The sequence below is a fragment of the Streptomyces sp. NPDC018045 genome (assembly GCF_044327445.1).
GTDB lineage: Bacteria > Actinomycetota > Actinomycetes > Streptomycetales > Streptomycetaceae > Streptomyces.
The window spans coordinates 112,913-170,287 of the sequence record NZ_JBIRFL010000005.1; the positions used below are offsets into that span (position 1 = coordinate 112,913).

Annotated in this window: 51 protein-coding genes and 4 tRNA genes (2 of these 55 only partly in view); 41 read left to right on the forward strand and 14 right to left on the reverse strand. The window is 71.0% G+C overall.

Annotated features, from left to right (window positions below; genetic code table 11):
- The 4 genes from ACH4EB_RS14205 to ACH4EB_RS14220 form a co-directional block, all read left to right on the forward strand.
- Positions 1-232: the 3' end of a polyprenyl synthetase family protein gene (locus tag ACH4EB_RS14205; RefSeq protein WP_398347736.1), read on the forward strand. The gene continues 782 nt to the left of window position 1, outside the view; the window shows 232 of its 1,014 coding nt (coding positions 783-1,014); its start codon lies beyond the left edge, outside the window; the stop codon is at positions 230-232.
- Between the two features lie 305 nt (positions 233-537).
- Positions 538-1,845: an outer membrane lipoprotein carrier protein LolA gene (locus ACH4EB_RS14210; protein ID WP_398347737.1), complete on the forward strand. Its 1,308-nt coding sequence runs from the start codon at positions 538-540 to the stop codon at positions 1,843-1,845.
- 83 nt (positions 1,846-1,928) lie between these two features.
- Positions 1,929-2,906 (forward strand): ATP-binding cassette domain-containing protein, encoded by a 978-nt coding sequence (locus tag ACH4EB_RS14215; RefSeq protein ID WP_398347738.1) that lies wholly within the window; start codon positions 1,929-1,931, stop codon positions 2,904-2,906.
- Positions 2,893-3,873 (forward strand): ABC transporter permease, encoded by a 981-nt coding sequence (locus tag ACH4EB_RS14220; RefSeq protein WP_398347739.1) that lies wholly within the window; start codon positions 2,893-2,895, stop codon positions 3,871-3,873. Before ACH4EB_RS14215 ends, ACH4EB_RS14220 begins: the two co-directional genes overlap by 14 nt.
- 57 nt (positions 3,874-3,930) lie before the next feature.
- On the opposite strand, the gene ACH4EB_RS14225 is transcribed toward ACH4EB_RS14220, so the two are convergent.
- From ACH4EB_RS14225 to ACH4EB_RS14255, 7 genes are all read right to left on the reverse strand, one after another.
- Positions 3,931-5,328, reverse strand: coding sequence for a M28 family metallopeptidase (locus ACH4EB_RS14225; RefSeq protein WP_398347740.1), 1,398 nt, complete (start codon positions 5,326-5,328; stop codon positions 3,931-3,933).
- A gap of 173 nt (positions 5,329-5,501) precedes the next feature.
- Complete coding sequence (gene rarD, locus ACH4EB_RS14230; protein WP_398347741.1) at positions 5,502-6,542, reverse strand: EamA family transporter RarD; 1,041 nt, start codon at positions 6,540-6,542, stop codon at positions 5,502-5,504.
- 213 nt (positions 6,543-6,755) lie between these two features.
- Positions 6,756-7,850, reverse strand: a complete 1,095-nt coding sequence (locus tag ACH4EB_RS14235; protein WP_398347742.1) for a 2-oxoacid:ferredoxin oxidoreductase subunit beta — start codon at positions 7,848-7,850, stop codon at positions 6,756-6,758.
- Positions 7,843-9,840, reverse strand: coding sequence for a 2-oxoacid:acceptor oxidoreductase subunit alpha (locus ACH4EB_RS14240; RefSeq protein ID WP_398347743.1), 1,998 nt, complete (start codon positions 9,838-9,840; stop codon positions 7,843-7,845). Before ACH4EB_RS14240 ends, ACH4EB_RS14235 begins: the two co-directional genes overlap by 8 nt.
- A 274-nt stretch (positions 9,841-10,114) precedes the next feature.
- Positions 10,115-10,786 carry a response regulator gene (locus ACH4EB_RS14245; protein WP_398347744.1) on the reverse strand — a complete coding sequence of 224 codons (672 nt, stop codon included), beginning with the start codon at positions 10,784-10,786 and terminating at the stop codon, positions 10,115-10,117.
- A gap of 300 nt (positions 10,787-11,086) precedes the next feature.
- Entirely contained in the window at positions 11,087-12,400 is a 1,314-nt protein-coding gene (locus tag ACH4EB_RS14250) for a sensor histidine kinase (RefSeq protein ID WP_398347745.1), read from the reverse strand.
- Between the two features lie 259 nt (positions 12,401-12,659).
- Positions 12,660-13,988, reverse strand: a complete 1,329-nt coding sequence (locus tag ACH4EB_RS14255) for a sensor histidine kinase (protein ID WP_398347746.1) — start codon at positions 13,986-13,988, stop codon at positions 12,660-12,662.
- Positions 13,989-14,140: 152 nt separating this feature from the next.
- Here ACH4EB_RS14255 and ACH4EB_RS14260 point away from each other — a divergent pair, with 152 nt between their 5' ends.
- Together ACH4EB_RS14260 and ACH4EB_RS14265 are read left to right on the forward strand one after the other, a co-directional pair.
- Positions 14,141-14,815 (forward strand): RDD family protein, encoded by a 675-nt coding sequence (locus ACH4EB_RS14260; protein ID WP_398347747.1) that lies wholly within the window; start codon positions 14,141-14,143, stop codon positions 14,813-14,815.
- A gap of 134 nt (positions 14,816-14,949) precedes the next feature.
- A complete protein-coding gene (locus ACH4EB_RS14265; protein WP_398347748.1) occupies positions 14,950-16,443 on the forward strand; it encodes an EsaB/YukD family protein in 1,494 nt (497 codons plus the stop codon).
- Between the two features lie 200 nt (positions 16,444-16,643).
- Here ACH4EB_RS14265 and ACH4EB_RS14270 read toward each other — a convergent pair whose 3' ends face one another.
- A complete protein-coding gene (locus ACH4EB_RS14270; protein ID WP_398347749.1) occupies positions 16,644-16,871 on the reverse strand; it encodes a hypothetical protein in 228 nt (75 codons plus the stop codon).
- A 304-nt stretch (positions 16,872-17,175) separates the two neighbouring features.
- On the opposite strand from ACH4EB_RS14270, the gene ACH4EB_RS14275 reads away from it, so the two are divergent.
- From ACH4EB_RS14275 to ACH4EB_RS14335, 13 genes are all read left to right on the forward strand, one after another.
- Positions 17,176-18,105, forward strand: a complete 930-nt coding sequence (locus ACH4EB_RS14275) for a hypothetical protein (RefSeq protein WP_398347750.1) — start codon at positions 17,176-17,178, stop codon at positions 18,103-18,105.
- A gap of 166 nt (positions 18,106-18,271) precedes the next feature.
- Entirely contained in the window at positions 18,272-18,673 is a 402-nt protein-coding gene (locus ACH4EB_RS14280; RefSeq protein WP_003983386.1) for an NADH-quinone oxidoreductase subunit A, read from the forward strand.
- Positions 18,664-19,476 (forward strand): NADH-quinone oxidoreductase subunit B, encoded by an 813-nt coding sequence (locus tag ACH4EB_RS14285; RefSeq protein WP_398347751.1) that lies wholly within the window; start codon positions 18,664-18,666, stop codon positions 19,474-19,476. The genes ACH4EB_RS14280 and ACH4EB_RS14285 overlap by 10 nt, the downstream gene beginning before the upstream one ends.
- Complete coding sequence (locus tag ACH4EB_RS14290) at positions 19,473-20,987, forward strand: NADH-quinone oxidoreductase subunit C (protein WP_398347752.1); 1,515 nt, start codon at positions 19,473-19,475, stop codon at positions 20,985-20,987. The genes ACH4EB_RS14285 and ACH4EB_RS14290 overlap by 4 nt, the downstream gene beginning before the upstream one ends.
- Positions 20,984-21,949, forward strand: a complete 966-nt coding sequence (locus ACH4EB_RS14295; RefSeq protein WP_398347753.1) for an NADH-quinone oxidoreductase subunit H — start codon at positions 20,984-20,986, stop codon at positions 21,947-21,949. The genes ACH4EB_RS14290 and ACH4EB_RS14295 overlap by 4 nt, the downstream gene beginning before the upstream one ends.
- Positions 21,949-22,560: a NuoI/complex I 23 kDa subunit family protein gene (locus tag ACH4EB_RS14300; protein WP_398347754.1), complete on the forward strand. Its 612-nt coding sequence runs from the start codon at positions 21,949-21,951 to the stop codon at positions 22,558-22,560. The genes ACH4EB_RS14295 and ACH4EB_RS14300 overlap by 1 nt, the downstream gene beginning before the upstream one ends.
- Positions 22,557-23,231 carry an NADH-quinone oxidoreductase subunit J gene (locus tag ACH4EB_RS14305; protein ID WP_398347755.1) on the forward strand — a complete coding sequence of 225 codons (675 nt, stop codon included), beginning with the start codon at positions 22,557-22,559 and terminating at the stop codon, positions 23,229-23,231. Before ACH4EB_RS14300 ends, ACH4EB_RS14305 begins: the two co-directional genes overlap by 4 nt.
- Positions 23,231-23,632, forward strand: a complete 402-nt coding sequence (nuoK, locus tag ACH4EB_RS14310; RefSeq protein ID WP_398347756.1) for an NADH-quinone oxidoreductase subunit NuoK — start codon at positions 23,231-23,233, stop codon at positions 23,630-23,632. Before ACH4EB_RS14305 ends, nuoK begins: the two co-directional genes overlap by 1 nt.
- Positions 23,629-25,662 carry an NADH-quinone oxidoreductase subunit L gene (locus ACH4EB_RS14315; RefSeq protein ID WP_398347757.1) on the forward strand — a complete coding sequence of 678 codons (2,034 nt, stop codon included), beginning with the start codon at positions 23,629-23,631 and terminating at the stop codon, positions 25,660-25,662. Before nuoK ends, ACH4EB_RS14315 begins: the two co-directional genes overlap by 4 nt.
- 17 nt (positions 25,663-25,679) lie before the next feature.
- On the forward strand, positions 25,680-27,350 hold the full coding sequence (locus ACH4EB_RS14320) for a NuoM family protein (protein ID WP_398348113.1): 1,671 nt from the start codon (positions 25,680-25,682) through the stop codon (positions 27,348-27,350).
- Positions 27,350-28,993, forward strand: coding sequence for an NADH-quinone oxidoreductase subunit N (locus tag ACH4EB_RS14325; RefSeq protein ID WP_398347758.1), 1,644 nt, complete (start codon positions 27,350-27,352; stop codon positions 28,991-28,993). The genes ACH4EB_RS14320 and ACH4EB_RS14325 overlap by 1 nt, the downstream gene beginning before the upstream one ends.
- A gap of 318 nt (positions 28,994-29,311) precedes the next feature.
- Positions 29,312-30,175 (forward strand): zinc metalloprotease HtpX, encoded by an 864-nt coding sequence (htpX, locus tag ACH4EB_RS14330; RefSeq protein ID WP_398347759.1) that lies wholly within the window; start codon positions 29,312-29,314, stop codon positions 30,173-30,175.
- A 118-nt stretch (positions 30,176-30,293) separates the two neighbouring features.
- Positions 30,294-30,689: a YccF domain-containing protein gene (locus tag ACH4EB_RS14335; protein WP_398347760.1), complete on the forward strand. Its 396-nt coding sequence runs from the start codon at positions 30,294-30,296 to the stop codon at positions 30,687-30,689.
- Positions 30,690-30,784: 95 nt separating this feature from the next.
- On the opposite strand, the gene ACH4EB_RS14340 is transcribed toward ACH4EB_RS14335, so the two are convergent.
- Positions 30,785-31,525 carry a hypothetical protein gene (locus ACH4EB_RS14340; RefSeq protein ID WP_398347761.1) on the reverse strand — a complete coding sequence of 247 codons (741 nt, stop codon included), beginning with the start codon at positions 31,523-31,525 and terminating at the stop codon, positions 30,785-30,787.
- Between the two features lie 189 nt (positions 31,526-31,714).
- On the opposite strand from ACH4EB_RS14340, the gene ACH4EB_RS14345 reads away from it, so the two are divergent.
- A complete protein-coding gene (locus tag ACH4EB_RS14345) occupies positions 31,715-32,884 on the forward strand; it encodes a hypothetical protein (RefSeq protein ID WP_398347762.1) in 1,170 nt (389 codons plus the stop codon).
- Between the two features lie 95 nt (positions 32,885-32,979).
- Here the strand turns inward: ACH4EB_RS14345 and ACH4EB_RS14350 are convergent, their stop codons facing one another.
- On the reverse strand, positions 32,980-33,468 hold the full coding sequence (locus ACH4EB_RS14350; protein ID WP_398347763.1) for a YajQ family cyclic di-GMP-binding protein: 489 nt from the start codon (positions 33,466-33,468) through the stop codon (positions 32,980-32,982).
- 192 nt (positions 33,469-33,660) lie between these two features.
- On the opposite strand from ACH4EB_RS14350, the gene ACH4EB_RS14355 reads away from it, so the two are divergent.
- Positions 33,661-33,742 (forward strand) — tRNA-Tyr (locus ACH4EB_RS14355).
- 111 nt (positions 33,743-33,853) lie between these two features.
- On the opposite strand, the gene ACH4EB_RS14360 is transcribed toward ACH4EB_RS14355, so the two are convergent.
- Positions 33,854-34,513, reverse strand: a complete 660-nt coding sequence (locus ACH4EB_RS14360) for an SDR family oxidoreductase (protein ID WP_398347764.1) — start codon at positions 34,511-34,513, stop codon at positions 33,854-33,856.
- A 113-nt stretch (positions 34,514-34,626) separates the two neighbouring features.
- Entirely contained in the window at positions 34,627-35,919 is a 1,293-nt protein-coding gene (locus ACH4EB_RS14365; RefSeq protein WP_398347766.1) for a hydrolase, read from the reverse strand.
- A gap of 182 nt (positions 35,920-36,101) precedes the next feature.
- On the opposite strand from ACH4EB_RS14365, the gene ACH4EB_RS14370 reads away from it, so the two are divergent.
- From ACH4EB_RS14370 to ACH4EB_RS14395, 6 genes are all read left to right on the forward strand, one after another.
- A tRNA-Thr gene (locus ACH4EB_RS14370) sits at positions 36,102-36,174 on the forward strand.
- A 47-nt stretch (positions 36,175-36,221) separates the two neighbouring features.
- A tRNA-Met gene (locus ACH4EB_RS14375) sits at positions 36,222-36,294 on the forward strand.
- Positions 36,295-36,382: 88 nt separating this feature from the next.
- Positions 36,383-36,547 carry a 50S ribosomal protein L33 gene (gene rpmG, locus ACH4EB_RS14380; RefSeq protein WP_006604855.1) on the forward strand — a complete coding sequence of 55 codons (165 nt, stop codon included), beginning with the start codon at positions 36,383-36,385 and terminating at the stop codon, positions 36,545-36,547.
- A 163-nt stretch (positions 36,548-36,710) separates the two neighbouring features.
- A complete protein-coding gene (locus ACH4EB_RS14385) occupies positions 36,711-37,166 on the forward strand; it encodes a MaoC family dehydratase N-terminal domain-containing protein (protein WP_398347768.1) in 456 nt (151 codons plus the stop codon).
- 4 nt (positions 37,167-37,170) lie between these two features.
- On the forward strand, positions 37,171-37,605 hold the full coding sequence (locus ACH4EB_RS14390; RefSeq protein ID WP_398347769.1) for a MaoC family dehydratase: 435 nt from the start codon (positions 37,171-37,173) through the stop codon (positions 37,603-37,605).
- Between the two features lie 74 nt (positions 37,606-37,679).
- Positions 37,680-38,735 (forward strand): UDP-N-acetylmuramate dehydrogenase, encoded by a 1,056-nt coding sequence (locus ACH4EB_RS14395; RefSeq protein WP_398347770.1) that lies wholly within the window; start codon positions 37,680-37,682, stop codon positions 38,733-38,735.
- 28 nt (positions 38,736-38,763) lie between these two features.
- Here the strand turns inward: ACH4EB_RS14395 and ACH4EB_RS14400 are convergent, their stop codons facing one another.
- A complete protein-coding gene (locus ACH4EB_RS14400; RefSeq protein WP_398347771.1) occupies positions 38,764-39,786 on the reverse strand; it encodes an adenosine deaminase in 1,023 nt (340 codons plus the stop codon).
- Positions 39,787-39,905: 119 nt separating this feature from the next.
- A complete protein-coding gene (locus ACH4EB_RS14405; protein WP_398347772.1) occupies positions 39,906-41,138 on the reverse strand; it encodes a pyridoxal phosphate-dependent aminotransferase in 1,233 nt (410 codons plus the stop codon).
- 184 nt (positions 41,139-41,322) lie between these two features.
- Between ACH4EB_RS14405 and ACH4EB_RS14410 the strand changes: the two genes are divergently transcribed.
- From ACH4EB_RS14410 to fusA, 14 genes are all read left to right on the forward strand, one after another.
- Positions 41,323-41,395, forward strand: a tRNA-Trp gene (locus ACH4EB_RS14410).
- 109 nt (positions 41,396-41,504) lie between these two features.
- Positions 41,505-41,798, forward strand: a complete 294-nt coding sequence (gene secE / locus ACH4EB_RS14415) for a preprotein translocase subunit SecE (RefSeq protein ID WP_398347773.1) — start codon at positions 41,505-41,507, stop codon at positions 41,796-41,798.
- Positions 41,799-41,870: 72 nt separating this feature from the next.
- A complete protein-coding gene (gene nusG / locus ACH4EB_RS14420; RefSeq protein WP_398347774.1) occupies positions 41,871-42,767 on the forward strand; it encodes a transcription termination/antitermination protein NusG in 897 nt (298 codons plus the stop codon).
- A 169-nt stretch (positions 42,768-42,936) separates the two neighbouring features.
- Positions 42,937-43,371 carry a 50S ribosomal protein L11 gene (rplK, locus tag ACH4EB_RS14425; protein WP_363259758.1) on the forward strand — a complete coding sequence of 145 codons (435 nt, stop codon included), beginning with the start codon at positions 42,937-42,939 and terminating at the stop codon, positions 43,369-43,371.
- Positions 43,372-43,477: 106 nt separating this feature from the next.
- Positions 43,478-44,200 carry a 50S ribosomal protein L1 gene (rplA, locus tag ACH4EB_RS14430; RefSeq protein WP_398347775.1) on the forward strand — a complete coding sequence of 241 codons (723 nt, stop codon included), beginning with the start codon at positions 43,478-43,480 and terminating at the stop codon, positions 44,198-44,200.
- A 183-nt stretch (positions 44,201-44,383) separates the two neighbouring features.
- Positions 44,384-45,256 carry a hypothetical protein gene (locus ACH4EB_RS14435; RefSeq protein WP_398347776.1) on the forward strand — a complete coding sequence of 291 codons (873 nt, stop codon included), beginning with the start codon at positions 44,384-44,386 and terminating at the stop codon, positions 45,254-45,256.
- A 318-nt stretch (positions 45,257-45,574) separates the two neighbouring features.
- Positions 45,575-46,126, forward strand: coding sequence for a 50S ribosomal protein L10 (rplJ, locus tag ACH4EB_RS14440; RefSeq protein ID WP_030017006.1), 552 nt, complete (start codon positions 45,575-45,577; stop codon positions 46,124-46,126).
- Between the two features lie 89 nt (positions 46,127-46,215).
- The gene (gene rplL, locus ACH4EB_RS14445) at positions 46,216-46,602 is read left to right on the forward strand and encodes a 50S ribosomal protein L7/L12 (RefSeq protein ID WP_398347777.1); all 387 of its coding nucleotides are present in this window, start codon (positions 46,216-46,218) and stop codon (positions 46,600-46,602) included.
- Positions 46,603-47,207: 605 nt separating this feature from the next.
- Positions 47,208-50,690, forward strand: a complete 3,483-nt coding sequence (rpoB, locus tag ACH4EB_RS14450; protein WP_398347778.1) for a DNA-directed RNA polymerase subunit beta — start codon at positions 47,208-47,210, stop codon at positions 50,688-50,690.
- 123 nt (positions 50,691-50,813) lie between these two features.
- Positions 50,814-54,713 carry a DNA-directed RNA polymerase subunit beta' gene (locus ACH4EB_RS14455; RefSeq protein WP_398348114.1) on the forward strand — a complete coding sequence of 1,300 codons (3,900 nt, stop codon included), beginning with the start codon at positions 50,814-50,816 and terminating at the stop codon, positions 54,711-54,713.
- Positions 54,714-55,091: 378 nt separating this feature from the next.
- Positions 55,092-55,565, forward strand: a complete 474-nt coding sequence (locus ACH4EB_RS14460; RefSeq protein WP_398347779.1) for a DUF1707 and DUF4190 domain-containing protein — start codon at positions 55,092-55,094, stop codon at positions 55,563-55,565.
- A 419-nt stretch (positions 55,566-55,984) separates the two neighbouring features.
- Positions 55,985-56,356, forward strand: coding sequence for a 30S ribosomal protein S12 (gene rpsL / locus ACH4EB_RS14465; protein ID WP_003948652.1), 372 nt, complete (start codon positions 55,985-55,987; stop codon positions 56,354-56,356).
- Positions 56,357-56,358: 2 nt separating this feature from the next.
- Positions 56,359-56,829 (forward strand): 30S ribosomal protein S7, encoded by a 471-nt coding sequence (gene rpsG, locus ACH4EB_RS14470; protein ID WP_030017001.1) that lies wholly within the window; start codon positions 56,359-56,361, stop codon positions 56,827-56,829.
- A 39-nt stretch (positions 56,830-56,868) separates the two neighbouring features.
- Positions 56,869-57,375, forward strand: the start of a protein-coding gene (gene fusA, locus ACH4EB_RS14475; protein ID WP_398347781.1) for an elongation factor G. The gene runs 1,614 nt beyond the window's last position; the window shows 507 of its 2,121 coding nt (coding positions 1-507); its start codon is at positions 56,869-56,871; the stop codon falls past the right edge of the window.

Below are 57,375 nucleotides of genomic sequence, written 5' to 3' on the forward strand. Positions count from 1 at the left end.
CACCGACCAGGACCGCGAACTGCGCGACCTGCTGGCCGGCGACCTCACCGACGACGCCCGGCACGCCGAGGCGCTGGCCGGGCTGCGCGCCCACCCGGCGCTGGAGCAGGCCCGCCGCGACACGGTGCGCTACGCGGAGGAGGCCCGGAGCACCCTGGCGCCGCTGCCGGAGTGCATGGCGAAGGCCGCCCTGGAAGGGCTGTGCGACTCGGTGGTGCACCGGGCGGGGTGAGTGTGCCCCCGGAGCGCTCGGGTGCCTTCGGGGTGCGGTGGTCTCGTGGGAACCCCCGAGGCGCCGTGAGACCCCCGGTAAACCCTCAGGATCCGCTCCGACTTTGGTCATACCCGCTCCACCCTGCGGTGACGCGAGGTCATCCCACCGGAGTAGGCGGAGTTGGCCCCCGGGGCTGACGCGTACGGCCGGCCGGTTTGGTGGGATTGTGAGCACCACGCCACGGCGGAACGGGTCACAATGAGCCCGGGGGTGGGACGAGTGCGTCGCGTAGCAGGCCGCCGCTTACGACGGAGGTAAGGCACATGCCACGGAACCAACCGACACAGGTCACCGACGAGTGGGACGGGGACGGCGGGCGCTCCGCGAAGCGCCGCAGAACGATGCGGTACGCGGTCCCGGCCGCCGTCGTGGGCATCACGGCAGCCTCGATCGGGCTGGTCCCGGCGTTCGCCGGCTCCGGCTCCCCGGATCTGCCGAAGATCTCGGCACAGGACCTGATAGCCAAGGTCGCCGCCTCGGACGTGCAGCAGCTCTCCGGCACGGTCCGCACCAGCACCGACCTGGGACTGCCGTCCCTCTCGGGCGCCGGCGCCGGTGCCTTCGGCGGCGGCTCCGCGGGCCGGGGCGGCAAGGGCGGGGACGGCGGCTCGTCCTCCTCGGCGAGCCCGCAGAACCAGCTCATGGACCTGGCGTCCGGCTCGCACACGCTGCGCGTCGCCGCCGACGGGCCGGACAGGCAGCGGGTCTCGGTCGTCGGCAAGGCCGCCGAGTACAACCTGGTGCACAACGGCCGTGACATCTGGGGCTACGACAGCAAGAGCAACACCGCGTACCACAGCACGATCCCGGCCGGAGCGGGCAAGGACCGGCAGCGTTCGGACCGGTCCGGCCAGGGCGGTGCGTCCGGCGACCTGAAGAACGCCACCCCGCAGGAACTGGCCAAGAGGGCACTCGCCGCGGTCGGCGACACCACCTCGGTGACCGTCGACGGCACGGCCAAGGTGGCCGGACGGGACGCGTACCAGCTCTCGGTCAAGCCCAAGCAGGCCGGCTCCACGGTCGACTCGATCCGCATCTCGGTGGACGCCGAGACCGGTGTACCGCTGAAGTTCACGCTCACGCCCAAGGGCGGCGGTGCCGCCGCGGTCGACGTGGGCTTCACCTCCGTCGACTTCGCCGAGCCCGCAGCCGGCACCTTCGACTTCAAGCCGCCGAAGGGCGCCAAGGTCGTGGACGGCGACCAGGCCCGCGCGCGGCAGCGGGCCGAGGGGCGGCGGACGGCCGAGGACCTCCAGGGCATCCTGGGGCAGTACGGCCTGGACGGCGAGAACGCCGGCAAGGGCAAGGGCGTCGACGTCATCGGCTCCGGCTGGACCTCGATCGCCCACCTCAAGGGCGGCTCCGGCCTGTCCGAGGCCACCGGCAAGGGCGCGTCCGGTGACGCGGCCAAGCTGCTGGACAGCCTGGGCGAGAAGGTGAACGGGAAGTTCGGCTCCGGCCGGCTCTTCAGCACCCGCCTGGTCAACGCCCTGGTGACGGACGACGGCTCGGTCTACGCCGGTGCCGTGGACAAGGAGTCCCTGATCAAGGCGGCCGAGACCGCCGAGTAGCGAGAACGGCGCGGGGCGGGCCGACCGGCCCGCCCCGCGCCCCGGGCCGCCGGTGACACGGGCCGCGGTCACAGGTGCGACACATGGGGGAGCCGATGACGCAGCCGCCCGCCGGGGACCGGGTGATCGAGACCCGGGGCCTGACGAAGACGTACCGCGGCGGGCAACTCGCCGTCGACCGTCTCGACCTCGCCGTACCGCGCGGCAGCGTCTTCGGCTTCCTCGGCCCCAACGGCTCGGGCAAGACCACCACCATCCGGATGCTGCTCGGCCTGATCGAGCCGTCCGCCGGCCACACCCGGCTGCTCGGCGAGCCGATGCCGCGGGCGGCCCGCCGGGTGCTCCCCAGGGTCGGCGCCCTCATCGAGGGACCGGCCCTGTACGGCTTCCTCAGCGGGCGGGACAACCTCGTCCGGTACGACGCGGCCGACCCGGCCACGGACCCGCGCACCCGCGCGCGCCGGGTGGACCACGCGCTGGAACGGGTCGGCCTGGCCGCCGCCGCCCGCAAGAAGGCACGCGCCTATTCGCTGGGCATGAAGCAGCGGCTGGGACTGGCCGCGGCGCTTCTGCAGCCCCGGGACCTGCTCGTGCTGGACGAGCCGACCAACGGCCTGGACCCGCAGGGGATGCGCGAGATCCGCGCGCTCGTCAGGGAACTGGCGGACGACGGCACCACCGTCTTCCTCTCCTCCCACCTCCTCGACGAGATCGAACAGGTCTGCACGCACGCCGCGGTGATGGCGCGCGGCCGGCTCGTCACCCAGGGCACGGTCGCCGCGCTGTCCGCGGGCACCCGGGGGCGGCTGGCCGTCGGCACGCCCGACACCGCCGACGCGGTGCGGGTGCTCAAGGAGTACGGGGTCACCGACCTCGCGGTGACGGACGGGCGGGTGACCGGCGACGTCCCGGCACCGGCCGGCGGGCCGCCCGACCTGGCGGAGATCAACGCCGCTCTCGTACGGGCCGGGGTGCGCGTACGGGCCTTCGGCGTGGAACGGGCGTCCCTGGAGGACGTCTTCGTGGAGCTGACCGGAGAGGGCTTCGATGTCGCGGGCTGAGACGACCGGGGGCCCGGAGGTCGGGGACGCGGGCACCGGAAGCGTGGATTCCGAAAACGCCGGGGGCGCCGGGGGCGCCGGGGGCGCCGGGGGCGCGGATTCCGAGAGTGGGGCCGTGGGCCGTGCGCCCCGGCGGCTGTGGACGCTCGGACTGCTGCGCAACGAGATCGGTACGACCTTCCGCCGCTGGCGCACCCTCGCGCTGCTCGCCGTCCTCGCCGCCGTACCCGTACTGATCGGTGTCGCCGTCCGGATCGAGACGAGCGGTGAGGACGGCGGACCGGGCGGGCCGGGCGGCGCGGCGTTCGTCTCCCAGATCACCAACAACGGTCTCTTCCTGGTCTTCACCGCGCTGGCCGTCACCCTGCCGGTCTTCCTGCCGCTGGCGGTCGGCGTGGTCGCGGGGGACGCCATCGCCGGTGAGGCGCACGCCGGGACGCTGCGCTATCTGCTCGTCGCACCGGCCGGGCGGACCAGGCTGCTGCTGGTCAAGTACGCGACGACGGTGACGTTCTGCCTGGTGGCCACGCTGGTCGTGGCCGTGTCGGCGCTGGTGACCGGCGCGCTGCTGTTTCCCCTCGGCGAGGTGACGCTGCTGTCCGGGACGGCCGTGCCGTTCGGCGAGGGGCTGCTGCGGGCGTTGGCCGTCGCGGTCGTCGTGGCGCTGTCCCTGGTCGGCGTCGCGGCCATCGGCCTGTTCGTCTCGACGCTCACCAACAGCGGCATCGCGGCCATGGCCACCACCGTCGGCCTGCTGATCATGGTGCAGATCCTGGACACCATCCCGCAACTGCACGCGATCCAGCCGTACCTCTTCTCGCACCACTGGCTGTCCTTCGCCGACGTGCTGCGCGACCCCGTCTACTGGGACCAGCTCCGGCAGAACTTCGGCCTCCAGGCGCTGTACGCGGCGGTCTTCGGCTCCGCCGCCTGGGCGCGCTTCACGACGCGGGACGTCACGGTCTGATGCCGCGACGCCCCGCGCCGTACGCTCCCGGGCCGCCGGTGCGGCCGGCCCCGGAGGTCAGAAGATGAGCTTCCAACTGTCGACGAACCCGGTGTCCTGCGGTCCGAGGTCCTGCACCCGCAACTGCCAGGTGCCGTCGGCCGTCTCGGCGGACGCGTCGACCGGGTACGTGGTGATCACGTCCGCCGCCGAGTCCGAACCGCTGGAGTTCTTCAGCCGGTACGTCTGCCCGCTCGGCCCCACGAGGTCGATGACCAGGTCACCGCGGTAACTGTGCTTGATGTCCACTCCGACCCGCAGGGCGGCCGGCGCGTTGCCCGTACGGCCGGAGACCGTCACGGACGAGGTCACCGCGGCGCCCGCGTCCGGGATCCGCACGTCGTCGGTGTTCTCGAAGACGGTGCCGTCGGGCGGGGTCGCCGAGCCGACGCCCAGCGTCCACACCGCGTGCGCGACGGCGTCGCTGCTGCGGTCCAGGGCGGTGTCGTTGATGTTCGACGATGTGTCGCAGGAGCGGTGGTAGCAGCGGTCGAAGGGCTGGCCGGCCGTGCCGCCCCACTTCTGCGCCTGGGCCGCCGACTTGGTGCGTTCGGCGCCGGAGAACAGGCCGCCCACGGGGATGCCGACGTTCTTGAACGGCGCGTGATCGCTGCGGCCGTCCCCCTCGGTCTCGATCTCCGTCGGGACGTTCAGCGCGGCGTAGTAGCCCTTGAAGACCGCCTCGATGGTGCGGTCGTCGTCGTAGACGAAGTAGCCGGAGTTGGGCGAGCCGACCATGTCGAAGTTCAGGTAACCGGTGAACTTCGCCCGTTCCGTCGCGGCCAGCCGGCTCACGTAGTACTGCGAGCCGCGCATGCCCAGCTCCTCGGCGCCCCACCAGCCGAACCGCAGGTGCTGGGCGGGCTTGGCGTTCGCGCGGGCGACGGCCAGCGCGGTTTCGAGGACCGCGGCCGAACCGGAGCCGTTGTCGTTGATGCCGGGGCCCGCGCTGACGGAGTCCAGGTGCGCGCCGGCCATCAGGACCCGGTTCGGGTCGCCGCCGGGCCAGTCGGCGATGAGGTTGTAGCCGGTGGTGCCGCCGGTGGTGAACTGCTGCACGCTGGTGGTGAAGCCCGCGGCGTCCAGCTTGCCCTTGAGGTAGTCGACCGAGGCCCGGTAGCCGGGCCGGCCGTGGGCCCGGTTGCCGCCGTTGGCGGTGGCTATCGACTGGAGCTGGCTCAGGTGCGCTTTGACGTTGGCCACCGGTATGTCGGGGGCCGCGGTGGGGGCGGTGACGGTGGGGGAGGGGGCGGCGGGCGCGGCGGTGGCCGTACCGGCCGCTCCGGGCAGCGCAACGATCAGGCCGAGTACGGCACCGGCGGCGGCCGGCCCGAGGCCGCCCGAACCGCTGCCGCCGCTCCTGCCGGATCTTCGAAAACGCCTGGTCGTGAGGGACCGTGCGGCATTCCATGACATGAGGGGTCTCCGGATTCCGAACGTGGGATGAACGGACCGTGCATGGCGCGAAGCTGATGGTGGGCGCGCCACGCGCCGCAGACAAGGCGGAATCCGGACACCCCGGCCCGCATATCGCTCGCGGCGGGCCGGGGGACTGTGGGGCTTCGGTTCAGGGCGGTGCGATGCCCGGTTCAGGGCTTGGCGGTGCCCAGCTCCGGGGCGGTTTCCGGGGCCTCCGGGGCGGCCTGCGCGGCGGAGGGGGCGGGGTGCTGGGCGGCGGACTGTGCCGCGGCCGTCTCCGCGGTCGCTTCCCGCGCCGCCTTACGGGCCGTGGCCAGCGCCGACCGCGCGGAGCGGGCGGTACGGACCGCGTCGTACGTCAGCACCACCAGCGCCAGCCACACGAGCCCGAAGCCCGCCCAGCGCTCCACCGGCATCTCCTCGTGGAAGACCAGCAGGCCGAGGACGAACTGGAAGGTCGGCGCCAGGTACTGGAGCATTCCGAGCACGGTCAGCGGCAGCCGTACCGCCGCCGCCCCGAAGGCGATCAGCGGCAGCGCGGTGGCCACCCCGCAGCCCATGAGAAGCAGCATCTGCCCCGCCCCGCCGGTCAGGAACCCGGCCTCGCCGCGCGCGCCGAGGAAGGCCAGGATGCCGAGCGCGGGCAGGAACTGCATCGCCGTCTCGGCGCTGAAGCCCTCGATGCCGTCCAGCTTCACGCCCTTCTTGACCAGGCCGTACGTGGCGAACGTGAACGCCAGGCCGAGCGAGATCCAGGGCACCTTGCCGTACGCCACGGCCATCACGACCACCGCCGCGGCGCCCACGCCGACCGCCACCCACTGCAACGGCCGCAGGCGCTCCCGCAGGACCAGGACGCCGAAGGCGATGCTGACCAGCGGGTTGATGAAGTAGCCCAGGCTCGCTTCGAGCACGTGCCCGGCGTTGACCGCCCAGATGTACAGGAACCAGTTGACGGAGATGACCGCCGCGCAGATCAGGACCAGGCCGAGCCGCTTGGGCTGGCGCACCAGCCGCCCGATCCACGACCAGCGGCGCAGCACGGCCAGGATGACGAGGGCGACCGGCAGTGACCACACCATCCGGTGGGCCAGGATTTCGGCGGGGGACAGGTCGCCCAACAGATGCCAGTACAGCGGGAGCAGCCCCCACACCACGTACGCGGCGGTGCCGTAGACGAGTCCTGTGCGCTGGTCGGCTTGGGGTTGCAAGGGGCCCTCCGGATGAATGCTGCTCCATCTGCGCCGGCGGTGGTGCGGGTCGCGCTCCGAAGGTAACGCCGGGCGGCCCACCTGTCATGCCCGTATCGGAATACGGTCATGACAGGGGCGTGGGGGCCGCGCATACCGGCCGAAAACAGCGGTGCCCGCACAGGGCGTCCGAAGACGTCCCGTACGGGCACCGGAAGGGCCGGGACCGGCTGCTCAGCCGACCACGGTCCAGGTGTCGTTGCCGGCGAGCAGGGAGGCGAGGTCGCCCTTGCCCTTCTGCTCGATGGCGGCGTCCAGTTGGTCGCCCATGAGCGTGTCGTAGACCGGGCGGTCCACGTTGCGCAGCACACCGATGGGGGTGTGGTGCAGGGTGTCCGGGTCGGCCAGGCGGGACAGGGCGAAGGCGGTGGTCGGCGAGGGGCTGTGCGCGTCGTGGACGAGCACCGCGTCCGCGCCCTCCGCCGTCACGTCGATGACCTTGAGGTCGCCGGTGGCCGGATCCCGTACCACGCCCTTGGAGCCGAGACCGTCCTCGGCGGGCGCGCCGAAGCGGATGGGCTGCCCGTGCTCCAGACGGATCACGGCCTCCTCGGCCTGCTGCTTGTCCTTGAGGACCTCGAAGGCGCCGTCGTTGAAAATGTTGCAGTTCTGGTAGATCTCCACCAGCGCCGTGCCCGGGTGGGCGGCGGCCGCGCGCAGCACACCGGTCAGATGCTTGCGGTCGGAGTCGACGGTGCGGGCCACGAAGGACGCCTCCGCGCCGATGGCCAGCGACACCGGGTTGAAGGGCGCGTCCAGCGAGCCCATCGGCGTCGACTTCGTGATCTTGCCGACCTCGGAGGTGGGGCTGTACTGGCCCTTGGTCAGACCGTAGATCCGGTTGTTGAACAGCAGGATCTTGAGGTTGACGTTGCGGCGCAGCGCGTGGATGAGGTGGTTGCCGCCGATGGACAGCGCGTCGCCGTCGCCGGTGACGACCCACACCGACAGGTCACGGCGCGAGGAAGCCAGGCCGGAGGCGATGGCCGGGGCGCGGCCGTGGATGGAGTGCATCCCGTAGGTGTTCATGTAGTACGGGAACCGGGACGAGCAGCCGATGCCCGAGACGAAGACGATGTTCTCCTTCGCCAGGCCGAGTTCGGGCATGAAGCCCTGCACGGCGGCGAGAACCGCGTAATCACCGCAGCCGGGGCACCAGCGCACTTCCTGATCGGACTTGAAGTCCTTCATGGACTGCTTGGCCTCGGCCTTGGGCACCAGGGAAAGCGCCTCGATCGTCGAGGCGCCCTCCGCGATCGTCTCAGTCATTGATGGCCTCCTTAAAGACCTCCGCAAGCTGCTCGGCCTTGAACGGCATCCCGCTGACCTGGGTGTACGAGCGGGCATCGACGAGGTACTTCGCCCGCAGCAGGGTCGCGAGCTGGCCGAGGTTCATCTCCGGTACGACCACCTTGTCGTAACGCGCCAGCACCGCGCCGAGATTCCGCGGGAAGGGGTTGAGATGGCGCAGATGAGCCTGGGCGATACGCCCCCCGTCGCGCCGTACGCGCCGCACCGCCGCGGTGATCGGCCCGTAGGTCGAGCCCCAGCCCAGGACGAGGGTGTCGGCGCCCTGCGCGGCGGCGGCGCCCTGGCCGTCCCGGACGGCCGCGTCCACCGTCGGGTCGTCGACCTGGAGGTCCGGGACCTCGATGCCGTCGACCTTCGCCTGGCGGGTGCGCACCATGAAGTCGTGGTTGGCCGGGTCGTAGGAGATGTTGCCCGTGCCGTCCTGCTTCTCGATGCCGCCGATCCGGTGCTCCAGACCGGGCGTGCCGGGCACCGCCCACGGTCGCGCCAGCGTCTGCTCGTCGCGCTTGTACGGCCAGAACACCTCGGTGCCGTCCGCCAGCGTGTGGTTGGCGCCGGAGGCGAACTGCACCCGCAGGTCGGGCAGGTCGTCGACCTCCGGGATGCGCCACGGCTCGGAGCCGTTGGCCAGGTAGCCGTCGGACAGCAGGAAGACCGGCGTGCGGTACGTCAGCGCGATGCGCGCCGCGTCCAGCGCCGCGTCGAAGCAGTCGGCGGGCGTCCTCGGCGCCACGATCGGCACCGGAGCCTCGCCGTTGCGCCCGTACATCGCCTGGAGCAGGTCGGCCTGCTCGGTCTTGGTGGGCAGGCCGGTGGACGGGCCGCCGCGCTGGATGTCCACGATGACCAGCGGGAGTTCCAGGGAGACCGCGAGCCCGATGGTCTCCGACTTCAGCGCCACGCCGGGGCCCGAGGTGGTGGTCACCCCGAGCGCGCCGCCGAAGGCCGCGCCCAGGGCGGCGCCGATACCGGCGATCTCGTCCTCGGCCTGGAAGGTCCGCACGCCGAAGTTCTTGTGCTTGCTCAGCTCGTGCAGGATGTCCGAGGCCGGCGTGATGGGGTACGAGCCCAGATAGAGCGGCAGGTCGGCCTGCTGACCTGCGGCGATCAGGCCGTACGACAGCGCCAGGTTGCCGGAGATGTTGCGGTAGGTCCCGGTCGGGAACGCCTTGGTGGCCGGCGCGACCTCGTAGGAGACCGCGAAGTCCTCGGTGGTCTCGCCGAAGTTCCAGCCCGCCCGGAACGCGGCGACGTTCGCCTCGGCGATGTCCGGCTTCTTGGCGAACTTCTGCCGCAGGAACGCTTCGGTGCCCTCGGTCGGCCGGTGGTACATCCACGACAGCAGGCCCAGCGCGAACATGTTCTTGCTGCGCTCGGCCTCCTTGCGGGAGAGCCCGAACTCCTTGAGCGCCTCGATCGTCAGCGTCGTCAGCGGCACCGGATGGACGTTGTACGCCTGGAGCGAGCCGTCCTCCAGCGGGCTGACGTCGTAGCCGACCTTGGCCATCGGCCGCTTGGTGAACTCGTCCGTGTTGACGATGATCTCCGCGCCGCGCGGCACGTCCGCGAGGTTCGCCTTCAGTGCGGCCGGGTTCATCGCCACCAGGACGTTGGGTGCGTCGCCGGGGGTGAGGATGTCGTGGTCCGCGAAGTGCAACTGAAAGCTGGAGACACCCGGCAGGGTGCCGGCGGGGGCCCGGATCTCGGCGGGGAAGTTCGGCAGCGTCGACAGGTCGTTGCCGAAGGTCGCCGTCTCGGAGGTGAACCGGTCACCCGTGAGCTGCATACCGTCGCCGGAGTCGCCCGCGAACCGGATGATCACCCGGTCCAGACGACGTACCTCTTTACCGCCGTTCTTCCCGCCGTCGGCGCGGGTCCCGGGAGCCTGCGGCTCCCCGGTGAGCGCTCCGTCGGCCTGCTCGGCTTGGCTGCTGACCTGGCTGGTCACTGCTTCGGACCTCCCTCGGGGCGGTGGCTCGGGACTCGTCGTGCCGACCGGTCGTCCCACGAACATCGTACGTGGGTAAGGGTCGCCTTCCCTGGGCCGATCACCTGGTGGATGCGGACGGGAGACGGTGTTCTGTCAGGATTTGTCATGGAACAACCGCCCCCCGGCCCCTTTCTCCGAGACGCTCGCGCCTCGGCCATTGGTTCTACGCCTCAGGTCCCGGTCGCCCTCCGTGGCCGCCCGTAACCTGCGCAACTGACAGCGTGTCGGTTTCTCAGGAGTCGAGATACGTGAGGACGGCCAGCACCCGGCGGTGATCCCCGTCACTCGGCGACAGACCCAGCTTGAGGAAGATGTTGCTGACGTGCTTCTCCACCGCACCGTCGCTCACCACCAGCCGCCGTGCGATCGCGGAGTTCGTCCGCCCCTCGGCCATCAGCCCCAGGACTTCCCGCTCCCGTGGCGTGAGGTTCGCCAGCACGTCCTGCTTACGGCTACGGCCCAGAAGCTGCGCGACCACTTCGGGATCCAGCGCGGTGCCCCCCTCGGCGACCCGGACCACCGCGTCGACGAACTCCCGCACATCGGCTACCCGGTCCTTGAGGAGATAGCCGACGCCGTGACTGGATCCCGCCAGCAATTCCGTCGCGTACTGCTCCTCGACGTACTGCGACAGCACCAGCACCCCCAGCCCCGGGTGCTCACGCCGCAGCCGCACCGCGGCCCGCACCCCCTCGTCCGTGTGCGTCGGCGGCATCCGTACGTCCGCCACCACCACGTCCGGCAGCTCGCTCTCGGCGGCCAGCTCCCCGATGACCTTGATCAACGCCTCGGCGTCGCCCACCCCCGCCACGACGTCGTGCCCACGGTCGGTCAGCAACCGGGTCAGGCCCTCCCGAAGCAGCACCGAGTCCTCGGCGATGACCACCCGCACCCTGTCCTCCACGACTTTTCCAGCCCCCACGTTCCGGCATTTCCCCACCCTGCGCCCCCAGCATCCCAGCATCCGAACCCGCCCGCTCCCACCTGCCGGGAATCGGCGGGGAACTCCGGACGTGAGGAGGCGGGGCGGGGCGGTGGTGGGGGAGGGGAGCGACGGTGGTTGGGGAGAGGGGGCGGGGGTGGGCATCAGGGGGCCGGGGGCCTGGGGGCCCAGGGCCTGGGGATCTGGGGGCCTGGGGCCCAAGGTCTGGGGATCGGGGGGGCTGGGGCCTGGGTGTGTCGGCCGGTTGGCTGGGGTGGTGGGTCAGCCGCGCCAGGGCAGGTCGGCCGTGATGGCGGTCGGGCCGCCCGAAGGGGAGTCGACGACGAGGAGGCCGTCGACCGCGCTGAGCCGTTCGGCCAGGCCCGCCAGCCCGCTGCCCGTTTCCGTGCTCGCGCCCCCCTGCCCGTTGTCCGCGACCAGCACCATGAGCCGGTCCGCCGCCCGCCACACGTCGACGGTGACGCTCGTCGCCCGGGCGTGCTTGGAGACGTTCTGGAGCAGTTCGGAGACGGTGAAGTAGGCGATGCCCTCGATGGCCGGGGCCGGGCGGTGGTCCAGGTCCACGGAGGCCTTGACCGGCACCGTGCAGCGGGCGGCGAGGGCCGACAGGGCCGGGCCCAGCCCGCGGTCCGTGAGGATCGCCGGGTGGATGCCGCGCGCGAGGTCCCGCAGCTCCTGGAGGGCGACCTTCACCTCGCCGTGCGCCTCGTCCACCATCCTGGCCGCGGCTTCCGGGTCCTGCGCCAGCTTCTCCTTCGCCAGGCCCAGGTCCATGGCCAGCGACACCAGCCGGGCCTGCGCGCCGTCGTGCAGATCGCGCTCGATGCGCCGCAGGTCGGCGGCGGCGGTGTCCACGACCACCCCGCGGTCCGTCTCCAGCTCCGAGACGCGCGTGGCGAGCGGGGAGGGGCCCAGCAGCCCGTGCACCAGGACCCGGTCCACGTGCGCCAGCCCGCGTATCACCCACGGTCCGGCCAGAACGAGCAGCAGGCCGATTCCGCCGGCTGCCGCCATGCCCGGAGCGGTGCCCAGGTAGACGCCGTTGCCCTGGCCGTCGCCCCACAACTGGATGCCCGGCTGGTCGAGGTAGGCGGGGAACGTCCACTGCCACAGCGGGTAGAGGAGCAGCGCCCAGCCCACCGTCCAGAAGGTCAGCGAGAAGCAGAAGGCGAAGACCGCCCAGGGGAGGTGGAGTATGGAGTACACCAGGTGGCGCCAGGAGACGCCGCTCTTGAGGACCGCGCCGACCCAGCTCATCAGCCCCGGCTTGGCGGCCCGCACCGGCTCCGGGTGGTCCACGTCCAGGTCCAGCAGAGCGCGCGCCCGCAGGCGCTCCAGGGCCCCGAATCCCCGGCAGCCGATCAGCGCGCCCGCGAGCACCGGTATGCCCAGGAAGGTGATCAGCAGGCCGGCGCCGAGCGAGACCATGGTGATGGCGTAGCTGAACATCACGCAGGCCACCGGGAGGCTCAGCAGGAGGTAGAGGAACTCCCGCCAGGTACGGCCCGAGAAGGGGGCGCGCAGTGCGACGGGCACGCGCGAGGCTGGTGGGCGGGGTCCGTAGGCGGTGTCCATGGTCTCGTCGTCCGTTCTGCCGGGTCCGGGTCGGCCTGCCGCCGGCGCCCTTGCGCGCCCTCGGCAGTGTCGAGCTGCTGCCGCCGTCAGATCCGCTGCGTACGACTCTGCCGACTGCCTCAAGACTCCGCGTTCGGCGCCGTCCGCGCCATGAGGGAAAACGCAGTCTTCACCCTGGGGTTTTCCCCACCCCCCGGGGGGGGCGTCGCGTGACCGCTCGCCCGTTCCCGCCCCCCACCAGCGACGCGGGCACCACGCCCTATCGCTGAGGCGTCCGCTCCCTCTTGCCCCGCCTGCCCGCCCTGCCGCCACCGCGCGCTGCCGTGTCCGGCTCCGCGCCCGTTCCGGCGGGCTTGCGCCCGGCCCCTTCCCCCGCCCGGTCCCGCCACGGCAGTTCGGCCGTCACGCGTGTCGGCCCGCCGGCCGGTGAATCGAGGACGAACACCCCGTCCACCGACCCCAGCCGCTCCGCGAGGCCGGCCATCCCGCTGCCGCCGTCCAACCGCGCACCACCGCGACCGTCGTCCTGGACCTGGATCAGCAGCCGGTCCTGGGCGCGCCAGAGTTCCACCCGCGCGGTACGCGCGCCACTGTGCTTGGAGACGTTCTGCAGCAGCTCCGAGACGGTGAAGTACGCGATGCCCTCGATCGCCGGAGCGGGCCGCTGTGCCATGTCCACGTCCACCGTGACCGGGACCGTGCAGCGTCCCGCCAGCGAGGTGAGGGCGGGCCCCAGCCCGCGGTCCGTGAGGATCGCCGGGTGGATGCCGCGGGCGAGGTCGCGCAGTTCCTGGAGGGCGAGTTTCACCTCGCCGTGCGCCTCGTCGACCATCCGCGCCGCCGCGTCCGGGTCCTCCAGCAGCTTCTCCTTCGCCAGGCCGAGCCCCATCGCCAGGGCGACGAGCCGGGCCTGCGCGCCGTCGTGCAGGTCACGTTCGATGCGGCGCAGGTCGGCGGCGGCGGTGTCGGAGACCGTCGCGCGGTCCGTCTTCAGCTCGGCGATCCGCCGTTCCAGCTCGTCGGAGGGCGACAGCAGGCCGCGCACCATCATCCGGTCGACGTTGGCCAGCCCGCGCGCGATCCAGGGCAGGGCGGGCCAGAGCAGGAAGAACGAGACGAGCGTCAGCGGAAAGGTCACGATCGACCACGGCAGCCGGATGAACGCGTACAGCGCGTGCCGCCACCCCACCGGGTCCTTCAGCCGCGTCCACAGCCAGGCGAAGAAACCGTTCCCCGCCGTGTGCAGCGGGCTGGGCTCGTCCACCCGTACGCCCAGCAGTCGCCGCGCGCGGGCACGCTCCAGCTTCCCGTACTGACGGCACACCAGGAGCCCCACCGCGAGCAGCGGCAACCCGATGACGGTCACGGACAGCCCGATGCCCGCCACCAGCCAGACGGTGACCACGGCGAAGGCCAGGACGCCCAGCGGGAGGTCGGTCAGGAGGTGCACGACCTCCCGCCAGGTCACGGCGGTGAGCGCGGCGCGTGGCGGCGGCAGGGGCTCGCCGCGGCCGGTGGCGCCCGACGCCGGTGTGGGCCGTCCGGAGAGGTGGTCGTGGCGTCGCTCGTGAGCGGAACGTGCGGTCATACGCCCTAGCTTGCCGGTCACCACCCGTAGTGACCATGGGGAACGTCGGTGACCGGGGGTGGGGTTTTCCTCACCCCGTCGCCCCGGTGAAGAAGCGGGCCGTGGCGGGCGCGGCTTGTGTGAAGGCGCCCAGGGCGGCTTGGATCTGCGACATGAGTGAGCACCAGCAGGGGCCGTACGGGCAACAGAACCCGTATGGACAGCAGAACCCGTACGGACAACATGGGCCATACGGCCAGCAGTCCGACGGACAGCAGACACCGTACGGACAACAGCCGCCTTACGGGCAGCAACCGCCCTACGAGGCGTACGGGCAGGCACCGGGATACGGGACACCGGGTCAGCAGGGCTACCCGGTGTACGGGGCGCCGCAGGCGGGCGGACCGCCCATAGCCATGCTGGCAAGTCAGGGGGCGCGGCTCGGGGCGCGGGCGCTGGACGTGCTCTTCCAGGCCGGCGCGGTTTTCGCCGTGATCGCGGTGATCGGCCTCCTCCAGGCCGTGCTGCCGGGCGGCCCCGGGGTGGGCATTCCGACGGCCCTGGTCGGGTTCGTCTGCGTCGTCGCGGTGGTCCTCTACGAGCCGTTCATGAACTGGAAGTTCGGTGCCACCTTCGGGAAGCGGATCTGCGGTGTGCGGATCGCCCGGCTGAGCGACGGGACCGGGATCTCCTTCGGGCAGGCGCTGGGGCGTTGGGCCGTGGTGTTCCCGATGGGGTTCGTCCCGTTCCTGGGGCTGCTCAACGTGCTGTGGTGCTGCTGGGACGAACCGTTCCGCCAGTGCTTGCACGACAAGGTGGCCGGCACGGTGGTGGTCAAGCGCGTGTAGGCGCCCGGCCAGGTACCGGGCCGAGGGCGGTCGCGGGTGGTCGGGGCAGGTGGTTCCGGGGCGGGAGGGGCGGGTCGTATCGTGTCGCGGGGCGGTGGGGTGGGTTCCGGTTCTAGTACGGGGGCGTGGTCGGCATGGTGCGTGCTGAGGCCGGGCAGCGGGTGACGCTGCGACGGGTGGTGCTGGCGGGCGAACGGCGGCGGGTCGACCTGGTGTTGCCCGCACATGAGCCGGTCGGTGCGCTGCTGCCCGACATCCTGCGGGCGATCGGCGAGCGGGCGGCGCACCAGCCGCCGACGTACCGTCTGGTGACGGCGGGCGGAGCCGTGCTCGCCCGGAGCGAGACGCTCGCCTCCGCGAACGTGGCGGACGGGACCGTCCTGCGACTGCTCCGGGAGCACGGCACGCCGAAGGCCCCGGCCGGCCCCGGCGAGGCGGCCGGTGACCTGGACGGACGTTACAAACGCGGCATACGCGGCGAGCACGGCGAACACGACACATGTGCTGAACGCGACGCACGCGCTCAATACGACGCACACGCTCGATACGAGGCATACGGCCCACGCGACGCATACGACGGTCGCGGCGGTTCCGGCGCGTACGCCTGGCGGTGGGACGAGCGGAGCCGGACGGGGGCGGCGGTCGTGGCCGCCGTGCTGCTCGCGGCCGCCGTCGCAGGCTTCGCCGACGACCGGTACGGGCCCGACCGGGCCGGACCGTGGCTCGGCCTGGCCGCACTGGTCACGGCCGGAGCCGGGGCGGCGGCCGGCTCGCTGCTCACCAGGAAGGCGCTGGGTACCGCGCTGCTCCTGGTAGGCGGAACGCTCGGGGCGTTCGCCTCCTGGGGCGTGACGTCGGACGCCGCCCCGCGCCTGGCCGCCGTCGGACTGACGCTGGCGGTCGTCCTCGCGCTGCTCGGGCTCTGTACGGGGCTGGGGCGGGGCGGACTCGTCGGTGCGGCGGCCGTCGCGGCGGCGGTCGGTGTGTGGGAGGCGGGGCTGGCGGTCGCCGGCCCGGCACGTACCGGTGTCGCGCTGGGCGTGGTCTCGGTCCTCGTTCTGGGATACCTGCCGCGGCTCGCGCTGGCGTCGGCCGGGCTGACCCGCCTGGACGGCCGTCACCCCGGGGGCGCCCCGGTCGGCCGGCAGCGGGCCGCGGCGGCACTGAGCACCACGCACCGCGGGCTCACCCTGGCCGCCGTCACGACGGCCGGGTCGGCCGGGGCGGCGGGTGTGCTGGCCGTCGGCGGCGCCGGGGACGCGCCCGGAGCGGCGGCGGACGGCTGGGCGGTGGCGGCCGCGGTGCTGCTGTGCGTCGTGCTGTTCTCGCGGGCGCGGGCCTACCCGCTGGCCCTGGAGGTCATGGCGCTGCTGGTGGCCGGTGCGGCGGTCGGCGTACGGCTCCTCCTCCTGTGGGCCACCGACGGCGGGAACCCGGCAGGTGCGCTGACCGTGCTGTGCCTGCTGTCGGTGCTGCCGCTCGCGGCTCTCGCGGCGCGGCCCCCGGAGCCCGTACGGATGCGGGTGCGGCATGTGATGAACCTGGTCGAGTCGGTGAGTGTGGTGGCGCTGGTTCCGGTCGCCGTCGGGGCGTTCGGGGCGTACGGCGGTCTGCTGGACATGTTCTGACCGGTCGGCCGAGTCGACGAAAATGATCGGCCGCGACGGTCGACCGGAGCGATCAGTCCGACCAGAAGGGGCGGCGGAGGGTTCATGTCGGAACAGGCAGGACAGCCGGGACGGCCAGGACAGGCGGGACGCCAGGGAGGGCCGGAGCAGGTGGGGCGGTCGGAGCAGGCAGGCCAGACGGGTCAAACGGGTCAAACGGGTCAGACGGGGAATCCGGGAGGCTCGGGGTGGCCGGGAGGGACGGGGTCACAGGGAGAGGTGAGGCGGCAGGTGGCTTCGGGGCAGGTGATTCCGAGGGTGCCTCCGATGCCCGGGTACGCCCCGGGGGTGGGCGGCGGCGCGGTGCCCACGCCGAGTGCCATGCCGTTGCCCGAGGCTGCGTCCACGTCCACGCCTGCATCCACGTCCACGTCCACGTCCACGTCCACGTCCGCGCCCGCGTCCGTCCCCGTGCCCGCGCCCGCTCCGGCCCCCGTGCTGGCGCCCGGCCCGGGGCCCGCACCCGTACCGGCGGCGAGCGTGCCTCCGACGGCAATCGCTCCTCCGACAGCGACCGCTCCTCCGGCGGCCCCGACCGCCCCGACCGCCCCGGCGTCGCAGGTGCAGCAGCGAACCCAGCAGCCGTATGCTCCGCGCTCCGTCCCCACGCCCTCCGTCCCCACGCCCTCCGTCCCCGCGCCTTCCGTCCCCACGCCCTACGCCCTCACGCCTTACGCGCCCACCCCCGTCTCCGTGCCCGTCCTCCCGCCGGAGCTCGACGGGGTGCAGGCCAAGCCCCGGCACGGTGAGTCCGTCGCCCGTAGGGCAGGGCGGGCGCTGCGGCGGGTGTTCGCCTCCTCCGCGGCGGCCGAGACCGAGGCCGTCACGCGCGCCGCGCACGCCATCCAGCAGCCCGTGACCACCGGCCGCCAACTGGCCGTCTCCAGCATCCGCGGTGGCGCGGGCAAGTCCACGGTCGCCGCCCTGCTGGCCCTCACGTACGCGCACTACCGCTCGGACCCGGTGCTCGCGGTGGAGGCCGACCCGGCCCTGGGCACGCTGCCGCACCGGCTGGGCGCGCGGGAGGTCCGCTGGTCCAGCACCGACCTGGCGCAGATCGTCGACCCGTCCATGCTGATCACCGACCTGACCGGCTACCTCCTGCCGTTCACGGGCGGCGGCTGGCTGCTGCCCGGCAGTCAGGGGTCGATCGGTACGCGGCTGGACATCGACACGTACCGCATCGTCATGACCTCCCTGCGCCGCCACTTCGCCACCACGGTCGTGGACTGCGAGACGCTGCCGGCCGAGGTGGCGCGTACCGCGCTGGTCACCACTCAGGCGCGGGTCCTGGTGACGCCGGCCACCGTGGCGGGCGTACTGGCGACCACGTCCGTACTGGAGTGGATGGGCGGGGTGCACCGCGGACTGCTGCCGACCACCGTCGTCGTGCTCAACCACACCTCGCCCGACGGAGGCATCGACGTACGGAAGGCCGTCGAGCACCTGGGGACGGGCGGCGCCGCGGTGCTCCCGCTGCCGTATGACCGGCATCTGGCCGGCGGCGGTGCCGTCCGTACGGAGCTGCTCGGCGAACGGACGCGGGAGGCGGCGGCGCGGCTCGCGGCCGAGGTGATGGACCGCGCGGTCTCGCGCGGGCCGGGCCGGCCGCGCGGAAGCTGACCCCGTCGCACGGCGGCCGCGGGGGAGGGCCAGGTGGGGCGAAGTCGGGCCATAGCTGCCCGCCATGTGACGCGACTGCTCACCTGGGGCGGGCCAGGGCCTAGACTCCCGTGCGTACAGATCGTCGAAGTCGTTGAACGAGAGCAGTCAGGGAGCGAGGGCGGACGTGCCGGACGCGACCGTACGCACCAGCATTGCCGCGGACTATTTCCAGGGGTACTCGGTCGTCGGGCTCATCGCCGTGATCGGCGTGCTCTTCGTGGCCGTGGCCTTCGGTGCCGGGCGGCTGCTGCGGCCCGTGGTGCCCACTCCCGAGAAACTGCTCACCTACGAATGCGGCGTGGACCCGGTGGGCGAGGGCTGGGCACACACCCAGGTCCGCTACTACGTCTACGCCTTCCTGTACGTGATCTTCGCCGTCGACTCGATCTTCCTGTTCCCCTGGGCGACGGTCTTCGCCGCCCCCGGTTTCGGCGGCGTCACGCTGGTGGAGATGTTCATCTTCCTCGGTTTCCTGGCCGTCGGGCTGCTCTACGCATGGAAGAAGGGCGTCCTGGAATGGACGTGACGAACGCGAAGCCGGCCACGGCGCCGGGCACCGAGCTGCCTGTCGTGTCCGCCGGCGGCACCGTCGAACGACGCCGGCTGGGCCCGCTCGCCCGCCTGGCACCCGAACCCATGAAGGTGGTCCTCAACTGGGGCCGGCGCTACAGCCTGTGGGTCTTCAACTTCGGGCTCGCCTGCTGCGCGATCGAGTTCATCGCCGCCTCGATGGCGCGGCACGACTTCATCCGGCTGGGCGTGATCCCGTTCGCGCCGGGCCCCCGGCAGGCGGACCTCATGATCGTCTCCGGCACGGTGACGGACAAGATGGCGCCCGCGGTCAAGCGCCTCTACGAGCAGATGCCGGAACCGAAGTACGTCATCTCCTTTGGCGCCTGCTCGAACTGCGGGGGGCCCTACTGGGACTCGTACGCGGTCACCAAGGGCGTCGACCAGATCATCCCCGTCGACGTGTACGTACCGGGCTGCCCGCCCCGGCCCGAGGCGCTGCTGCAGGGCGTCCTCAAGCTTCAGGAGAAGATCGCCCGCGAGTCGCTGGGCGAGCGGTACGGCGTCACGGGCAACGGCGCCGCGGCTTCCGGGCCGTCGGCCGCCGCGCTGCGCAGTGGCCTGGTGACGCCGCCGGTGCCGGGGGCTTCGGCGGAGACCGGGACGCCCGGGACTGCGGCGGAGACCGGCGCTTCTGGGGGCACCGGCGTGACGCCCGGGGCTTCTGGGGGTTCCGAGATGACGCCCGGGGCCGGTGCCGCTGCGGGCGCCGATGCCGCTGACGGTGACGGTGAGCCGAAGGGAGCGGGGGACCAGTGAGCGACGAACAGCCTCCGGACCCGCAGGTCGGGAAGGCGCCAGCCGGGACGGCAGGGACTACAGGGGCGGCGGGGACGGCAGGGGCCGGGGCCGCCGAGGCCGCCACCGGTTCTGCCGAGGCCGCCGAGGCGCCGCCCGCGCCGCCCGTCGGCTGGCTGCCCGGACCCGCCACCGAGATCTTCGGCCCCGGCGCGACCGCCGAAGAGGCGTACGAACTGCTGACCGTCGACGTACCCGCCGACGCCTGGATCCCGGCGCTGACCGCCGCCCGCGACGACCTCGGGTGCAGCTTCTTCGACTGGCTGAGCGCGGTCGACGAGCCCGGCACCGGCTTCCGCGTCTGCGCGCACCTCGCCGACGTCGCCCGGCCCGGCCGCGTACGGCGCCTGGTGCTGCGCACCACCGTCCCGCACGAGACGGCCGTCCTGCCCACCGCCACCGGCGTGTACGCGGGCGCGGGCTGGCACGAGCGCGAGACGCACGAGATGTTCGGCGTGGACTTCACCGGCCACCCGTACCTGGAGCCCCTGCTGCTCCCCGAGAACTTCGAGGGCCACCCGCTGCGCAAGGACTTCGTGCTCGCCGCACGGGTCGCCAAGGCGTGGCCGGGGGCGAAGGAGCCGGGCGAGTCCGAGCACGGCGGGCCCAAGCGCCGCCAGATGCTGCCACCCGGTGTCCCCGACCCCAACGAGTGGGGACCGCTGAAGGGCCAGTTGCCGCCGGCCCCGGCCCGGCCTGCCCGCGGCGCGCGTGCGGCCGGTGCCCGCGCGGCCGGTGGCGCGGCGGGGGAGCGGCCTGCCCGCCGTACGCGTACGGCGGGCGCGGGCTCGGCGAGCCAGCAGAGCGCTGCGGACAGCGCGCAGGCACCGGCCACGGACGCGCCGACGGCCGCCGAGACCCCGGCCGCCGAGGTCCCGGCCGCCAGTCCGGAACGCCCCACCCGGCCGGAACGCCCTGCCCGCCGGATGCGCAGCGCAAGCCAGGGCTCAGCCAGCCAGCAGCCGGCCGATGAGCAGCGGACCGATGGGCAGCCGGCCGGCGAACAGCCGACCGGCCTGCAGTCGGCCGACCAGTCGGCGGCAGGTCAGGACGCGGCAGCCAAGGTCACACCAGCCACGGACGCGTCCGCCAAGGACGCGCCCGGCGCTGGCGCGAAGGCGAAGCCGCCCGCCCCCACCGGCTCCTCGGACGCCCCGTGGCACCACGCCCGCCCCGCATTCGAGGACGAGCCGAAGACCGGCGAGAAGCGCGAAGCCCCCGCTCCCGAAGGCAAGGCCGCAGCCGCAGAAGCGGCCCCGGCCGAAGCCGGGGAAAAACCCGGAGCCGAGGGAGAACCCGCCACCGAAGACAAGATCGCAGCCGCAGCAGAACCCACAGAACCCACAGAACCCACAGAAACCGCAGAAACCGCAGAAACCGCAGAAGAACCCGCCCCCGAAGGCACCCCTGAGAACAACGGCACCACCCCCGGCACCGGCGACGCAGCGGAAGAAGGCGGGACCAGACCATGAGCGACGCTCTCGACATCGCCCTGCGCCTGATCGCCGTCTTCGTCGCCTTCCTGGTCTTCCCGCTGGTCATCGGCCAGACCGAGCACAAGGTCATGGCCCATATGCAGGGCCGCCTCGGCCCCATGTACGCGGGTGGGTTCCACGGCTGGGCGCAGCTCGTCGCCGACGGCGTGAAGTTCGCGCAGAAGGAGGACGTGGTGCCGGCCGGTGCCGACCGGCGGATCTTCCAGCTCGCGCCCGCCGTCGCGCTCCTGCCGTATCTGCTCGTGCTGGTCGCCATCCCGCTCGGCCCGGACAACGCGGTCGGGCAGTCGCTGGACGCGGGCGTCTTCTTCGTCCTCGCCGTCATGGGTGTCGGCGTGCTGGGTTCGCTGATGGCGGGCTGGGCGTCGGCCAACAAGTTCTCGCTGCTCGGCGGGTTGCGTACGGCGGCCCAGCTCCTCGCGTACGAGCTGCCGATGCTGCTCGCCGCCGCCTCCGTCGCGATGGCCGCCGGAACGCTCTCGCTGCCCGGCATCCTGGACGCCTTCCACTGGTGGTGGGTGCCGTGGCAGATCGTCGGCGGCCTGGTCTTCTTCACGGCCGGGCTGGCCGAACTGCAGCGGCCGCCGTTCGACATGCCGGTCGCCGACTCCGAGATCATCTTCGGCGCGTACACCGAGTACACCGGGCTGCGTTTCGCGCTGTTCCTGCTCGCCGAGTACGCGGGCATCCTCGTCCTGTGCGCCCTGACCTCCGTACTCTTCCTCGGCGGCTGGCACGGACCGTTCGGCGCCGACGGGCTCGGCTGGCTGTGGACGCTGCTGAAGACCGCGGTCCTCGCCTTCGGCGTGATCTGGCTGCGCGTCAGCTACCCGCGGCTGCGTGAGGACCAGCTCCAGAAGCTGGCCTGGACCGTGCTGATCCCGCTGGCCCTCGCCCAGATCGCCCTCACCGGCGTCGTCAAGGTGGTGATCTCGTAATGGCCCCGGAGAAGAAGTCCGGATGGCCCGGCAGCGGCCTCGCCAAGGGGCTGGCCGTGACGCTTCGTACGATGACGAAGCGTTCGGTCACCGAGCAGTACCCGGAGGTCCAGCCCGAACTGGCACCCCGCACCCGCGGTGTGATCGGGCTCTTCGAGGAGAACTGCACGGTCTGCATGCTCTGTGCGCGCGAGTGCCCGGACTGGTGCATCTACATCGACTCCCACAAGGAGACGGTGCCGCCGGCCGCCCCCGGTGGCCGCGAGCGCAGCCGTAACGTCCTGGACCGCTTCGCCATCGACTTCTCCCTCTGCATGTACTGCGGTATCTGCATCGAGGTGTGTCCTTTCGACGCGCTGTTCTGGTCGCCGGAGTTCGAGTACGCCGAGACCGACATCCACAACCTCACCCACGAGCGGGACAAACTCCGCGCCTGGATGTGGACGGTCCCGGAGCCACCCGCCCTCGACCCCGCGGCCGAGGAGCCCAAGGAGATCGCCGCCGCCCGCAAGGCCGCCGACAAACTCGCCGCGCAGGAAGCGGCCGCCCGGCAGCAGGCGGCCGAGGAAGCAGCCCGGCACACCGCCCAGGAACAGGAGGGGGAAGCGTGACGCTCGCCGCCGCAAGCCACGGCTTCCTCTCCCCGACCGGGGTCGAGATCGCCTTCCTCCTGGTCGGACTCGTCACCCTCGGCGCAGCCGTGGTCACCGTCACCACCAAGCAACTGGTGCACGCCGCTCTGTGGCTGGTGGTCGCCCTCGGCGGCATCGCCGTCGAGTACCTCCTGCTGACCGCCGAATTCATCGCCTGGGTGCAGGTCCTGATCTACGTCGGGTCCGTCGTCGTGCTCCTGCTGTTCGGGCTGATGCTCACCAAGGCCCCCATCGGCCGCGCCCCGAACGCCGACTCCGGCAACCGCTGGGCCGCGCTCACCATGGCCGTCGCCTCCGCCGCCGCGCTCGTCTGGGTCGTCACGGACGCGTTCCGTACGACCTGGATCGACCTGGACGGCGCGGTCCAGGGCTCCACCGAAGCCTCCGGGCGCAGCCTGTTCCAGTACTGGGTGCTGCCGTTCGAAGCGCTCTCCGTCCTCCTCCTCGCCGCCCTCGTCGGCGCGATCGTGCTCTCCCGCAAACACGGCGACCGCGAGCGCACCGCCGACCGCCGGCCGGACGGCGACCGTGGGCGAGCCGGTGCCCGCCCGGCGGACGGTGACCGCGCCCCGGCCGCCGACCGCACGCGACCCGGCGACCGCGCACACCTCGGAGAGGACCAAGGCTGATGCATCTCGCTTACCCCGCCGTCCTCGCCGTCCTCCTGTTCTGCGTCGGCCTGTACGGCGTCCTCGCCCGCCGCAACGCGATCCTCGTCCTGATGTCCGTCGAGCTGATGCTCAACGCCGTCAACCTCAACCTGGTGGCGTTCGACGTCTGGCTGCGCGACAAGCTGCACGCCGGCCAGGCGCTCACCCTCTTCACCATCGCCGTGGCCGCCGCCGAGATCGGCATCGGCCTGGCAATCGTGCTGCTCGTGTACCGCAACCGCGGCAGCTCGGACGTCGACCGGCTCCGCGACCTCGCCGAGCGGCCGGACGGCAGCGACCCGAACGATGACCTCACCGGCGGTGCGGACGGCGCCGCCGGCCGGCCGCGGCCGGACCACCGGGCGGAGGCCGCCGCGTGACGACCACGACCACCGCCGTACTCGTTCCCCTCCTCCCTTTCCTCGGCGCCCTCGGAGGCATCCTCCTCGGCCGCCGGGCGCCCGGGTTCGTGCGCCCGCTGGCGATCCTGCCGACCGTCGCCGCGGCCGCGCTGGCCGTCGTCGTGGCCGTCTCCCAGGGCGGTGGCGCCGGCGCGGGGAAGGCCCCGGTGGACGCCGCGACCCGGCTCACCCCCACCGGCTCGGTCCCCATCGACCTCGCCCTGCACATCGACGGCTTCGCCGCCCTCGTCGCCGTCCTCGTGGCCGTCGTCGCCTGCTGCGTGCAGCTCTACTCGACCGGCTACCTGCGTGACGACCCGCGCTACCCCTCCTACGCCGCCCTGGTCTCCCTCTTCACCGCCGCGATGCTGCTGGTCGTCTACTCCGGCGACCTGATGGTGCTGCTGGTGGGCTGGGAGATCATGGGCATCTGCTCGTACTTCCTGGTCGGCCACTACTGGGAGACCGAAGCCGCCCGCTCCGCCTCCCTCAAGGCGTTCCTCGTCACCAAGCTGGGCGACGTCCCCTTCCTCTTCGGCATCTTCGCGCTCGCCGCCGACGCCGGGACGTTCCGCATCACCGGCATCCTCAAGACCGTCGCCGTCGGCGGCCTGGACCACCCCACCCTGATCGCGCTGCTCCTCCTGGCCGGTGTCGCGGGCAAGTCCGCGCAGTTCCCGCTGCACACCTGGCTGCCCGACGCGATGGCCGGCCCGACCCCGGTCTCGGCCCTCATCCACGCGGCCACCATGGTCGCCGCCGGTGTCTACTTCGTCGCCCGTCTCCTCCCCGTCTTCGCGGCCTCCGCCACCGCGATGGTCGTGCTCGCCGTCATGGCCGCGGTCACCATGGTCGGCTCCGGTCTCGCGGCCCTGGCGCAGGACGACATCAAACGCGTCCTGGCCTACTCGACGGTCGGCCAGCTCGGCTACATGACCGGCGCCCTGGCCGTCGGCGACCGCGGCGCCGCCGTCTTCCACCTCCTGTCGCACGGCGCGTTCAAGGCCCTGCTCTTCCTCGCCGCCGGGGTGGTCATCCACGCCGCCGGCACCAACTCGCTGGCCGCCATGTCCCGGATGCGCGGCCTGGCCCGGCGCGTCCCCGACGCCTACTGGACGATGACGGTCGCGCTGCTCGCCCTCGCCGCCATCCCCCCGTTCGCCGGCTTCTTCTCCAAGGAAGCCGTCCTGGGCGCCGCCGAACACGCCGTCACCGGTCACGCGACGGCCTCCGGCACGCTCGCCGCCGTCCCGACGGCGGCCGGCTGGACCGTCCTGCTCGCCGGCCTGCTCACCGCCCTCCTCACCGCCGGCTACGCGACCCGGCTGTGGCTGCTGGCCTTCCACGGCAAGGGCCCGGAACCCGCCCCCGACCACGGCAAGCAGCCGCTCGTGATGAACACCGTGCTGTGGGTGCTGTTCGTCCCCACCCTCACGCTGGGCCTCGTCACCCCCGTCCTTCCCGACTGGTTCGACGGCCGCTCGCTGACCCCGACCCTGACCACCTCCGTCCTGGGCACCGGCGTCGCCCTCGTCGGCGCGCTGGTCACGTACGGAGCCTGGCGGCACACCACCGCTCTCGCGGCCCGTGTCCCGCTCGGCGCGGTCGCCGTGGCCCCGGACGCCGCCCCCGCGGACTCCGAGGAGAGCGCCATCGCCACCCACGCCGCGGCCTACGGCGACAACGCCGGTGCCCCGGACCCCGCCGACCCCGGCCGGCTCCTCCTGGGACCGCTGCACCGCCCCGCCGCCGTCGGCTTCCACCTCGACGCCGTCTACACCGCGCTGTTCGTCCGGCCGGTGCGGGCCGGCGCCCGGCTCGTGCGCTTCCTCGACCGCGAGGTCGTCGACACGTACGTGCACGGTGCGGGCGCCGCCTCCCGCCGGCTGGGAGCCGCCGTCCGCCGCGCCCAGACCGGCAATGTGCAGACCTACCTGGGCGCGCTGCTCGCGGGCTCGTTCGTCCTGGCCGTCGCCGTCGTCCTCGTCGCTACGGGCACGGGAGCCTGACCGTGAATCACACCGCTATGCAGCTTCTCCTCGCGGCCGTCGTCGTCCTCCCCCTGCTCGGCGCGGTCGCCGCCCTGCTCCCGGCCCCGCCCGGTCTCCGGGGCCGCAACCCCGACCAGGCCGTACTGCGCCACGGCGTGACCGTCACCGGTGTCGTCCTGGCCGCGGCCGTGGCCCTGGCCGTCGGCTTCGACCACGACCACCCGGCCCGGATGCAGGCCACCACCGACATCAGTTGGATCCAGGCTCTCGGCATCCGGATCCATCTCGGCATCGACGGCATCTCGCTCCCCCTCCTCGTCCTGACCGCGCTGCTGACCTTCCTGTGCGCGCTCTACAGCTACTTCCACATGCCGGTGGGCCCGTCTCCCAAGGCATTCGTGGCTCTGCTCCTGGTCCTGGAGGCCGGCACCCTCGCCACCTTCGCCGTCCTGGACCTCGTGCTGTTCTTCCTCGCCTTCGAGATGGTCCTCATCCCGATGTACTTCCTCATCGCCCGCTGGGGCGGTGCGCAACGGACGTACGCGGCGTGGAAGTTCATCCTCTACACCCTCCTCGGCTCGGTCGTGATGCTGCTGGGCCTCCTCCTCGTCGGCCTGAAGTCCGGCACGTTCGACATGGTGGCACTCGCCACTGACAACGGCCCGAACTCCCAGCTCAGCCACACCGTTCAGCTTCTGGCGGTGCTCGCGATCGGCATCGGACTGGCCGTCAAGGCACCGATGTGGCCCCTGCACAGTTGGCTGCCCGACGCGCACACCGCCGCCCCCACCGTCGGGTCCGTGCTCCTGGCGGGCGTCCTGCTGAAGATGGGCACGTACGGCTTCGTGCGCATCGCGCTGCCCATCGCGCCGGACGGCATGCACACCTTCGCTCCGTACCTCGCGGCCTTCGCCGCCGTCGGCATCGTCTACGGCTCGCTCGCGTGCCTGGCCCTCGCCCGGCGCGGCGCCAAGGGCGACCTCAAGCGCCTGATCGCGTACAGCTCGGTCGGCCACATGGGCTTCGTCCTGCTCGGCATCGCGACCATGACGCCGACCGGCGTCAACGGCGCGCTGTTCGCCAACATCGCGCACGGCCTGATCACCGGCCTCCTCTTCTTCCTGGTCGGCGCCCTCAAGGACCGGTACGGCACCACCGACCTCGACCAGCTCGCGGGCCGCACCGGCGCCGCCCTGTACGGGCGCGCACCGCGCTTCGGCGGCCTGCTGGCGTTCGGCGCCATCGCCTCCCTCGGCCTGCCCGGGCTCGCCGGGTTCTGGGGCGAGATGCTGGCCATGTTCGGCGCGTTCGAGCCCGCCGCGGGTCTCAGTCGCCCCGCGTTCCTCACCTTCATGGCGCTGGCCGGCCTCGGTACGCTCCTCACCGCCGGATACCTGCTCATCGTCGTACGGCGGGTGTGCATGGGAGGCAGGGAGACGGCCGAGGGCGGCGTGGCTGCCGCGGCGACCGGTCCGCACGAGACCGCCGGGTCCGGTGTGACGACCGGGGCCGAGACGGCCGGTGACGCCGGGGCCGCCGGTGACGGCGCCACCCGCACCGCCCCCGTCATCCCCGACCTGGCCCGCCACGAGTACGCGGCCTGGACCCCCCTCGCCGTGCTCACCGTCCTCGCCGGCCTGTGGCCCGCGGCCCTCCTCGGCCTCACCGACCCGGCCGTCCAGCAGCTCCTCGGAGGCGGTAAGTGATGAGTTCCGTGACCTCCCTGGTCCAGTCCGTCGACTGGGCCGCCGTCGCACCGCCCACCATCACCGCCGTCGTCGCCCTGGCCGTCCTGGTCGCCGACCTCTTCGTCCCGGAGCACCGCAAGCCGCTCCTCGGCTGGTGCGCGATCGGCGGCCTCGCGCTGGCCGCTCTCTCGCTCATCCCCCTGGTGGCCGGGGACCGCCGTACCTTCTGCCTGACCACGGACCCCGGCGTGTGCAGCTACGCCGCCGACCACTTCGCCGTCGTCATCCAGTTCCTGGTGCTGGCCGGGGCCCTGCTGACCGCTCTGCTGTCCGTCACCGCCGTCGAGGACCACCGCCTGCCCGCGGGCGAGTTCTGGTTCCTGCTGCTGTCCTCCGCGGCGGGCGCGGCCCTGCTGCCCGCCTCCCGGGACCTGGCGACTCTCGTCATCGCCCTCGAAGTGGCCTCGCTGCCCGCCTTCGCCCTGGTGGGGATCCGGCGCGCGAACCGGCTCTCCTCCGAGGCGGCCCTGAAGTTCTTCCTGTCCTCGGTGGCGGCCACCGCGGTCATGCTCCTGGGCGTCAGCTTCGTCTACGCGGCGACCGGCAGCCTGCACCTGTCCCGCGTCGCCACCGCTCTCAGGGACCTGCCCGACCCCCAACTGGCCACCCTGGCCACGGCGGGCGTCGCCCTGACCCTCGTCGGCTTCGCCTTCAAGACCGCCGCCGTGCCGTTCCACTTCTGGGTGCCCGACACCTATGTGGGCGCGCCGCTGCCGGTCGCCGCCTACCTCTCCGTCATCGGCAAGGCCGTCGGTTTCTCGGGCCTCATCCTGGTCACGGTCGAGGGCTTCCCCTCGTACGCGGACGTCTGGGGCCCGGCCGTCGCGGTCCTGGCCGCGCTGACCATGACCGTCGGCAACGTCGCCGCGCTGCGCCAGGCGCCGGAGCGCGCCCACAGCGCGGTCCGCCTGCTCGCCTGGTCCTCGGTGGGGCAGGCCGGCTACCTCCTGGTGCCGATCGCCGCCGCCGGGTACGCCGAGGACGCGGCACACGCCATCGGCTCCACCGTCGCGTACGCCCTGATGTACGCGGCCGTGAACCTCGGCGCCTTCGGGGTGGCCGCGCTCGTGGCCCGTACGAGCCCCGCCAACCGCATCAGTGACTACCGCGGCCTCTCCGCGCGCCGCCCCCTGGCCGCGCTGGCCCTCGGCTTCTTCCTGCTCTGCCTCGCGGGCCTGCCGCCCGGCATCATCGGCCTGTTCGCCAAGGTCACCGTCTTCTCGGCGGCCGTCGACGCGGGCCTGGGCTGGCTCGCGGTGGTCATGGCCGTCAATGTGGTGATCGCGCTCTACTACTACCTCCAGTGGACGGCGGTGCTCTTCCGTACGGCGGAGGAGACGGCCGGCACCGAGGCCGAGGCGGAGGCCGGATCCCGGGTGAGTGCCGGTGTCGGTACCGGTACGGACACCGGAGCGGGCGGCGGCGCCCTCGAAGGGGCCCGTACGCAGGCTCCGGCCGCCGTCAAGGCACCCGCCGGAGTTCCGCAGGCGAGGATCCCGGGTCCGATCGCCGCGGCCGTCGCCCTCGCCGCCGTCCTCGGCATCGTCCTGTCCGGAGCGCCGCAGCTCGTCCTCCGGTTCGCGTCCGGCGCGCTCCTCTGAGGGCGCCGCGACGGCGTACCGCGATCGCCGTCTGACCGTTCACCGACCACTTCCGTTCTCCCGGCCGCGACCTCCGGCCGTTCCGTGCAGGATCCGTGGCCGCCTTCTGGCCGGACTGCGCCCTGCCCGCATCCGCTGCCGGGGGAGCGCACGGGAAGCACCCTCGCGCGGGCTCACTCGCACGGCCGTATGCCGTCCCCGCGTGCACAAGGGAACTAGCGCCCCTCATCTGGCGTTGACCAGACAGAAAGGGTCCACTGAAAAGTGGAGGAAACGTCAGCAAAGGGTTCCCCTGCCGCACCACCTGGAGGGCGTACCGTGCACCGCAGGCACAACGGGCTCAAGACCGCCGTACTCCTCGGGGGACTGTCCGCACTCATCATCGTCATCGGCGGATTCTTCGGCCGTACGGGCCTGGTCATCGCGGTCCTCGTGGCCCTGGGAACCAACGCCTACGCGTACTGGAACAGCGACAAGCTCGCGCTGCGGGCGATGCGCGCCCGCCCCGTCAGCGAGTTCCAGGCCCCGCAGCTCTACCGCATGGTCCGTGAGCTGTCCACGGCCGCGCGCCAGCCCATGCCCCGCCTGTACATCTCACCGACCCAGGCGCCCAACGCCTTCGCCACCGGCCGCAATCCGCGCAACGCCGCCGTCTGCTGCACGGAAGGCATCCTGCACCTCCTGGACGAACGCGAACTGCGCGGCGTCATCGGCCACGAACTCAGCCACGTCTACCACCGCGACATCCTCATCTCGTCCGTGGCCGGAGCCCTGGCCTCGGTGGTGATGTTCCTGGTCAACTTCGCCTGGCTGATTCCCATAGGCCGCTCCGACGACGACGAGCGCCCCGGCATCGTGGGGATGCTCCTGGTCATGATCCTCGGACCGGTGGCGGCCTCCCTCATCCAGCTCGCCGTCAGCCGCTCCCGTGAGTACCAGGCCGACGCCTCCGGCGCCCAGCTCACCGGCGACCCGCTCGCCCTGGCCTCCGCGCTGCGCAAGCTGGAGGCGGGCACCCGGCAGCTCCCGCTGCCGGCCGAACCACGGCTGGAGACGGCCAGCCACATGATGATCGCCAACCCGTTCCGGCCCGGCGACGGCATGACCAAGCTCTTCTCGACCCACCCGCCGATGCGCGAGCGCATCACCCGCCTCGAACAGATGGCGGGCCGCCACTCCTGATCCCCGGGCCCCGGCGCCCCGACCCGCCACGGCCTGCAACGATTCCGCCCGCCCCGGCGTCTCCCAGGAGGTAAGACACAACCACCGCACGACTTCGGTGCATGGAAGGCTGCCGCTCATGAAGCTCATCCTCAACGTCATCTGGCTGATCCTGAGCGGCTTGTGGATGGCCATCGGTTACGTCATCGCGGGCGTCATCTGCTGCGTCCTGATCATCACGATTCCCTTCGGCATCGCCTCGTTCCGCATCGCGGGCTACGCGCTGTGGCCCTTCGGCCGTACGACGGTGGAGCGGCGCGACGCGGGCGCCGGCTCGCTCATCGGCAACGTCATCTGGGTCGTCTTCGCGGGCTGGTGGCTGGCGGTCGGCCACATCGTCACGGGCCTCCTGCAGTGCGTGACGATCATCGGCATCCCGTTCGGCGTCGCCAACTTCAAGATGGTGCCGCTCTCCCTGTTCCCGCTCGGCCGCGAGATCGTCCCGACGGACCAGCCCTTCGCCGGGCGGTACTGACCCGGGCGCGGGAGAGGGGCGGTCCCGCGCCGCCACGGCCCGCCACCCGGCGGGCGCCCGCTCCCCGCCCCTCGCGCCCATCGCCGTACGGGCCCTCACCGCCGTACGAGCCCACGGGGCGTCACGTACCGCTTGAAGCCGAGGGGTGTGACACCCGGGATGCTCTCGATGAGGTTCATCACCGCCCCGCCCTGCTGGAGGGACGTTTCGACCATGCGCTGGTGCGCGGCCTCGTCCGTCCACTCGCTGTAGTTGAAGACCCGGGTGCCGCCCTCGCTGATGTGGAAGTTCGAGGAGATCCCGCCGGACCCGGTCCGCGAGGTCTCGGCGGAACCCGGCTGCACGCCGCCCATCATGTCCAGCAGACCGTCGACGAGCTGCCGCGCGGCCTCGTGACCCGTCGTCTCGAAGGAGACGGTCACGACGCACCCCGGCTCCGGCTGCCCGCCCTGCGGCAGCAGGCTGCGGTAGTAGCGGTAGCCCCGTGCCCCGCCCGCCCCGACGGCCCGCTGGGCCGCCCCGGCCGGTCCGTCCTCCCACTGCCCGAAGGCGAGCACGGTGCGGCCGTCCGTCCCGGTGAGGAAGACCTGCGAGACCAGGCCGTCCGGCAGCGGCGCCGACTGCACCGCCCGCGCGGCACCCTCGGCCATCGCCTGCTGTCGCTCGGGGCTCCCCGCGTCCCACTCACTGATCAGTACGGTGCCGACGCCGGCCCGCCGCACATCGGGCAGGGTGTCCGCCCGGAACCGGTCCGGGTCCTGGAAGCCGGCCGGTGTTCCGCTCGGTGCCGTGGTCGGGGTGTGCGCTGCCTGCCGGGTGTCCGTTTCCGAAGTCATGCGAGCACTCTCGGACCTCAATCAAACCTGAGGTCAAGTCCCCGATGGCGAGGGCCGCTCCCGACGTTGATCCCCGAGCCTCCGGGCCCCGCTTCCGGCCCCGCTTCCGGGCGGACCGTCCGACCCGCGAGCCGTGTGCGAGGGTGTCCCCTTCGAGGGTGATCCGGCATACGGGGGCGAGCGACGGCCATGGTGCGAACGGGCAGATGGGCCGCGGCGGTTCTGACGGCCGTCGTCGCGCTGGTGCTGCTCGGGCCGGGGGCCGGCGGGCCCGACGGAGCGCGCCGGGACGGTAGGGGGGCGTCCTTCACGCTCCGTTCGCACGCCTCGTACGCCGTCGCCGCGGGCACCCCCACGAAGCCCCCCAAGGGCATCCCCCGCCTCACGCCCGCTTTCGGGAACACCGGGGACGCCCCGGCGCCCCACGGCGTGGTGCTGCGCGTGGACCTCGAAGACGCGGGGTTCCTCGCCGGCGGCGCCCCCGCGGTCCACGACAACTGCTACTACGCGCGGGACGGCAGCTCGGTCTCCTGCGAATTCCCGGACGCCGTGCCCGTGGGCGCCGCGTACGAGACCGCCGAGCCCCTCCCGGGGGTCACCGGCGCTGCGGCCGCGATCGAGGGGGCGTACAGGTACTCCGTCCGGCCGCTGGGCGGCCCGCCGCCCCCGCACACCGAGAACCACAGAGCTGGATTCCAGCGCGGTACCGGCCCCGCGCTCGGTCTCGTACCGGTCGATGTCGACACGCTCAAGGGCGGCGGCGAACTGCGCTTCGCCTCGCCGCCGTTCAGTGGCAGAGCGGACCGGTCGGCCAAGGGATTCACGATCCGCGGCAGGGTCGGTGAGTACGTCTCCGTGGAGATGGGCGGCGTCGGCCAGGGGACCGGCAGGGTGCGCGTGGAGCTGCCGCCGGGCACGTCGTTCGCCCCGCTGTCGCGGGCGGAGCGGGACGGGACCCCGTCCGAGATCTACGAATGCGGGCGTGACGACCTGGACGGACACATCCACTGCAACAGCGCACTCGCGAACGTGACGCTGCGCGTGCGGATCGACCGGCGGGTGGGGAACGCCGTGGGAAGGGTTTCGGTGCGCGAGCCCGTCGAAGGGGACACCGATCCCGCGAACAACTCCGCGCCGATAGCGCTGGAGATCACGGGTACCGCCCCGCCCGGCGAGACCGTCCCGCCCGTACAGGCCGGCCCCGGCGCGCCGCGCGCGCCCCAGGACGACGGCCGCCCCCGGAGGGCCGAACTGGCCGTGGCCGCTTCGGCCGCCGCTCTCGCCCTGCTGACCGTCCTCGTCACCCGCCGCGGCCGCGCCCGGCGGGCAGCGTCGGTACACCCGTACCCGCGTCGGTGACCTGCCGGGACAACACAACGAGGGCCACCGGCGAGGCGGCCCCCGGCAACGTGCCCCCGTTGTGCCGTCCGGCGTGTCCCGGGCTCAGCGAGGATTCACCGGTAGTTCACGAACTGCAGCGCGAAGTCCAGGTCCTTGCCCTTGAGCAGTTGCTGCACGGCCTGGAGGTCGTCCCGGCTCTTCGAGCTGACGCGCAGCTCGTCGCCCTGCACCTGCGCCTTGACGCCCTTCGGGCCCTCGTCGCGGATGATCTTGGCGACCTTCTTCGCGTTGTCCTGCGAGATCCCCTCCTCCAGGGAGGCGAAGATCTTGTACTCCTTGCCGGAGGCCTGCGGCTCGCCCGCGTCCAGCGCCTTCAGCGAGATCCCGCGCTTGATCAGCTTGGACTGGAAGATGTCGAGGACAGCCTTGACGCGCTCCTCGGCGTTGGCCCGCATCTCGATCTTCTCGCCCGACCACTCGATCGACGCGCCCACGCCCTTGAAGTCGTAGCGCTGGGAGATCTCCTTGGCGGCCTGGTTGAGGGCGTTGTCGACCTCCTGCCGCTCGACCTTCGAGACGATGTCGAAACTGGAGTCGGCCATCTTGAGTTGGCTCCTCGTACGTAGATCCGTCAGGGGTACGGCCCATTCAGGACCGCCCCGCAAGCCTAGTCACCCCGGGCATGATCGGGCCGGGAAGAACCGGGTGGCGAACCACCCCCGGCCATCGGGTATGGTTTACGTCGTTGCCACCGAGCACCGCCACACCGGCGGATCTCCCGGCAGCGAACCCATGGCGGTGTGCCCGAGCGGCCAAAGGGAGCAGACTGTAAATCTGCCGGCTCAGCCTTCCCAGGTTCGAATCCTGGCGCCGCCACAGGTCCGAAAAGGCCCTGATCCGTGCGAACGGATCAGGGCCTTTTTGCTTTTCCACGGCGGGCCCCCACCCTTCCCAGGGCAGGGGCCCGGCCCGGCTCGGGGACCGCGCTCAGCCCGCGACCGCGCGGGCGGCCTCCTCGACCGGAGTGTCGCCGCCGATCAGCTCCAGCGTCCGGCCGGCCGTGCGCGGCTCGTCCAGAAGGGCGACCAGCACGGCCGCCACGTCGTCCCGGGAAACCTCGTCGCGGCCGGTCGACTCGGCCAGGCGGACCCGGCCGGTGCCCGGCTCGTCCGTCAGCCGGCCCGGCCGCAGAATCGTCCAGTCCAGGCCGGTCCGGGCACGTACGTCGGCATCCGCGGCGCCCTTGGCGCGCAGATACGCGGCGAACACCTCGTCGGTGCCCTCCGGCGGCTCCCGGTCGGCGCCCATCGACGACACGACGACGAAGCGCCGTACCCCGGCCGCCTCCGCCGCGTCCGCGAAGAGCGACGCGGCGCCCCGGTCCACCGTCTCCTTGCGTTCGATGCCGCTGCCCGGTCCGGCCCCGGCCGCGAACACCGCCGCGTCGGCACCTTCGAGGTGCCGGGCGATGTCGCCGACCGTGGCCGTCTCCAGGTCGCAGACGACCGGCTCGGCCCCGGCGGCGAGCAGGTCCCCGGCTTGTTCGGGCCGGCGGATGATGCCCGCAACCTCGTCTCCGCGCTCAGCCAGCAGCCGTTCCAGCCGCAGCGCGATCTGACCATGTCCACCTGCGATGACAATGCGCATGATCCCGACCGTACGCCTGTCACGCCGATGCGGCCCGGCACCCCGGCGCGCCGCCCGCCACGCACCGCACCGGCGCGGCCAGGCGCCCCCTCGGGGCGGGCATCCCGGCCCGTTCAGCGCTGCGACTGGCGCGGCAGCTCCAGCGCCACCACCGCCGCCGAGTCGCAGTACTCGCGCACCGCGCTCGTCCGGGCCACCACGCGCCCCCGGTGCACCACGATCCGGCTGTACGCGAGCGACAGCACCCCGGCGAGGCTCTCGCCGCGTACGGCCAGCAGTTCCGCGGGGAAGCCCGCCTCGACGCGCACCTCCGGGAGGCCCAGCGTCGCGCGGGCGGCCGCGCTGACCGTCCCGTAGGCGGCCTCGGGACCGGCCTCGCCCAGGGAGGCGAGCAGGTACGCCGCTTCCAGGGGGTCGCCGCGGCCCACCGGGTTCGCCGCGTCGCGCAGGGCGCCGCTGCCGGCCGCCACCCGCACTCCGGCCGCGCGCAGCAGCCGTACGGGCGCGGAACGGGGCACCGGGCCGCCCGCGGCCCCACCGTGCCCCGGCAGTCCGCCCCCGCGCCGTTCCAGGGCCGCGCAGCCGCCCTGCGGCAGGCAGACGACCGTCACACCGGCCGCCGCGAGCTGCTCGGCGGTGCGGGCCGCCACCTCCGGCGGGAGCGCCGACAGACCCGCGCACGGCCCGATGGCCACGCCGGGCCGCAGTCCGCCCGCCATCGCGGCGAACCGGGCGAGGCGCGCGGGGTCGTCGCCGTCCGTGTGGAGGTCCACCGCGCAGTTGTGCTCGTCGGCGAGTTCCAGGACGGTCTCGACGTACCCGGCCGGGTCGGGGTCGAGGTCCGGGCAGCCGCCGATGACCGTGGCGCCCATCTTGACGGCGTCCCGCAGCATCGCCGGCCCGTCCGCGCCGGCCGCCCCGGTGAGCACCCGTGGCACCGCGACCGCGGCCAGCTCGGCCAGGCCGCGCAGCGACCGGCTCGCCTGGAGGACGGCCTCCAGCGTCCGCAGCCCCTGGACGTCGCCGATCCGTACGTGGGTGCGCAGCGCCGTCGCGCCGTGGCCGAGTTGCAGGAGGGCCGCCTCTGTGGTGCGGCGCTGCACGTCTTCGAGCGTGTCGGCGACGGGTCCGGTGGCGTCGGCGGTCAGCGCGGTGTCGCAGTGCGCGTGCGGCTCGGCGGGGGCCGGGAGCAGCAGGTAGCCGGAGAGGTCGAGGCGGGAGCCCTGCGGGGCGAGGCTGCCCGCCGTGCCGACCGCCTCGATGCGCCCGCCGCTGAGCCGTACGTCCACCACGCGGCCGTCGGCGAGCCGGGCGTCGCAGAGCACCAGGGTGCCCGCCGCGGCGCCGGTGCCGTCGCTGCCCGGGGCTTTCTCGGGGCCCGGCTGCGGCTGACTGCTGTCGGACATCGCGCTCCTCGAAGGACCGGGCGTGCAAGATCACGCAGCGTGGTCCGAGCCTAGGGGGCGCTCCGGGGAGCTTCACGGAGGCGCGGAATAGTCGTACCGGTGTGGTGCGAGGGGCGGCGGGGACGGTGCTCCGGATACGGATTTCACCTTTGGCGGCAGGCCGTGTAATGTCTTCATCGCTCGCCCCAATAGCTCAGTCGGCAGAGCGTCTCCATGGTAAGGAGAAGGTCTACGGTTCGATTCCGTATTGGGGCTCTGATGTGTGAGGTATCCCGCCTTCGGGCGGGGTCCACTCGCATCACAGCGGTGTAGCTCAGTCGGTAGAGCAAGCGGCTCATAATCGCTGTGTCACCGGTTCAAGTCCGGTCACCGCTACTGACAGTAGCCGATTGTGGGGTCGGTCTCCCGATCGGCTACTCTTCTATGCGTTCATCCGTCCATCTGTCCGTCAAGGAGCACTCACGTGGCTGCCACCGACGTCCGCCCGAAGATCACGCTGGCCTGCGTGGAGTGCAAGGAGCGGAACTACATCACCAAGAAGAACCGGCGTAACGACCCGGACCGTCTTGAGATGAAGAAGCACTGCCCGCGCTGCAACTCGCACACCGCGCACCGCGAAACGCGCTAACACCAGGCTCGTCCGCGAGGCCGTCCCCAGTCCCTGGGGGCGGCCTCGCGGCGTTGTGGTGCGATGTGAGGGGTGCGCCGCGCGGCGGCGATCCTGTGCCGGTGTGCCGGTATGTCAAGGTCAGGGTCCTTTGCAGGGACCAGTTCAGGGAGGTTGCGAGCCCATGGCGCTCGACCAGTCCTTTGTCGGGCGGAGCTACCCGGCCACCGCGCCTTACGAGGTCGGCCGGGAGAAGATCCGCGAATTCGCCGAGGCGATCGGGGACCCGGCGCCGGCGTACACCGACGCCGAAGCGGCCAGGGCGCTCGGGCACCCCGATGTGATCGCCCCGCCGACCTTTGTGTTCTCCATCACCTTCCGGGCCGCCGGACAGGTCGTCGAGGACCCGCAGCTCGGTCTCGATTACAGCCGGGTGGTGCACGGCGACCAGAAATTCGTCTACACCCGCCCGGTGCGCGCCGGTGACCGGCTGACGGTCACCTCGACCATCGAGGCGATCAAATCCATGGCGGGAAACGACATTCTCGATATCCGTGGTGAGGTGCACGACGAAGCGGGCGACCACGTGGTGACCGCTTTCACGAAGCTGGTGGCGCGCGCCGCCGGGCAGGAGGGCTGACGCGATGGCGGCGAAGATCTCTTACGACGACGTCGAGGCCGGCACCGAACTCCCGGCGCGGACCTTTCCTGTGACCCGTGCCACGCTCGTGCGGTACGCGGGCGCCTCCGGCGACTTCAACCCGATCCACTGGAACGAGAAGTTCGCCAAGGAGGTCGGCCTGCCCGACGTGATCGCGCACGGCATGTTCACCATGGCCGAGGCGGTCCGCGTGGTCACCGACTGGACCGGCGACCCGGGCGCCGTCGTCGAGTACGGCGTGCGCTTCACCAAGCCCGTCGTGGTGCCGAACGACGACGAGGGCGCGGTCATCGAGGTCAGCGCCAAGGTCGCGGCCAAGCTGGACGACCAGGCCCGTACGGTCCGGGTCGACCTGACCGCGACCAGCGCCGGGCAGAAGGTGCTCGGAATGTCGCGCGCGGTGGTGCGGCTCGCCTGAGGCGAGTGATCGTCACTTCACGGGGGGGGGCGGCCCGGCCGGAGCGGCGGGGCCGCCCCCGTACTCTTGAGCCCGTGCAGGAACTCACCGATGCTCCCCTCGCCCCGCTGACCACCTTCCGCCTCGGCGGACCGGCCACCCGGCTGCTCACCGCGACCACGGACGACGAGGTGATCGCGGCCGTCCGCGAAGCCGACGCGTCGGGCACGCCGCTGCTCGTCATCGGCGGCGGCAGCAACCTGGTCATCGGTGACAAGGGCTTCGAGGGCACCGCACTGCGCATCGCGACCCGCGGCTTCGCGCTGGACGGCACCGGCCTGACGCTGGCCGCGGGCGAGAACTGGTCCGACGCGGTGGCCCGCACGGTCGGGGCCGGGCTCGCGGGCATCGAGTGCCTGGCCGGCATCCCGGGCTCGGCGGGCGCCACACCCATTCAGAACGTGGGGGCGTACGGACAGGAAGTGTCCTCCACGATCACCGAAGTGGTCGCGTACGACCGCATAGCGGGCGAGATCGTGACCCTCTCGAACGCCGAGTGCGCGTTCTCGTACCGCCACAGCCGCTTCAAGGAGCACCCCGACCGGTTCGTGGTGCTGCGCGTGCGCTTCGCCCTGGAGGACGCGGGCGGGCTGTCCGCGCCGGTCAAGTACGCGGAGACCGCCCGCACCCTCGGCGTCGGGGTGGGCGACCGGGTGCCGGCCGCCACCGCCCGCGAGACCGTGCTCAAGCTGCGGTCCGGCAAGGGCATGGTCCTGGACGCGGAGGATCACGACACCTGGTCGGCGGGCTCCTTCTTCACCAATCCGGTCCTCACCGAGACGGCGTACGCGGACTTCCTCGCCCGCGTCCACGAGCGCCTCGGCGCGGACGTCACCCCGCCCGCCTTCCCGGCGGGGGAGGGCCGGGTGAAGACCTCGGCCGCCTGGCTCATCGACCGCGCGGGCTTCACCAAGGGCTACGGCGACGGCCCGGCCCGGATCTCCACCAAGCACACCCTCGCCCTCACCAACCGCGGCGAGGCCACCACCGAGGACCTCCTCGCGCTGGCCCGCGAGGTCCGCGACGGCGTCCACGCGGCCTTCGGCGTCACGCTGGTCAACGAGCCGGTGACGGTCGGCGTCACCCTTTAGGCGCCATGGGGGCGGCGCGGGCCGCCGCTCACCCCTCCCGCAGCCAGGCGTCCACCCCGGCCAGCAGCTCGCGCCGCACGCCCTCCGGCGCCCGTGAGCCCTGTACCGACTGGCGGGCCAGCTCGGCCAGCTCGGTGTCGGAGAAGCCGTGTGCCGCGCGGGCCAGCTCGTACTGGTCCGCCAGCCGGGAGCCGAACAGCAGCGGGTCGTCGGCGCCCAGCGCCATCGGGACGCCGGCGTCGTACAGGGTCCGCAGTGGTACGTCCTGCGGCTTCTCGTAGACGCCCAGGGCCACGTTCGACGCCGGGCAGACCTCGCAGGTCACCCCGCGCTCGGCCAGCCGCCGCAGCAGCCTGGGGTCCTCCGCGGCCCGTACGCCGTGGCCGACCCGCGCCGCGTGCAGGTCGTCCAGGCAGTCCCGCACGCTCGCCGGCCCCGACAGCTCACCGCCGTGCGGCGCCGCCAGCAGCCCGCCGTCGCGCGCGATGGCGAAGGCCCGGTCGAAGTCGCGCGCGAAACCCCGCCGCTCGTCGTTGGAGAGCCCGAAACCGACCACGCCGCGGTCGGCGTAGCGCACCGCGAGACGGGCGAGCGTACGGGCGTCCAGGGGGTGCTTCATGCGGTTCGCGGCCACCAGGACGCGTATCCCGAGCCCGGTGTCGCGGGAGGCGGTGTGCACCGCGTCCAGGATGATCTCCAGGGCCGGGATCAGCCCGCCCAGCCGGGGCGCGTACGAGGTCGGGTCGACCTGGATCTCCAGCCAGCCCGAGCCGTCCCGCACGTCCTCCTCGGCGGCCTCGCGGACCAGCCGCCGGATGTCCTCGGGGGAGCGCAGGCAGGAGCGTGCGATGTCGTACAGCCGCTGGAAGCGGAACCAGCCGCGCTCGTCCGTGGCCCGCAGCTTCGGCGGCTCGCCGCCCTTCAGGGCCTCCGGCAGGTGCACGCCGTACTTGTCGGCGAGCTCCAGCAGGGTCGCGGGCCGCATCGACCCGGTGAAGTGCAGGTGCAGATGGGCCTTCGGCAGCGCCCGGACATCGCGTACACGTTCCATCCCAGGATCTTGCCGTACGCGGCCGACGCGCCGGTAGGCCCTTTCCCGAACGAGCGCCCGCCCGAAAGCAGATGCGGGCCCCGGGGAAGCCCCGGGGCCCGCCTGTGTGCCGCCGTGCGCTACTTGGCCTCGGCCAGCAGCTTCTGGAGGCGCGAGATGCCCTCGACCAGGTCCTCGTCGCCGAGCGCGTACGACAGGCGCAGGTAGCCCGGCGTGCCGAACGCCTCACCCGGGACGACCGCCACCTCGGCCTCCTCCAGGATCAGCCCGGCCAGCTCCACGCTGGTCTGCGGGCGCTTGCCGCGGATCTCCTTGCCCAGCAGGCCCTTGACCGACGGGTAGGCGTAGAACGCGCCCTCCGGCTCGGGGCACAGCACGCCCTCGATCTCGTTGAGCATCCGCACCATCGTCTTGCGGCGCCGGTCGAAGGCGACCTTCATCTCCTCGACGGCGTCCAGGTCGCCGGAGACCGCGGCGATGGCCGCCGCCTGCGCCACGTTGGAGACGTTGGAGGTGGCGTGCGACTGGAGGTTCGCCGCGGCCTTGATCACGTCCTGGGGGCCGATGGCCCAGCCCACCCGCCAGCCGGTCATCGCGTACGTCTTCGCCACACCGTTGACGATGATGCACTTCTCGCGCAGCTCCGGCACCACCACCGGCAGCGAGGAGAACTCGGCGTCGCCGTAGACCAGGTGCTCGTAGATCTCGTCCGTCAGGACCCACAGGCCGTGCTCGGCGGCCCAGCGGCCCACCGCCTCGACCTGCTCGCGGGTGTAGACCGCGCCGGTCGGGTTGGACGGCGAGACGAAGAGCAGCACCTTCGTACGGTCCGTACGGGCCGCCTCAAGCTGCTCCACGGACACCCGGTAACCGGTGGTCTCGTCGGCCACCACCTCCACCGGCACGCCGCCCGCCAACCGGATCGACTCCGGGTAGGTGGTCCAGTACGGGGCCGGCACGATGACCTCGTCGCCCGGGTCCAGGACCGCCGCGAACGCCTCGTAGATCGCCTGCTTGCCACCGTTGGTGACCAGCACGTTCGCCGCCTCGATCGCGTAACCGGAGTCACGCAGGGTCTTCGCGGCGATCGCGGCCTTCAGCTCGGGCAGGCCGCCGGCCGGGGTGTAGCGGTGGAACCTCGGGTCACGGCAGGCCTCGACGGCGGCCTCGACGATGTAGCCGGGCGTGGGGAAGTCGGGCTCGCCGGCGCCGAAGCCGATCACCGGACGCCCGGCGGCCTTGAGGGCCTTGGCCTTGGCGTCCACGGCGAGGGTCGCGGACTCGGAGATCGACCCGACGCGGGCCGACACCCGACGGTCGGTGGGGGACTGTGCGGGAGGAGTAGCGCTCATGTACTGCATGTTCCCAGACCGCCGTCGGGGCGGGCACACGGGTTTGAAGGCACCACCTCGGGGCTTTCTGTTCGACGCCCGGCCGTGAAGCACGTACACTCGCAGACCGTTGGCTCCCGACAGGGCGCAAGCGGCCACGCACCTGGTGCAGTGGTCGGGATGCGGTAGGTTGGGGGAACCACAAAGGGTCGTAGCTCAATTGGTAGAGCACTGGTCTCCAAAACCAGCGGTTGGGGGTTCAAGTCCCTCCGGCCCTGCTACACGCACTCATCACCGAGTCGCGTGCACGCGTACGTACTGAAATGCACCGCCGTGCGGCTCTACCGGGCGCGGCACGGCCAACGACCCGGATTCAGGTGAGGACGAGTGACGGACGCCCTGGGCTCCATCGACATGCCTGAGCGCGGTCGTTCCGAAGACGAGGGCTCGGACGCGAAGAAGCCCCGCCGCGGCGGCAAGCGCGGCAAGAAGGGCCCGTTCGCCCGCCTCGCACTCTTCTACCGGCAGATCATCGCCGAGCTCCGCAAGGTCGTGTGGCCGACGCGGGGCCAGCTTTCGACGTACACCACCGTGGTGATCATCTTCGTCGTCATCGTCATCGGTCTCGTAACCGTGATTGACTTGGGATTCAACGAGGCCGTCAAGTACGTCTTCGGCTGATCCCGCGAAGGGCGCCTTTGCGGGCGCCCCTTTGCATGTTCAACCCCTTGAAGCCAGGAAGAAGCAGCCACCGTGTCTGACCCGAACCTGAACGACGCCGCCGACTCCGTCGAGACGGCAGCGGCCGACGTTGACGCGGCTGCCTCGGCCGAGGTCGAGGGCGACGCTGCGGCGATTGCCGACGAAGAGGGCGCTCGCGAGATCGTCGAGGGCGCCGACGAGGCCGACGAGCTCGACACCGAGGACGCCGAGGCGGGCGAGCCCGCCGAAGAGGCCGCGGTGACCGTCGAGGACGCGGACGGGACCGCCGAGGACGCGGAGGACGCCGCGGCGCAGGACGCGGAAGAGCCGGCCGACCCGATCGCCGCGCTCCGCGAGGAGCTGCGCACCCTTCCGGGCGAGTGGTACGTCATCCACACCTACGCGGGCTACGAGAAGCGCGTGAAGGCCAACCTGGAGCAGCGCGCCGTCTCGCTCAACGTCGAGGACTTCATCTACCAGGCCGAGGTCCCCGAGGAAGAGATCGTCCAGATCAAGAACGGCGAGCGCAAGAACGTCCGCCAGAACAAGCTCCCGGGCTACGTGCTCGTGCGCATGGACCTGACGAACGAGTCCTGGGGCGTCGTGCGCAACACGCCCGGCGTGACCGGCTTCGTGGGCAACGCCTACGACCCGTACCCGCTGACCCTGGACGAGATCGTCAAGATGCTCGCCCCGGAGGCCGAGGAGAAGGCCGCCAAGGAGGCCGCCGAGGCCGAGGGCAAGCCGGCTCCGTCCCGCAAGGTCGAGGTCCAGGTGCTGGACTTCGAGGTGGGCGACTCGGTCACCGTCACCGACGGCCCGTTCGCCACGCTCCAGGCCACGATCAACGAGATCAACGCCGACTCGAAGAAGGTCAAGGGCCTCGTCGAGATCTTCGGCCGCGAGACCCCGGTCGAGCTGAGCTTCGACCAGATCCAGAAGAACTGACACCTTCTGGAACCACTGCTTCCGAACAGGTCAGGCGAGCCCCTCGGGGACCGTCTGACCTGCTCGGTTTTTGGCCGCACCTCTATACCCGTTATCGTTGTGCGGTATGCCTCCATCCGGATGACCGGATGGTCTGGCGAAAAACCTCTCACTAGGACCCGGAGAGAGCATGCCTCCCAAGAAGAAGAAGGTCACGGGGCTCATCAAGCTCCAGATCCAGGCCGGTGCCGCGAACCCGGCTCCGCCGGTCGGCCCCGCGCTGGGTCAGCACGGCGTCAACATCATGGAGTTCTGCAAGGCCTACAACGCCGCGACCGAGTCGCAGCGCGGTTGGGTCATCCCGGTGGAGATCACGGTCTACGAGGACCGTTCCTTCACCTTCATCACCAAGACCCCGCCGGCCTCGAAGATGATCCTGAAGGCTGCGGGCGTGGACAAGGGCTCCGGCGAGCCGCACAAGACCAAGGTCGCCAAGATCACGGCCGACCAGGTCCGCGAGATCGCCACCACCAAGATGCCCGACCTGAACGCCAACGACCTGGACGCCGCGTCGAAGATCATCGCCGGCACCGCCCGTTCCATGGGCATCACGGTCGAGGGCTGACAGCCACCCCGCACCCGCCCCGCGGCACCCGCCGCACCCAGGGGCACGTGGCAGGGCCAGGCGCTGGCCCGCACCACGACTCCACCGTCACCATTCAGGAGCAGCAGTGAAGCGCAGCAAGAATCTTCGCAACGCGGACGCGAAGATCGACCGGGAGCGTCTGTACGCCCCGCTCGAGGCCGTCCGTCTGGCCAAGGAGACCTCCCCGGCCAAGTTCGACGCGACCGTCGAGGTCGCCATGCGTCTGGGTGTCGACCCGCGCAAGGCCGACCAGATGGTCCGTGGCACCGTGAACCTTCCGCACGGCACCGGTAAGACCGCCCGGGTCCTGGTCTTCGCGACCGGCGACCGTGCTGCGGCCGCGGAAGCCGCGGGCGCCGACATCGTCGGCTCCGACGAACTGATCGACGAGGTCTCCAAGGGCCGCCTGGACTTCGACGCCGTCGTCGCCACGCCGGACCTCATGGGCAAGGTCGGCCGCCTCGGCCGCGTGCTCGGTCCCCGTGGTCTGATGCCGAACCCGAAGACCGGCACCGTCACCCCGGATGTCGCCAAGGCTGTCACCGACATCAAGGGCGGCAAGATCGAGTTCCGCGTGGACAAGCACGCGAACCTCCACTTCATCATCGGCAAGGTGTCCTTCGACGACGCCAAGCTGGTGGAGAACTACGCCGCGGCGCTGGAGGAGATCAACCGTCTCAAGCCGTCCGCCGCCAAGGGCCGCTACATCAAGAAGGCCACCATCGCCACCACGATGGGCCCCGGCGTTCCGGTCGACGGCAACCGCACCCGCAACCTCCTGGTCGAGGAGGACGTGCTCGCCGTCTGAGTCTGACGGCAGGCGCGCGCGTACGCGTACGTCGGGCCCCGTACCTCACCGAGGTGCGGGGCCCGACGCATGTCCGGGCACCGGGCCCGTACGGGGCGATACGGGGCCCGGGGACGGCGCTGTCACCCCCCTGCACTACGCTCACCCGCAGTCGTAAAGCTGATCTACAACGGGGAGACACACGTGCGTACTGCGCGGATCACCGCGGTCGCGGCCGGCGTCGTCATGATGGCGGGCCTGACCGCGTGCGGCGGCAAGGACGGCGGCAACAAGGCGGACGGCGGCGACGGGGGCAGCAAGGGCTCGCCGCTGCAGGCCGCCGCGGCGGCCCTGCGGACGGCCTCCGAGAAGACCGGTTCGGAGAACTCCGCCAAGGTCGAGGGCACGAACCAACTGGGCGGTGCGACGCAGTCCCTCAAGGGGGAGATGGACTGGTCCAACGGTCTGCGGATGAGCGTCGAGATGTCCGCCAAGGGCGGTGCCGCCGCCGGCCTGGGCGGCGGCAAGCCCATGAAGGCGGTGTACACGCCGGAGGCGATGTACCTCAACCTCGGGCTCGGCGGCAAGCCGTGGATGAAGTACGACTACGACGCTCTGGCCAAGCAGTCCGCGGCGGGCGCGCTGATCAAGGACCAGATGCAGAACAACAACCCGACCCGGTCCATGGAACTGGTCATCGCGTCGGGCAAGGCCAAGAAGGTCGGTACGGAGGACGTACGCGGTGTCCAGGCGACCCGCTACACCGCCACCATCGACGTGGCCGAGCTGAGCCGGATGCAGGCCTCCAAGAACTTCAGCGAGAAGGACATGAAGGCGCTGGAGGACCTGCTCAAGCAGAGCGGCACGAAGAACGAGACGATCGACCTGTGGATCGGCCCGGACAATCTGCTCGTCAAGAAGCGTGAGCAGGCCCGGAACAACCAGGGCGGCATGGACTCGACGGTCTACTACTCGGACTACGGCACCAAGGTGACGGCCACCGAGCCGCCGGCCTCGCAGACCGCCGACGCGGCCAAGATCGGGGCTGGCGCCGCGGGTGGCGGCCTGGCGGGCTGACGCCCGCCGAGCCCGCCGTCCCCGGGACCGGCGCGCCGCGCGCCGCCGGACCCGGGGACGGATTTGCCTGCGCCGAGGCCGTTCGCGTACCGTAGCGAAGAAGCCAAAGACCGCTGGTTGTCTCTGTGCGCCTTCACAGGCGTACGGAACCGAAGGATCCGCTAGCTGCGGACGGCCTGCGCAGGTGGACGAGGAAGAACTCCCGGACGAAGTGTGTTTTCGCCCGGTCGAGCCATGCCCCGTGCGCTTGCGCCGGGGCGTTTGTTTTGCCCAGCCCCTTCTGCGCGGTCCTCATCACCCGGAAGGAGGCCGAGGCTCATGGCGAGGCCCGACAAGGTCGCAGCCGTCGAGGAGATCACGGAGAAGCTCCGTAACTCCAACGCCGCTGTTGTGACCGCGTACACCGGACTGTCCGTCGCTCAGCTCAAGCAGCTGCGCCGTTCGCTCGGTGACAACGCTCAGTACCGTGTGGTGAAGAACACGCTGACCAAGATTGCGGCCAATGAGGCCGGGATCACGCTGGACGAGCACCTCAAGGGCTCGACGGCTGTCGCCTTCGTGACCGGTGACCCGGTCGAGGCGGCAAAGGGTCTTCGTGACTTCGCCAAGGAAAACCCCTCTCTCGTCATCAAGGGCGGTGTCCTCGACGGCAGGGCGCTGTCCGCCGACGAGATCAAGAAGCTTGCGGACCTCGAGTCCCGCGAGGTTCTGCTCGCCAAGCTGGCGGGTGGCATGAAGGCGTCCATGGCCAAGGCCGCGGCGACCTTCCAGGCCCCGCTCACGAAGATGGTCCGCACCGCGGAAGCTCTTCGCAGCAAGGTCGAGCAGGGCGGTGCCGGTGAGCCGGCTCCCGCCGAGGCCGCGGAGTAACCACTCCGTAGTCCTGCGGGCACGTCTGCTCAGCACGCCCGCCGCAATGTACATCCGGCACCAGCCGAATTAGTGGAAGGACCGCCACCATGGCGAAGCTCACCCAGGACGAACTGCTCGCCCAGTTCGAGGAGATGACCCTCATCGAGCTCTCCGACTTCGTGAAGAAGTTCGAGGAGAAGTTCGACGTCGAGGCTGCCGCCCCGGCCGCCGTCGTTGCCGCCCCGGCGCAGGGTGACGGCGGCGCCGCCGCCGCCGAGGAGCAGGACGAGTTCGACGTCATCCTCACCGGCGCCGGCGACAAGAAGATCCAGGTCATCAAGGTCGTGCGTGAGCTGACCTCGCTGGGTCTGAAGGAGGCCAAGGACCTCGTCGACGGCACCCCGAAGCCGGTCCTCGAGAAGGTCGCCAAGGACGCCGCGGACAAGGCCGCCGAGGCCCTCAAGGGCGCCGGCGCCTCCGTCGAGGTCAAGTGACCTCAGGAGTCCGCTGACTCTTCGCAAACCTGAAGGCGATCACCCATGCGGGTGGTCGCCTTCGGGCGTTCGGGCCGCGGCTGCGCCGCCCCGCCCTTCCGTGCGGGTATGGTGATCTTCGTTGCCCGGCCGTGCACCCCGTGACGATCTTCCAGTGGGTGGGGGGCCTTGACGAACCGCACGCAGCGCGCAATTCTCAGGACGCGACGTCAGAAGCGATCCGGGTTCGAGGCATGGATCGCCGGCGAAGAGGGAAGCATCGGGGTGCGCCTGTTGGCGCACGGCTCGTGGCAGGCATAAGACGTTGGGCGTTGAGACGAACAAAGAGGGGTACCTCCGTCACGGAGGGTGCCGCCTCCCGGAGGGAGAAGATCGGTATCACGGTGCTGGGCCGGTCTCCGGAATCTCGCTCTGGACATCAGTGTGCCGAGTGGCTACACTGACCCTTTGCGCTGCCTGTTAGCTGCTCCCTGCCCGTCACCAGGGGCATACCCGAGCCCGAGCAATGCCGACTGATCCGCCCTGACCTGGGCCTTTCCTCCGGCTGTGTTCGGTCCGGGACCGGTACGCGCGTAGTGAGTCCGAGCCCTCGGAAGGACCCCCTCTTGGCCGCCTCGCGCAACGCCTCGACTGCCAATACGAACAACGGCGACAGCACCGCCCCGCTGCGCATCTCTTTTGCGAAGATCAAGGAGCCCCTCGGGGTTCCGAACCTCCTTGCGCTGCAGACCGAAAGCTTCGACTGGCTGCTCGGCAATGCCGCATGGAAGGGTCGCGTCGAGGCTGCGCTGGAAAGTGGTCAGGACGTCCCCACCAAGTCCGGTCTGGAGGAGATCTTCGAAGAGATCTCCCCGATCGAGGACTTCTCCGGGTCGATGTCGCTGACGTTCCGCGACCACCGATTCGAGCCCCCGAAGAACTCCATCGACGAGTGCAAGGAGCGCGACTTCACGTACGCGGCCCCGCTCTTCGTCACGGCTGAGTTCACCAACAACGAGACCGGCGAGATCAAGTCCCAGACGGTCTTCATGGGCGACTTCCCGCTCATGACCAACAAGGGCACCTTCTGCATCAACGGCACCGAGCGTGTCGTCGTCTCGCAGCTCGTCCGCTCGCCGGGCGTCTACTTCGACAGCCAGATCGACAAGACGTCCGACAAGGACATCTTCACCGCCAAGATCATCCCGTCCCGGGGTGCCTGGCTGGAGATGGAGATCGACAAGCGCGACATGGTCGGTGTGCGCATCGACCGCAAGCGCAAGCAGTCCGTGACCGTCCTCCTCAAGGCCCTCGGTTGGACGACCGAGCAGATCCTCGAAGAGTTCGGCGAGTACGAGTCGATGCGCGCCACCCTGGAGAAGGACCACACCCAGGGCCAGGACGACGCACTGCTCGACATCTACCGCAAGCTGCGCCCGGGCGAGCCGCCGACGCGCGAGGCCGCGCAGACGCTGCTGGAGAACCTCTACTTCAACCCGAAGCGCTACGACCTGGCGAAGGTCGGCCGCTACAAGGTCAACAAGAAGCTCGGCGGCGAGGAGCCGCTGGACGCCGGTGTGCTGACCACCGACGACGTCATCGCCACCATCAAGTACCTGGTCAAGCTGCACGCCGGCGAGACCGAGACGATGGGCGAGAGCGGCCGGGAGATCGTCGTCGAGACCGACGACATCGACCACTTCGGCAACCGTCGCCTGCGCAACGTCGGCGAGCTGATCCAGAACCAGGTCCGTACGGGTCTCGCCCGTATGGAGCGCGTCGTGCGCGAGCGCATGACCACCCAGGACGTCGAGGCGATCACGCCGCAGACCCTGATCAACATCCGGCCGGTCGTCGCCTCCATCAAGGAGTTCTTCGGCACCAGCCAGCTCTCCCAGTTCATGGACCAGACCAACCCGCTGTCGGGCCTGACCCACAAGCGCCGTCTGTCGGCGCTGGGCCCCGGTGGTCTGTCCCGTGAGCGGGCCGGCCTGGACGTCCGTGACGTGCACCCCTCGCACTACGGCCGCATGTGCCCGATCGAGACCCCTGAAGGCCCGAACATCGGTCTGATCGGTTCGCTCGCCTCGTACGGCCGGGTCAACGTCTTCGGTTTCATCGAGACGCCGTACCGCAAGGTCGTCGACGGCCGGGTCACCGAGCAGGTCGACTACCTGACCGCCGACGAGGAGGACCGCTTCCTCATCGCGCAGGCCAACGCGCCGCTCACCGAGGACATGCAGTTCGCCGAAGGCCGCGTCATGTGCCGCCGCCGCGGTGGTGAGGTCGACCTCGCCGCCCGCGAGGACGTGGACTACATGGACGTCTCGCCGCGCCAGATGGTGTCGGCCGCGACCGCCATGATCCCCTTCCTGGAGCACGACGACGCCAACCGCGCGCTCATGGGATCGAACATGATGCGCCAGGCCGTGCCGCTGATCAAGGCGGAGGCCCCGCTGGTCGGCACCGGCATGGAGTACCGCTGCGCGGTCGACGCCGGTGACGTCATCAAGGCCGAGAAGGACGGTGTGGTCCAGGAGGTCTCCGCGGACTACATCACCGTCGCCAACGACGACGGCACGTACACCACGTACCGCGTCGCCAAGTTCACCCGCTCCAACCAGGGCACCTCCTTCAACCAGAAGGTCGTCGTGGACGAGGGCGCGCGCGTCGTCGTGGGCCAGGTGCTGGCGGACGGTCCCTCCACCGACGAGGGCGAGATGGCGCTGGGCAAGAACCTGCTCGTCGCCTTCATGCCCTGGGAGGGCCACAACTACGAGGACGCGATCATCCTGTCGCAGCGCCTCGTGCAGGACGACGTCCTGTCCTCGATCCACATCGAGGAGCACGAGGTCGACGCCCGGGACACCAAGCTGGGCCCGGAGGAGATCACCCGGGACATCCCGAACGTCTCCGAGGAGGTCCTCTCGGACCTCGACGAGCGCGGGATCATCCGGATCGGTGCCGAGGTCGTCGCCGGCGACATCCTCGTCGGCAAGGTCACGCCCAAGGGTGAGACCGAGCTGACCCCCGAGGAGCGCCTGCTGCGCGCGATCTTCGGTGAGAAGGCCCGTGAGGTCCGTGACACCTCGCTGAAGGTCCCGCACGGCGAGATCGGCAAGGTCATCGGCGTCCGCGTCTTCGACCGCGAGGAGGGCGACGAGCTGCCCCCGGGCGTGAACCAGCTCGTCCGCGTCTACGTGGCGCAGAAGCGCAAGATCACCGACGGTGACAAGCTCGCCGGCCGTCACGGCAACAAGGGCGTCATCTCGAAGATCCTGCCGGTCGAGGACATGCCGTTCCTGGAGGACGGCACCCCGGTCGACATCATCCTCAACCCGCTGGGTGTCCCGTCCCGAATGAACCCGGGGCAGGTCCTGGAGATCCACCTCGGCTGGCTCGCCAGCCAGGGCTGGAAGGTCGAGGGCGACGAGGACTGGCAGAAGCGTCTCCAGGCGATCGGCGCCGACGAGGTCGCGCCCCGCACCAACGTCGCGACCCCGGTCTTCGACGGTGCGCGCGAGGACGAACTCGCTGGTCTGTTCGACTCCACGCTGCCGAACCGCGACGGCGAGCGGATGGTCAAGGACACCGGCAAGGCCCGGATGTTCGACGGCCGTTCCGGTGAGCCGTTCCCGGACCCGATCTCGGTCGGGTACATGTACATCCTGAAGCTCCACCACCTGGTCGACGACAAGCTGCACGCGCGTTCGACCGGTCCGTACTCGATGATCACCCAGCAGCCGCTGGGTGGTAAGGCCCAGTTCGGTGGCCAGCGCTTCGGTGAGATGGAGGTGTGGGCGCTGGAGGCTTACGGCGCCGCGTACGCCCTCCAGGAACTGCTGACCATCAAGTCCGACGACGTGACCGGCCGCGTGAAGGTCTACGAGGCGATCGTCAAGGGCGAGAACATCCCCGAGCCCGGCATTCCCGAGTCCTTCAAGGTGCTCATCAAGGAAATGCAGTCGCTCTGCCTGAACGTGGAGGTGCTGTCCTCGGACGGCATGTCCATCGAGATGCGCGACACGGACGAGGATGTCTTCCGCGCAGCGGAGGAGCTCGGTATCGACCTGTCCCGGCGCGAGCCGAGCAGCGTCGAAGAGGTCTGACGGGCCTGGCCGGGGCTCCTTTCCCGAGGAGCCCCGGTCGCCCCGGACCCGTACAGACCATGATGTAGAGCCCATTTTTTCGCTTACGCGAAGGGCACGACCCTGAAAGAGGGATTGACGACAGTGCTCGACGTCAACTTCTTCGACGAGCTGCGGATCGGCCTGGCGACCGCGGACGACATCCGACAGTGGTCTCACGGTGAGGTCAAGAAGCCGGAGACCATCAACTACCGCACCCTCAAGCCGGAAAAGGACGGGCTCTTCTGCGAGAAGATCTTCGGTCCGACCCGGGACTGGGAGTGCTACTGCGGCAAGTACAAGCGTGTCCGGTTCAAGGGCATCATCTGCGAGCGCTGTGGCGTCGAGGTCACTCGCGCCAAGGTGCGCCGTGAGCGGATGGGCCACATCGAGCTGGCCGCCCCCGTCACGCACATCTGGTACTTCAAGGGCGTTCCGTCGCGGCTGGGCTACCTGCTCGACCTCGCCCCGAAGGACCTGGAAAAGGTCATCTACTTCGCCGCCTACATGATCACGTGGGTGGACGAGGAGCGCCGTACGCGCGACCTGCCCTCGCTGGAGGCCCACGTCTCCGTCGAGCGCCAGCAGATCGAGCAGCGCCGCGACGCCGACCTGGAAGCCCGCGCCAAGAAGCTTGAGACCGACCTGGCCGAGCTGGAGGCCGAGGGCGCCAAGGCGGACGTGCGCCGCAAGGTGCGCGAGGGTGCCGAGCGCGAGATGAAGCAGCTCCGGGACCGCGCGCAGCGCGAGATCGACCGCCTCGACGAGGTGTGGAGCCGCTTCAAGAACCTCAAGGTCCAGGACCTGGAGGGCGACGAGCTGCTCTACCGCGAGCTGCGTGACCGCTTCGGCACGTACTTCATGGGCGGCATGGGCGCCGCGGCGCTGCAGAAGCGCCTGGAGTCCTTCGACCTCGACGAAGAGGCCGAGAAGCTCCGCGAGATCATCCGTACCGGCAAGGGCCAGAAGAAGACCCGTGCGCTCAAGCGCCTCAAGGTCGTCTCCGCGTTCCTGCAGACCCGCAACAGCCCCAACGGCATGGTGCTGGACTGCATCCCGGTCATTCCGCCGGACCTGCGTCCGATGGTGCAGCTCGACGGTGGCCGCTTCGCGACCTCCGACCTGAACGACCTGTACCGCCGTGTGATCAACCGCAACAACCGTCTGAAGCGGCTTCTCGACCTCGGCGCGCCCGAGATCATCGTGAACAACGAGAAGCGGATGCTCCAGGAGGCGGTCGACGCCCTCTTCGACAACGGCCGCCGCGGCCGCCCGGTGACGGGCCCCGGCAACCGTCCGCTGAAGTCCCTCAGCGACATGCTGAAGGGCAAGCAGGGCCGGTTCCGTCAGAACCTGCTCGGCAAGCGTGTGGACTACTCCGCGCGTTCCGTGATCGTCGTCGGTCCGCAGCTCAAGCTGCACCAGTGCGGTCTGCCGAAGGCCATGGCGCTGGAGCTCTTCAAGCCGTTCGTGATGAAGCGCCTGGTCGACCTGAACCACGCGCAGAACATCAAGAGCGCCAAGCGGATGGTCGAGCGCGGCCGCACGGTCGTCTACGACGTCCTCGAAGAGGTCATCGCCGAGCACCCGGTCCTGCTGAACCGTGCGCCCACCCTGCACCGCCTCGGCATCCAGGCCTTCGAGCCGCAGCTCGTCGAGGGCAAGGCCATTCAGATTCACCCGCTCGTGTGCACCGCGTTCAACGCGGACTTCGACGGTGACCAGATGGCCGTGCACCTGCCGCTGTCCGCGGAGGCGCAGGCCGAGGCCCGCATCCTGATGCTGTCCTCGAACAACATCCTCAAGCCGGCCGACGGCCGTCCGGTCACCATGCCGACCCAGGACATGGTGCTGGGTCTGTTCTTCCTCACCACCGACGAGGCGGAGCGCGAGGTCATCGGTGAGGGCCGGTCCTTCGGCTCGGTCGCCGAGGCGATCATGGCCTTCGACAACCGGGAGCTGTCGCTCCAGGCGAAGGTCGACATCCGCTTCCCGATCGGCACCGTCCCGCCCCGTGGCTGGACCCCGCCGGCGCAGGAAGAGGGCGAGCCCGAGTGGCAGCAGGGTGACAGCTTCCGCCTGCGGACGACCCTGGGCCGCGCGCTCTTCAACGAGCTGCTGCCCGAGGACTACCCGTTCGTCGACTACTCGGTGGGCAAGAAGCAGCTCTCCGCGATCGTCAACGATCTGGCCGAGCGCTACCCGAAGGTCATCGTGGCGGCGACGCTCGACAACCTGAAGGCGGCCGGTTTCCACTGGGCGACCCGTTCCGGTGTCACCGTCGCGGTCTCGGACATCGTCGTGCCGGAGGCCAAGAAGGCCATCGTCCAGGGCTACGAGGCCCAGGACGAGAAGGTCCAGAAGCAGTACGAGCGCGGTCTGATCACCAAGGACGAGCGCACTCAGGAACTGATCAACATCTGGACCAAGGCGACCAACGAGGTCGCCGAGGCGATGAACGACAACTTCCCCAAGACGAACCCCATCTTCATGATGGTTGACTCGGGTGCCCGAGGAAACATGATGCAGATGCGGCAGATCGCCGGTATGCGTGGTCTGGTGTCGAACGCGAAGAACGAGACCATCCCGCGTCCGATCAAGGCGTCGTTCCGCGAGGGTCTGTCCGTGCTGGAGTACTTCATCTCCACCCACGGTGCCCGTAAGGGTCTCGCGGACACCGCCCTGCGTACCGCCGACTCGGGTTACCTCACCCGTCGTCTCGTGGACGTCTCGCAGGACGTCATCATCCGCGAGGAGGACTGCGGCACCGAGCGCGGTCTGAAGCTGCGGATCGCGAGCAAGGGCGCCGACGGTGTCCTGCGCAAGGCGGACGACGTCGAGTCCAGCGTGTACGCACGCATGCTGGCCGAGGACGTCGTCGTGGACGGCAAGGTCATCGGCCCCGCCAACGTCGACCTGGGCGATGTCCTCATCGACCAGCTCGTCGCGCACGGCGTCGAGGAGGTCAAGACCCGCTCGGTCCTGACCTGCGAGTCCGCCGTCGGCACCTGTGCCTTCTGCTACGGCCGCTCGCTGGCCACCGGCAAGCTGGTCGACATCGGTGAGGCGGTCGGCATCATCGCCGCCCAGTCCATCGGTGAGCCCGGCACCCAGCTCACGATGCGTACCTTCCACACCGGTGGTGTGGCCGGTGACGACATCACCCTGGGTCTGCCGCGTGTCGTCGAGCTCTTCGAGGCCCGTACGCCCAAGGGTGTCGCCCCGATCTCCGAGGCCGCCGGCCGCGTGCGGATCGAGGAGACCGAGAAGACCAAGAAGGTCATCGTCACGCCGGACGACGGCAGCGACGAGACGGCTTACGGCGTCTCCAAGCGTGCCCGTCTGCTGGTGGGCGAGGGTGACCACGTCGAGGTCGGCCAGGCGCTGACCGTGGGTGCCGTCAACCCGCACGACGTGCTGCGCATCCTGGGCCAGCGGGCCGTCCAGGTCCACCTGGTCGGCGAGGTCCAGAAGGTCTACAACAACCAGGGCGTGGCGATCCACGACAAGCACATCGAGATCATCATCCGGCAGATGCTGCGCCGTGTGACGATCATCGAGTCGGGCGACGCGGAGCTGCTGCCGGGCGAGCTGGTGGAGCGCACGAAGTTCGAGAGCGAGAACCGCCGGGTGGTCCAGGAAGGCGGTCACCCCGCCTCGGGCCGTCCGCAGCTCATGGGTATCACCAAGGCTTCGCTGGCCACCGAGTCCTGGCTGTCGGCGGCGTCCTTCCAGGAGACGACCCGGGTGCTGACCGACGCGGCGATCAACGCCAAGTCGGACTCCCTGATCGGCCTCAAGGAGAACGTCATCATCGGTAAGCTCATCCCGGCCGGTACGGGTCTGTCCCGCTACCGCAACATCCGGGTGGAGCCCACCGAGGAGGCCAAGGCCGCGATGTACTCGGCCGTCGGTTACGACGACATCGACTACTCGCCCTTCGGCACCGGCTCCGGCCAGGCGGTTCCGCTGGAGGACTACGACTACGGTCCGTACAACCAGTAAGGACCCGGTCGGCCGGTCCGGCCATACCGGACACGCGCTGTGAGCGGCAGGGCGGTCACCCCCCTCGGGGTGGCCGCCCTGCGGCGTTCGCGGGGGGAGTGGGGGCGCCGGGGCGGGGTGGTCGCGGAGGGGCCCGCCCGGCCGCTCGCGGCGGGCCGGCGGCCGGTACGGGGCGGCCTGGCGGCCGGTACGGGACCGTGCCGCGCTGCCGATTCGTGTCCGGGGGAACCGTGCGATCTCCTGGCGCGTACTGAATGATGGGTGGTGCTGCCTAATCTGGGGGAGGTGCTGAGAGTGGCGTTCCAGCCGTGGCAGGGTGGTCAGCCGGCGCCGTGGCAAGGCGGGCAGCCGGCCCATGGGCCCGGTCAGGTCCCGGCGATGCGCGCCTCGCACGCCGACCGCGAGCGTGCGGTGGACGTGCTGAAGGCCGGTTTCGCCGAGGGGCGGCTTCCACAGGAGGAGTACGAGCAGCGCATCGGCCGCGCGTATCAGGCGCTGACCCATGCCGAGCTGCAGATGCTGGTGGCGGACCTGCCGCAGGGGCCGGTGCCGCAGTCCCAGTTCGCGCCCCGTCCCGCGGTGCCGCCGGCGTTCCTTCCGGCGCAGCAGTTGCCGCCGACCAACGGTTCGGCGACCGGCGCGCTGATCTGCGGCGTCCTCACGCCCGTGACGTGGGGCCTGACGTCGATACCCGCGGTCATCCTGGGCCACAAGGCGCGCGCCGAGATCCGCCGTACGGGGGAGCGCGGGGACGGTCAGGCGGTCGCCGGGCTGGTTCTGGGGTGGCTGGGTCTCAGCGGCTGGCTGCTGTTCCTCATCCTCATGGTGATGGTGGGGGTCACGCACGTCTGAGACCGCCGGAAGGGGGTCTCGGGCGCCGGCGGCGCGGGGGCTGCCGGGCCCGCCCGGGGGCGGCTCCGGGCGCCGTACCGCGGCCGTCACGGCGCGCGCGGCGATGGTGGAGCCTTCTTCCGTCCGGCCGCTGATCGCACTACGGTGGCCGCAGCGCCGGGGGAGTCCGGCGTGTCCTTCGCGTGTGCATTTGTTTTGACCGCAGCCCATGCGGTAGGTACGCTCTGACCTTGTGCCTGGGGTGTCCTCAGGCTGCCGTGCGTGCACTCGTCCGTACGGAAGCCGGGTCTCGACACCGCAATCTGCCGCCGTCCTCGTTCCAGCGAGGGGTCTGCAGTATTCGACACACCCGACCGCGTGGGTCGGTGAATGTTCCAGGTTAGCTTTACCGAGACTGGCACACAGAAACCGGAGAAACGGTGCCTACGATCCAGCAGCTGGTCCGCAAGGGCCGGCAGGACAAGGTCGAGAAGAACAAGACGCCCGCACTGGAGGGTTCGCCCCAGCGCCGCGGCGTCTGCACGCGTGTTTTCACGACCACCCCGAAGAAGCCGAACTCGGCCCTGCGTAAGGTCGCGCGTGTGCGTCTGACCAGCGGCATCGAGGTCACCGCTTACATTCCGGGTGAGGGCCACAACCTGCAGGAGCACTCGATCGTGCTCGTGCGTGGCGGCCGTGTGAAGGACCTGCCGGGTGTTCGGTACAAGATCATCCGCGGCTCCCTCGACACGCAGGGCGTCAAGAACCGCAAGCAGGCTCGCAGCCGCTACGGCGCCAAGAAGGAGAAGTAAGAATGCCTCGTAAGGGCCCCGCCCCGAAGCGCCCGGTCATCATCGACCCGGTCTACAGCTCTCCTCTGGTGACCTCCCTCATCAACAAGGTCCTGCTGAACGGCAAGCGCTCCACCGCCGAGCGCATCGTTTACGGCGCCATGGAGGGTCTGCGTGAGAAGACCGGCAACGACCCGGTCATCACGCTGAAGCGCGCGCTGGAGAACATCAAGCCGACCCTTGAGGTCAAGTCCCGCCGTGTCGGTGGCGCGACCTACCAGGTCCCGGTCGAGGTCAAGCCCGGCCGTGCCGCCACGCTCTCGCTGCGCTGGCTCGTGGGCTACTCCCGCGCCCGCCGTGAGAAGACCATGACCGAGCGCCTCATGAACGAGCTGCTGGACGCCTCGAACGGCCTCGGCGCTTCGGTCAAGAAGCGCGAGGACACGCACAAGATGGCCGAGTCCAACAAGGCCTTCGCGCACTACCGCTGGTAGTCGCTACCCACATCGAGACCGAGAGAAGATTGAGCCGATATGGCTACCACTTCGCTTGACCTGGCCAAGGTCCGCAATATTGGGATCATGGCCCACATCGACGCGGGCAAGACGACCACCACCGAGCGGATCCTGTTCTACACCGGTGTTTCCTACAAGATCGGTGAGGTCCACGACGGCGCTGCCACGATGGACTGGATGGAGCAGGAGCAGGAGCGCGGCATCACGATCACGTCTGCCGCGACGACCTGCCACTGGCCGCTGAACGACGTCGACCACACCATCAACATCATCGACACCCCGGGCCACGTCGACTTCACCGTCGAGGTGGAGCGTTCGCTGCGCGTGCTCGACGGTGCCGTGACGGTGTTCGACGGCGTTGCCGGTGTTGAGCCGCAGTCCGAGACCGTCTGGCGCCAGGCGGACCGCTACGGCGTGCCGCGCATCTGCTTCGTCAACAAGCTCGACCGCACCGGTGCGGAGTTCCACCGCTGCGTCGACATGATCGTGGACCGCCTGGGCGCGACCCCGATCGTGATGCAGCTC

Bases quoted from the DNA above. Each gene is read 5' to 3' on its own strand.
- ACH4EB_RS14210 (WP_398347737.1), top strand. From the start codon at position 538: ATGCCACGGAACCAACCGACACAGGTCACCGACGAGTGGGACGGGGAC.
- ACH4EB_RS14215 (WP_398347738.1), top strand. From the start codon at position 1,929: ATGGGGGAGCCGATGACGCAGCCGCCCGCCGGGGACCGGGTGATCGAG.
- ACH4EB_RS14220 (WP_398347739.1), top strand. From the start codon at position 2,893: ATGTCGCGGGCTGAGACGACCGGGGGCCCGGAGGTCGGGGACGCGGGC.
- ACH4EB_RS14225 (WP_398347740.1), bottom strand. From the start codon at position 5,328: ATGTCATGGAATGCCGCACGGTCCCTCACGACCAGGCGTTTTCGAAGA.
- ACH4EB_RS14235 (WP_398347742.1), bottom strand. From the start codon at position 7,850: ATGACTGAGACGATCGCGGAGGGCGCCTCGACGATCGAGGCGCTTTCC.
- ACH4EB_RS14250 (WP_398347745.1), bottom strand. From the start codon at position 12,400: ATGGACACCGCCTACGGACCCCGCCCACCAGCCTCGCGCGTGCCCGTC.
- ACH4EB_RS14255 (WP_398347746.1), bottom strand. From the start codon at position 13,988: ATGACCGCACGTTCCGCTCACGAGCGACGCCACGACCACCTCTCCGGA.
- ACH4EB_RS14260 (WP_398347747.1), top strand. From the start codon at position 14,141: ATGAGTGAGCACCAGCAGGGGCCGTACGGGCAACAGAACCCGTATGGA.
- ACH4EB_RS14265 (WP_398347748.1), top strand. From the start codon at position 14,950: ATGGTGCGTGCTGAGGCCGGGCAGCGGGTGACGCTGCGACGGGTGGTG.
- ACH4EB_RS14285 (WP_398347751.1), top strand. From the start codon at position 18,664: ATGGACGTGACGAACGCGAAGCCGGCCACGGCGCCGGGCACCGAGCTG.
- ACH4EB_RS14295 (WP_398347753.1), top strand. From the start codon at position 20,984: ATGAGCGACGCTCTCGACATCGCCCTGCGCCTGATCGCCGTCTTCGTC.
- ACH4EB_RS14300 (WP_398347754.1), top strand. From the start codon at position 21,949: ATGGCCCCGGAGAAGAAGTCCGGATGGCCCGGCAGCGGCCTCGCCAAG.
- nuoK (WP_398347756.1), top strand. From the start codon at position 23,231: ATGCATCTCGCTTACCCCGCCGTCCTCGCCGTCCTCCTGTTCTGCGTC.
- ACH4EB_RS14320 (WP_398348113.1), top strand. From the start codon at position 25,680: ATGCAGCTTCTCCTCGCGGCCGTCGTCGTCCTCCCCCTGCTCGGCGCG.
- ACH4EB_RS14325 (WP_398347758.1), top strand. From the start codon at position 27,350: ATGAGTTCCGTGACCTCCCTGGTCCAGTCCGTCGACTGGGCCGCCGTC.
- ACH4EB_RS14335 (WP_398347760.1), top strand. From the start codon at position 30,294: ATGAAGCTCATCCTCAACGTCATCTGGCTGATCCTGAGCGGCTTGTGG.
- ACH4EB_RS14340 (WP_398347761.1), bottom strand. From the start codon at position 31,525: ATGACTTCGGAAACGGACACCCGGCAGGCAGCGCACACCCCGACCACG.
- ACH4EB_RS14345 (WP_398347762.1), top strand. From the start codon at position 31,715: ATGGTGCGAACGGGCAGATGGGCCGCGGCGGTTCTGACGGCCGTCGTC.
- ACH4EB_RS14350 (WP_398347763.1), bottom strand. From the start codon at position 33,468: ATGGCCGACTCCAGTTTCGACATCGTCTCGAAGGTCGAGCGGCAGGAG.
- ACH4EB_RS14360 (WP_398347764.1), bottom strand. From the start codon at position 34,513: ATGCGCATTGTCATCGCAGGTGGACATGGTCAGATCGCGCTGCGGCTG.
- ACH4EB_RS14365 (WP_398347766.1), bottom strand. From the start codon at position 35,919: ATGTCCGACAGCAGTCAGCCGCAGCCGGGCCCCGAGAAAGCCCCGGGC.
- ACH4EB_RS14385 (WP_398347768.1), top strand. From the start codon at position 36,711: ATGGCGCTCGACCAGTCCTTTGTCGGGCGGAGCTACCCGGCCACCGCG.
- ACH4EB_RS14390 (WP_398347769.1), top strand. From the start codon at position 37,171: ATGGCGGCGAAGATCTCTTACGACGACGTCGAGGCCGGCACCGAACTC.
- ACH4EB_RS14400 (WP_398347771.1), bottom strand. From the start codon at position 39,786: ATGGAACGTGTACGCGATGTCCGGGCGCTGCCGAAGGCCCATCTGCAC.
- ACH4EB_RS14405 (WP_398347772.1), bottom strand. From the start codon at position 41,138: ATGAGCGCTACTCCTCCCGCACAGTCCCCCACCGACCGTCGGGTGTCG.
- rplK (WP_363259758.1), top strand. From the start codon at position 42,937: ATGCCTCCCAAGAAGAAGAAGGTCACGGGGCTCATCAAGCTCCAGATC.
- rplJ (WP_030017006.1), top strand. From the start codon at position 45,575: ATGGCGAGGCCCGACAAGGTCGCAGCCGTCGAGGAGATCACGGAGAAG.
- rplL (WP_398347777.1), top strand. From the start codon at position 46,216: ATGGCGAAGCTCACCCAGGACGAACTGCTCGCCCAGTTCGAGGAGATG.
- ACH4EB_RS14460 (WP_398347779.1), top strand. From the start codon at position 55,092: ATGCGCGCCTCGCACGCCGACCGCGAGCGTGCGGTGGACGTGCTGAAG.
- rpsG (WP_030017001.1), top strand. From the start codon at position 56,359: ATGCCTCGTAAGGGCCCCGCCCCGAAGCGCCCGGTCATCATCGACCCG.